Genomic DNA, 55,597 nt, shown 5'->3' on the forward strand with positions numbered 1-55,597 from the left:
CATCCCGAACAGGACCGTGAAACGACTCAGCGCCGATGATAGTGCGGATTCCCGTGTGAAAGTAGGTCATCGTCAGGCTAATACACCGCCAAACCCCTCGATCAGCAATGATCGAGGGGTTTTGTCTTTTCTGAATTGCTTGCGTTGCTATTCAAGTTTCGGGGACAGATACCGTCGTCGATTGCTGTCGCAGCGTACCGGCTCGCACAAGATCTTGTATCAGTTGCGTTGACCATTTTGAAAACGGTTCATTGGCGAAGAATTTTCGCCATGTGCTGACGAGAATAGGAACTCTCTGTAGCCACGTCATCAACTCCTCGATTGAGCACTGCCGGATCTCAAGCAAGTGAAATACGGTCAGGGCTTTGGCGGCATGCAAGGCATGCCGTCGAGGCTCGCGTCGGAAATACTGGAGCCGCTCACGTGCCGTGAGCAAGGCCGCCTCGACAGCGTGAAAAGGCGCACCGTGGCCTGGAATGACGAGTTTCGGCCGAAGGGCTTCGATGATGTCGAGCGTGGCCGCAACCTCGGCGAAGGCGTCGTCACCGTCCAACTCAGGGAAGATGATTCCAAACCCTCGTTCCCATAAGGCGTCGGCCGAGAGGAGCGTGCCGCTTTCGGGTTCGAAGAGAATCACTGAGTGGGGATCGTGGCCAGGTGCCGCATGGATCTGCCACTCGTGTCCAGCTTGTTGAAGCGCATGACCCGGCATCAGTTTGCCGCTTGGAGTGAAACGCTCGCACTGCTGTCCCGTAACCTGATAACTCAGGGCTGGTTCGTCCCAACGCTGTATGGCCGAGAAATCGCCCGGTGGTATCAGTATTGGACACTGATACAGCCGCGAGACGGCGAAATTGCCGCCGCAATGATCAGAGTGTAGGTGTGTATTGGCAATGAGACGAACCGTCTCTCCTGGCCGCAGCGCGGTGGCGACCAAGGCGAGTGTCTGCTCGGAATGAGATACATAGCCGGTATCGACCAGTACTGCTCCCTCCTCGGGAGTTGCGCCATGCAGCAGGATATTGTTGGATGACAGCCACCCTCGCTCCAGTACCGTGATATTTGCAGAAAGCGGAGGTGGCTGATTCATCTTCGCGGGAATACTGAGCTGGCGGGAGCGTTACTGGCGGAGCTCCCGCCGCAGGATCTTGCCGACGTTTGTCTTAGGCAATTCATCCCGGAATTCGATGTATTTGGGGCGTTTGTAGCCGGTCAACTGCTTGTGGCAGTAGGCGGACAGATCCTCTTCCGCGAGCGCCGAGTCCTTCTTGATGACGAAGAGTTTCACCGCCTCACCGGAATGCTGATCCGGCACGCCGACCGCGGCACATTCCAGCACTCCTGGATGCAGATTCACGACCTGCTCGATCTCGGTGGGATAGACGTTGAACCCGCTGACGAGGATCATGTCTTTCTTTCGATCGACGATGCGCGTAAAGCCTTCCGCGTCCATGACACCGATGTCGCCGGTCTTGAAGAATCCATCCGGGCCGATGGCCTGCGCGGTGTCTTCGGGCCGATTCCAATATCCGGCCATCACCTGAGGGCCTCGGATGCAGATCTCGCCGCGCTGGCCCAGAGGCACGTCATTTCCGTCATCGTCGCGGATGGCAATCTCTGTATTCGGAACCGGCAGCCCGATTGACCCGTTGAACTGGTCCAGATCCAGCCGGTTGACCGTCGCGACAGGCGACGTCTCCGACAGTCCGTAGCCTTCAACGACAGGACAGCCCGTAATGCGCGCCCATTTCTCGGCTGTCGCCTGTTGAACTGCCATGCCTCCGCCGTTGGAGATCACCAGTTCGCTGAAATCGAGCTTGGCGAAGGTGGGGTCGTTGGCCAATGCATTGAACAGCGTATTGACCGCGGGGAACATGTTCACGCGGTAGTTGCGCAGTGTGGCGATCAGGCCAGGAATGTCGCGCGGATTCGGGATCAGCAGGTTCATGATCCCCATTCGGGCACCCAGCATGTAGCAGGCCGTGAGCGCGAAGATGTGATACAGCGGTAGCGCACAGACGATGGTCAACGGCTTGTCGCCCAGCTTGCTGAGCATGGGCGCGAACCATGCTTCGCTCTGCAGGATGTTGGCCACGACGTTGCGATGCAGCAGCGTCGCTCCCTTGGACAGCCCTGTCGTCCCACCGGTGTATTGCAGGAAGGCTGGGTCCTCGGCACTGACTTGCACGGGCTTCAGTGACTGTCCCGCGCCCTCCTCGAGCGCCTTGTTGAAACGCGTGACGCTGCGCCCGTCCGTCAATGGCAGGCGGAACTCCGGCACCATCTTTTTGACATGGCGGACTGCGAAGTTGATCAGCGGCCCACGCCACCATCCGAGCATGTCACCCAGGCCGGTGAGGACCACGTGCTTCACCTGCGTCCGGTCGATGACCTCCGACAGGGTCTTGGCAAAGTTCTCCAGAACGATGATGGCTTCGGCGCCGGAGTCCTTCAGCTGATGCTCGAGTTCACGAGGCGTGTACAACGGATTGACGTTCACGACCACATAGCCTGCCCGCAGGATTGCGGCGATCGTCACCATGTATTGCAGGACGTTCGGCATCATGATGGCGACGCGGGCACCACGCGCCAGGCCTCGATGCTGCAGCCACGCGCCAAGCGCGGTCGAGAGTTCGTCGACCTGCGCGAAGGTCAGGCGCTGATCCATGCAGGCGGCCGCGTCGCGGCGCGCGTATTTGCGGAATGCCTCTTCAAGCAGGGCCACCAGCGAGGGATAGACATCGACGGGGATCTCAGCGGGGACGCCCGGCGGATAGTTCTTCAGCCAGGGCTTGTCGGTGTGCGTTGCGGTCATGTCTCCTCGTCGCGTTCTTGATATCGGGAAGGGGCGGGCCCCAGAGGAACTGCCGATGCTGGCGGCTGGCGCGGTCTCCTCGTAGCGGGGATGCCCTAGGCCGACCCGTCACGTGAGGGACAACGCCGGTGTTCCCACACGCGGCGCGCTCCGGCGCAGAATTTTCCGAAGTTCCGGTGCGTTCGAGCCCGCCTCTACACTCGACGCTTTGCCCGGGAGTCCGGATGAACGGCAGGCTGCAACGCCTCACCTCCTTGTTTCGCTGGGTCTTCGGACCGCTGCTGTCCCTGTGGGCGGGCGTCCACTGGACGCCATGGGTCGGCCTCGGCGTGCTGGCGTTGTTCGTGCTCGGTCCGCCGTTGACGATGCTGCCGCATTTCCTCGTCCTGCGCGTCGTGCCGCCGGCGCCGGGCATGCGGACCGCGCCGCTGGGCGATCTCCTGCAGGCCTGGTGGCGCGAAGTCGTCGTGGTGACCAAGGTGTTCAGTTGGCAGCAACCGTGGGCGGAACATCAGGAGCCCGATTTCATCCCCGAAGAGGCCCAGGCGCGCGGCCGGCGGGGCGTTGTGCTTCTGCATGGCTACAGCTGCAACCGCGGCCTGTGGAACGGATGGATGAAAGCGCTGCGCGAGCGGGGCATCCCCTTCATTGCGGTCACCCAAGAACCGGCATTCGGCTCGATTGACCGCTACGCGCCTCTGATCGACGCGGCCATGCGTACGCTGCAGGAGCGCACCGGTCAGGCGCCGCTGATCGTCGCCCATAGCATGGGGGGCCTGAGCGCCCGCGCCTGGTGGCGCAGCCAGGCACATGCCTTCGATCGCATCCATCGCATCCTGACGCTGGGTACCCCGCATCACGGCACGTTGCTGGCGAAGCTCGGCACGACCGAAAACGCCCGCCAGATGCGTGGCGATTCAGAATGGCTGAACCAGATGGCGCGTGAAGAGCCGGCGCAACTGGCCGGCCATTTCGATTGCCTCTACGGGCACTGCGATCAGATCGTGTTTCCGGCGGAGACGGCCATCCTGCCCGGCGCCCGCGTCCTGCACCTCCCGGCGCGGGGACATCTGCAGCTGGTGTTCGAGCCGCAAGCCTTCGAACGGGCGATGCAGTTGCTCGAAGAGCCCGCCGAGCCTGCGCTCGAGAGAGCGAGCCGGGCGGGCTGAGTCAGGCGAGGCTCAGGCGTCGGCCTTCAGCACACCGCGGCGGATCTGGTCGAGTTCGATGCTCTCGAACAGCGCCTTGAAGTTGCCTTCACCGAAGCCTTCATTGCCCTTGCGCTGGATGATCTCGAAGAAGATCGGACCGATCACTTCCTTGGTGAAGATCTGCAGCAGCAACTCGTGCGGCGCGCCCTGGTGCGCGGCGCCATCGATCAGGATCCGCAGGCGGCGCAGTTCGTCGAGGTTCTCGTTGTGCTCGGGCAGGCGCTTCGCGACGAGGTCGTAGTAGGTCTCGATCGTGTCCTGGAAGACGACGCCGGTTCCGCGCATGCCTTCGATGCTGGCGTAGATGTCATCGGTGCCCAGCGCCACGTGCTGGATGCCCTCGCCGTGGTACAGGTCCAGGTACTCCGCGATCTGGCTCTTGTCGTCGCTGCTCTCGTTGATCGGGATGCGGATCTTGCCGCAGGGGCTGGTCATCGCCTTGGACTTCAGGCCGGTCAGCTTGCCCTCGATGTCGAAGTAACGGACCTCGCGGAAGTTGAACAGGCGCTCGTAGAACTCGGCCCATTCCTTCATGCGGCCACGGAAGACGTTGTGGGTCAGGTGATCGATGTAGGTCAGGCCATGACCCTTCGGCGTCGACTGCACCGGCTTGCCTTCGGCGTCGAGCAGCGGGACGAAGTCGACGTCGTAGATGCTGATGTTGCCGATCTCGCCGGCGGCCGCGCCGTTCTTACCCTGCCAGCGGTCCACGAAGTAGATCAGCGAGTCGCCGATGCCCTTGATCGCCGGAATGTTCAGCTCCATCGGGCCGGCCTTGTTGTCGAAGCCCCAGGCGCCCAGTTCCAGCGCGCGGCGATAGGCGAAAGCGGCGTCCTTGACCCGGAACGCGATCGCGCAGATCGACGGGCCGTGCAGCCGCGCGAAGCGCTGCGCGAACGCGTCCTGCTCGGCGTTGATGATGAAGTTCACATCGCCCTGGCGATACAGCGTCACGTTCTTGTGACGGTGGCGGGCGACGGCGACGAAGCCCATCGAGGTGAACAGCGCACCGAGCGCGGCGGGATCGGGTGCCGCGAATTCGATGAACTCGAAGCCGTCGGTGCCCATCGGGTTGTCCCAGGGGGTGAATGCCATGTGTGTCTCCGAAGCCCGGTCAAGGGGATCTGGTCAGAAATGCGATGGCGTCACTGTAGAAGGTGGGGGGCGCAGGATTTCTGCGATCCGCATCGTCCTCATGGCGTGGGGCGCAGGAATCCTGCAAGAATCCCCGCATGGACAAGCAGATCGAGCTCGATGCGATCGACCGGCGCATCCTCCACGCCCTTCAGGCCGACGGGCGCATGACCTACGACGCGCTGGCGGCGCAGGTGAACCTGTCGTCGTCCGCAGTGCTGCGGCGGGTCCGGCGGCTGGAGGAAGGGGGCGTGATCACCGCCTACGTGGCACTGGTGAGCCCGGAACGTGTGGGATTGGGGCTCACGGCCTACATCAACGTCCGCCTCGAGAAGCACACCGAAAGCCACAAGCGCACGCCGATGGACCTGTTCCGCGCCGCGGTCCAGACCTGGCCCGAAGTGGTGGAGTGCGCCGCCCTGACGGGGGAGATGGACTACCTGCTGCGCGTCCTCGTCGAGGACATGAGCCATTACGCCCGCTTCATCAGCGACACCCTGCTGCGCCATCCCAGCGTGCAGGACTGCAAGACGAGCTTCGTCCTGGACCGCCTGAAAAACACGACGGCGCTGCCGGTCTGAACCGGTGCGTCAGCGGCGCTCCAGGACCACGGCCAGTTCGAACCATCCCCGTTCGTGGGGGCGTTGCACGTAGGGTGGTGCCGGCCACTTCCAAAGGGCGAGCGGGAACAGCGCGCGCACCGCGTTGATGTCGCAGTGATACGGCGGGCCGACGACCTGGCCGTGTTCGGACTCCTCACGCCGCGCCTGCATGAACAAAGCGAGCAGCCGCCCACCCGGCTTGAGCCAGCGCTGCAACTGCTCGGCGTAGGTCGTCCATTGATCGGGGTGCAGGGCGCAGAGACAGGTCTGCTCGTAGATGAGGTCGATTGGCTGGTCGGGACGCCAGGCCAGCACATCCGCCTGCTCGACCCGACCCGGCAGATGCTCGTCCTTGAGTCTGGTGCGGGCGATCTCGACAGCCGCCGGCGTGTAGTCGAGCCCGGTCACGTCGAGTCCCGCCTGGGCCAGGACGGCCAACTCGTGGCCTCGACCGCAGCCGGGCACCACGATGCGCTGGCCCTTGCCGAGCAGGCCTTCGCTCAACCAGGCCGCGAGTTGCGGATGCGGCCCGCCGCGGTCCCAGCCGGTCTGACCGGTTTCGAACCGTTCTTGCCAGAACGCTTGATCGGGGCCTGCCATGCTGTCTCCTCGCGGTGTTCGCGTCTTGTGAAGCGGACAGCGTAACGCCGCGCGAGGTCAGACGACGCCGTCGACCTCATGGACGAGTTTCAGCGTGTGGGCCGGAGACAGGCTCATCAGCTCACCGATCTCGATGAGGTCGTCCGGAACGGCTGGGTTCTCCCAGCTCTGCGCGGTATGCCGCGCCAGCCGTACCGCCAGCATCACGCTGCGGACCTGCGGGTCGTGGACCTTCTTGTCGTCGACGATGTGGGCAAGCAGCTCCGGCAGATGCCAGGTGCGCATCAACGCCTGTTCCAGGTCGCCGAGCTCGACGTTGAGCACCGCGCGCTGCGCCGCGACGCTGCGCAGCGCCGGATCGGCGTCCTGGCGGCGCTGGATCTCGAGCGCCAGATCGGGTGCCTCGCACCACAGCAGCATCTCGGAGAAATCGTGCAGCAATGCGGCGCTGTGGACGACGGCGGCGTCGGGATCAGCGCGGTGCGCGGCGAAGCCCAGCGCGAAGCGGGCCGCGCGTTCGGCGCGATGCAGCACACGCTGGATGCCGGCCAGCGCATCCGGCCGGTCCGCCAGCCGTTGCTCGACCGTCGGCTGTTCGCCGAAGGCCTTGAAGAAGGGGGTGATGCCCATCAGCACCAGCGCGGCTGTGACCGTCTCGGTGTCGGTCAGCAGCCGGCTGGAGCGCTGCGACGCGGCATGCGCCAGCAGCTTGAGCGTCATCAGCGGGTCCTTGCTCAGGAACTCGCCGAGGAGGTGCGCGTCGACCGCGTCCTCATTCGCGCGCCAGAGTTCCAGTTGCTCGGCCGTGCTGGCCAGCACCGGGATCTCCATGTCGCGAAAGCGGGCCGTCCACGCCGCCAGATCCGGCAAGGGCCGGGTCAGCGGCTGGAACGACGTCTGCGCCGCCGGAGCCGGGGTGGGAATCGGCGGATTCCCCGGCCCGTTCCCGGACGGGGCAGATGCATCGGGCGGAGCGCTCTGGGTCATGAAGCGGGGTCGACGCGTGGGCGGCGATGCACGGTGAATGTTGTTCATCGTATATCGGCTCGGCGCCCGCGAGCTTGATCCCCACCGCGGCCACGGCGACCGCGAGCCAGACCGGCATCACAGCCGTTGCACACCCGCGAGGGTGCCCTGCAGTTGGCCGTCGACGTAGATCCGGCCGGCGCCGTCGGCGTCGGCATGGAACTCCAGCCCTGCGGCCGGTGCTTCCCGACGCGCCGCCGGAGCGACGCGCCAGGCCCAGCTGATCAGGCGCCCGCCGGCGCTGAGCAGCAGGATCGCCAGCCAGCCCCGGAGGCTTTGCTGGCGGACCAGACCGTGCATGCGGCCTGGCATCAAGGTGATCTCTTGCATTTCTTGTCTCCCGGGGCGGCCTGCGCCGGACCGGGAAGACATCCCGTTCCGTCGGAGGCTACCCGTTCAAGGGCTGAAGTCGTCGTGCCGCTGAAGCGCGCGCTTCAGGGCCTGCTGTTCCTGCTGGCGGCGGCCGCCGGCGGTGGGGCCATGACGGCCTGCGGAACGGCCGTGGCTCAGGGCCACGAAGGGATTGCGCGGCTTGCGCGCGGTCATTGCGAGACGCGGACGGGGAGCGGTGAACTGGGCCATGGCAGCCTCCTGTGATGACAGACGAAAGGGGACGGAAAGGGGTCGGACAAACGTGAGCGCCTCGGTCCCGGGACGGCGCCTGACTGCGCGGCCGTTGCGGCGGGGGCTCAAAAGTTGCGCAGATGATAAACATCTGATTATCAAGCGCAAGTGCTTTTCATCAGACGTTGTCCCAGGGCGACGGGACGCGCGCAGGCTGACGCCCGCCGGAATGGCGAGCCGCGCGGGCAGGAGGTGGGGACGAGCGGGAGAAGCGCGTCAGCGCTTCTTGGACTTCAGCGGTGCGATGCTCCGCTGCAGCTTGTGCCAGTCGTCGATATCGGAGGGCGCGGGCGCGGCGGCCTTGGGGGCGGGCACCGGAGGCGCGTTCGGCGCGGGCGGGGTGAGCACCTCGCCCAGCAGGTCCAGCAGGCGCGTGCGAGCCCGCTGCGGGTGACGTCGGTAGTAGGTCAGCACCAGGCCGACGATGAAGCGCTCATCGTCGTCCTGCGGCAGGCTGGGGGAGGTCTCCGCCGCTGCGGGCCGGTGGGCACCTGATAAAGCCGTGTTGCCCTGCGAGGTACCGCCGACCGCGGGTGCGTCGGTGCCGAGCGGGCCGTGTTCCTGATCCATCCAGCCGTTGGGCTTGTGGGTCAGCTGTTCGAACTGGCGGGCCAGCCGTTCCCCGATCTGCCGCGACCGGCTCTTGATCTGGCTCCAGTAGCTGGGCTGGATCTGCAGGCGTTCGGCGAAACGGCGCTCCAGGCCGCGCAGGGCGGCGGCATCGGGGTGTTTGATCGTCGCGGAGACGAACTCGTCGAACAGGCGCATAGCGTTGTCCAGGCGGATCTGGGCGACGTCGCGGTGGGGGGAATACATCCCCCAATGATAAAGCTTCGTTCACAAACGCCCGGCCCCCACCCCGGGGCCCGCACCGTGCCCATCGGCGTGGTAGCGCTACGGCGAGGGATCCGGGGCCTACTCCTCCTCCTTCAGGTGGTAGCCGGCCGCCAGCTGGGCCTGCGTATTGGGGGGCACCGCCTCGTAGTGGGACAGCACCATCGTGTAGCGCCCCTGGCCGCTCGTCATGGCGTTGAGGCGGTTCTGGTAGGCGCTGAGCTCGGCCAACGGCGCCAGCCCGTCGACGCCGATCAGTCCCGGCACGCTGCTGCGCGTCCCGAGCACCTGGCCGCGTCGCGACGCCAGGTCCCCGGTGATGTCCCCGGTCGCGTTTTCCGGCGCGCTGATCTCGACCTGCACGATCGGCTCCAGCACCACGGGGCGCGCTTCGCGGACGGCCGCGATCAGCGCCCGCTTGCCCGCCGTGATGAAGGCGATCTCCTTGGAGTCCACCGAATGGTGCTTCCCGTCGAAGACGGTCACCCGCAGGTCGACGACCGGATACCCGGCCACGACGCCCTGCGCCAGCGCCTGCCGCACGCCCTTCTCGACCGCCGGCATGAACTGGCCGGGGATGGTGCCGCCCTTGACCTCGTCGCGGAACTCGAAGCCCGCGCCGCGCTCCAGCGGCTCGATGCGCAGCCAGACCTCGCCGAACTGCCCGGCGCCGCCGGTCTGTTTCTTGTGGCGGTAATGGCCCTCGGCCTTCGCCGAGATCGTCTCGCGGTACGCGATCCGCGGCGGCTGGGTCTGGACGTCGAACTTGTAGGTCTCCTTGAGCCGGTCGAGCAGCACCCGCAGGTGCAGCTCTCCCAGCCCGTAGACCAGCGTCTCCCCGCCCTGCGGGCCGAGGCCCTCCTCGTGGCCGCCACGCTCCAGGCGCAGGCACGGGTCTTCCTCGACCAGACGCGCGAGCACCTCCCACAGCCGCTGCTCGTCGCCGTGCCGGCTGGGCCGGATCGCCACGCCGTGCACGGGCGTCGGCAGCGCGATCGGCGCGAGGTGCAGATGCTCGTCCTCCTGCGCGTCGTGCAGCACCGCGTCGTAGTGCAGCTCCTCGATCTTGGCCAGCGCGCACAGGTCGCCGGGCAGCGCCTGCTCGATCTCGACGTGCTCCTTGCCCTGCAGCATGAACAGATGCGCGACCCGCACCGTCTTGCGCGCGTGGCCGACGAACAGCTGGGCGTTCTTCTTCAGCGTGCCCTGGTGGACGCGCAGCATCGCGAGCTTCCCGAGGTAGGGATCCGACTGGATCTTGAAGACATGCGCGACGACGTGCTGCGCCGGGTCCATCGCGACGATCAGCGGCTCCGCCTCGTCGCCCTCGCGCCGCATGAACTGCGGCGGGTTGGCTTCGTAGGGGTTGGGCAGCAGTTTCTCGATGACGTCGAGCAGCTCCGCGATGCCCGCGCCGGTGCGCGCGGACACGAAGCACACGGGGATCAGGTGCCCCTCGCGGAAGGCCTGTTCCAACGGGGCATGCAGCTCGGTGGCGGGCACGTCGCCGTCGTTGAGGTAGCGGTCGACGAAGTCGGGATCGACCTCGACGACCTGCTCGACGAGCGCGCGATGGGCCGCCTCGACCGAGCCGAAGTCGCTCTCGCCGCTGCAACCGAAGAAGCAGTCCTGCACCCGCGCGCCGCCTGCGGCGGGCAGGTTCAGCGGCAGGCATTCGCGGCCGAAGGCTTCCCGGAGTCGGCCGAGCAGCGCCTGCGCGTCGACGCCCGGCGCATCGATCTTGTTGACGATGATCAGCCGCGTGAGGTCGCGGCCGGCGGCCGCGTCCATCATCCGCTGGACCATCAGCTCGAGGCCGTTCTGCGCGTTGATGACGACGGCGACCGTTTCGACCGCCTCGAGCGCCGGCAGCGCCTGCCCGATGAAATCGGGCGCGCCGGGCGTGTCGAGCAGGTGGATGCGCAGGCCTTCATGCGTGATGTGCATCTGCGAGGCCTGCAGCGAGTGCAGCATCCGCTTCTCGAGCGGATCGTGGTCGCTGACGGTGCTGCCTTTCTCGATGCTGCCGGCGGTCTTGATGGCACCGGCTTTCAGCAGCAGGGCCTCGGCCAGCGTGGTCTTGCCGGCGCCGGCCGGCCCTGTCAGCGCGAGGGTGCGGATCGCCGCGATGCCGGGATGCTGCGGCACCGCGACGCCGCCTGGGCTGCCGGCGGGGGGGCCTTCCGTGTCGGGGGAGGGGGTGGGGGACATGGCTCGTTCCTCTCAGGCAAGAGTTGGACGTGGGTCTGGAGCCGGACTGCGGTCAGGGTAGAGGAAGCGCGGGGCCTGCACAAGCAGGGGCATGCGGCCGGCGCCGGGGCCCCGACCGGGGCGCGCATGGCGATTGCCCGTGCCGCGGGAGGGCACGGCGGGGCCGATTGCATCCGCTTGCAACTCCGTCGCAGGGCCGGCCTAGACTGGTCGACTTCACGGCGTCGTGACGCCGTCGCGGGCTGCCGGACTTCTGGCGGCCCCCTCGATCAGCACAAGGAGAACGGGCATGAGCGTGGCGGAATGGATGTCGACGTTGGCGGTCGCACTGGCGGCGACGGCGTGTGGCGGAGGTGGCGGCAGCGGCGACGACACGGCCACGCCGACCCAGCCCGGCGGCGGTGCCGCGGCGCCGTCCATGCAGACGCTGAACAGCACGCTCGATCGTCCCTGGGGCCTCGTGCAGCTGCCGGACGGCCGGCTGCTGGTGACGCAGAAGGGCGGCTCGATCGTGCGCCTGTCCGCGGCCGGCAAGACCGAGGCGACGATCACCGGCGTGCCCAAGGTGCTGGACAGCGGGCAGGGCGGATTGCTCGGCGTCGCGATCGACCCGGACTTCGCGACGGCCGGCAGCAACTGGGTCTACTTCTCCTACTCGGAGGCGGGTACCGGCGCCGAGTCCGGCAAGGCCGGCACCACGGTCGCGCGCGGCCGGCTCGAGGGCGACGCGCTGACCGGCGTGCAGGTGATCTTCCGCCAGTCACCGAAGGTCGACGGCTCGGGACACTTCGGCTCGCGGCTGGTCTTCGCGCGCGACAAGACGCTCTACATCACGACCGGCGAGCGCATGAAGGGCAGCCCGTCGCAGGACCTGCAGCAGACGCTGGGCAAGGTGATCCGCGTGAACCGCGACGGCAGCATCCCGACGGACAACCCGGCCTTCGCCGCAGGCGCGAAGCCGGGCATCTGGAGCTACGGCCACCGCAATATCCAGGGGGCCGCGCTGCATCCGCAGACCGGCGACCTGTGGATCACCGAGCACGGCCCCCAAGGTGGCGACGAAGTCAACATCGCGCGCGCCGGCCAGAACTACGGCTGGCCCATCAAGAGCTACGGCTGCGAATACGGCTCGCCGGTCGGCGACGCCTGCCGCATCGGCGGCGGCACCCATGCACCGACCTACGTCGAGCCGCTGACGACCTGGACGCCGATCTCGATCGCGCCGGCGGGGCTGGTCTTCTACACGGGCAGCATGTTCCCGGAGTGGCGCGGGCAACTGGTCTCGGGCTCGCTGGCCGGCACGGCGCTGTGGCGCCTCACGCTGAACGGCGACACGGTGACCGGCAAGGAGAAGATGTTCGGGGATCTCGGCGAACGCTTCCGCGACGTGATCCAGGCGCGCGACGGCGCGCTGCTGACGGTGACGGACGGCGGCAAGCTGATGCGCCTGTCGCGATGACGGGACGAGGGCCCGGACCCCGGACGCGTGGCGCTTCGGGATGCCGATGAGCGCTCAATCCAGCCGCTTCCAGTACAGCGCGGTCGCCTGAAGCTCGCCCTGCGGGTTGGCGGCGAAGAACGGGATCTCGCCGGTGCGCTGGAAGCCTTGCGACTGGTAGAAGCTTTCCGCGGCCGACTGCGCTTCGGTGTCGAGCGTGAGCAGCGTGAGCCCCGCGTCGCGCGCGGTCCGTTCCAGCACGGCCATCAACTGGACGGCAATGCCGCGCCGCCGCGCGTCGCGATGGACCATCAGCTTCATCACGTCCGCGCGATGGCGCTGGTTGGGCTTGCCGCAGATCGACAGCTGCACCGTGCCGAGCGCCCGGTCGCCCTCCCGCACGATCCACAGCCGATGGCGCGGACCGAGCTGCTCGAACACGCCGTCCCAGTACTCGCGCATCTGCGCCTCGTCGACATCCTCGAGAAATCCCAGCGAGCCGCCGCCGTCGACGACGTCGAAGAACAGCTCACCGAGCGCCGGCATCCAGTCGCGGTCGGTGCCGCGCAGTTCGATCAGGTCCATCACGAGATCGTATGGCCGTCAGACCAGATGCGGCAGACGCTTGTAGTAGAGCGCGGCCGCCTGCAGCTGGCCCTCGGCGCCATGGCAGTGATCCGGGATCTGGCCGGCGCGCTGCCAGCCCAAATGCGCGAACACCGCTTCCGCCTGCGAGTCCGCGCAGGTCTCGAGCTGCAGCAGGAAGCGCCCCTGCGTCGCCGCCGCGCACTCCAGGCGCGACATCAACTGTCCGGCCACGCCGCGGGTGCGCTCCTGGCTGTGCACCATCAGCCTTTGGACTTCCCCACGGTGGTGCGCATTGGCCAGCGGGCACAGCGACAGCTGGACCGCGCCCAGCAGACGGCCGGGACCTTCCGATTCGCAGGCGATCCACAGCATGTGGTGCTGGCCCAGCCGGGCGAAGACCCCGTGCCAGTAGTCCAGCGCCTGGTAACGCGACAGCGGGGCCAGGAAGCCCAGCGTCGCGCCAAGATGCACGTTGTCGATCAGCAGGGTCGTCAGCGCGGGGAGCCACTGCAGGTCGCGGGAGGTCAGCTTGACGATCTCCATCGGCGCGCGCTGCAGGTGCTGCGACGCGGCGGCATCGCTGGCCAGCGGGTTGAGGGCGCGAGGGGCTCGGGCGTGAACGGCCGTGGGGCTGAGGGCGACATGCATGGGCAGAACTCCAGGTCTCGATACAACGACGTCCCGGCCGATCTCGTGGATCGCGGAGGGACCTGGAAAACCCTGACGCAAACGTCATGCCAGTTGATCGACGGCACATGTCGACTGGGCGATTGCCGCGCGACGGTCACGCGGAGAGGGCGAGTGGCGTGAATCGCGTCACATCTCGACGCGTGCGAGGCGATGGCCGGTGGCCGGCAAGGCGGTGTCCGTGCCGAGGCCGCGGCTCTGCGGCCCCGCGGATGCGGGGGGCTCAAGCCGGAACGGCCACGCTGAGCTCGGCCTCGAGCCCCGGTTCGGCGCACAGACGCCCCTTTCCCTGGCGCTTGGCGGCATAGAGCGCCGCCTCGGCGCGGTGCAGCAGGTCCTCGATGTTGCGGTCGCCGTTGCGCAGCTTGGCCCAGCCGGCGGAGTAGCCCAGCGTGAAACCGAGCTCGCGCGGCGCGAGCTCCAGCAGCGCGTCGCGCTGCCGGCGGTCGAGCGCGGGCGGCCCGACCAGATCGGAGCGCGCCATCAGCACCGCGAAGCGCTGGCCGTCGATGCGCGCGACGACGTCGCCGAGGCGCTTCTGCTCGTCCAGGCAACGGCCGAACAGCGCGATGGCCTGGTCGCCCTTGGCCTCGCCGTGCGTGGTGTTGATCGCCTTGCAGCCGTCGACGTCCATGACGATCAGCATCAGCGGCTCGCTGTAGCGGCGGGCCATCGAGATCATGTCCACCGACCGCTGCTGGAAGGCGCGGCGGTTGGCCAGCCCGGTGGTCGCGTCGATCTGGGTGAGGCGGCGCAGTTCGGCCTCGCTCTCGCCGCGCCAGGCCACGAGGATCGCGATCGCGGCCGCCAGCACGCAGACGTTGGCGACGACGGCGAAGAGCATGTTGAGCGGATGCGGCGCGTCGAAGCTGGGCAGGTGGGCCGTGTCGAAGCCGGCCAGGTAGGCGCGCGCCAGGTTGAGCACGGCCAGCAGGCCGAGGCTGACGGTGAACAGCAGCCGCCAGCGCAGGTTGCCGACCGGGCCGCGCTTGATCGGCTGCATCAGGCTGGCGCCGAGCGCGAGCATCTGCAGCCCGATGCAGCCGTTGGACCACGCCAGGCGCAGCGCGTAGTTGTCCCAGCCGGCGCCATAACCGACCATGACCAGCACCGGCATGCCGTACTGGAAGAGGCGGCCGAGCCGGCCCGGCAACCACCGGTCGGCGGCCATCCACAGCAGCGTGACGCTGAGGCTCAGCAACCCGAGCGCGACGATCGCCGTCGGGCGCATGCCGTCGGGCGGCAGCAGCAGCAGCGCCCAGCCGGCGGCCTGCGCGGCTGCGCTGAGCTGGGCGCGACGGGCGGCGATGCTGTCGCACCAGCCGAGCAGCAGCGGCAGCAGCAGCGCCAGCGCCAGGGACTGGATCAGCATCAGGCTGAACAGCGTCGGGACGTCGAAACGCATACGCGCGGCGCCCGCCGGCGAGGCGGGCGTGAACTGGTCATGACGAGGCATTGTGGCCGTGTCGGCGCCCGTCCGGGTTGGGGCTTGCGCGGGAGGGGCGCCGGACGGTCTCCCGACACGTAAAGTCGCAGCCCGATGAGCCACCCGACGCCCCCGATCTCCTCCGGCCCGCCCGAAAGCCAGCCGTTCGCCTACGCGGGCGGCTATGCGCCGCAATGCGCCGGCATCCATGCGCTGGTGCGCGATGCCGACGGTCGCATCCATGCGCGCCTCGCGGCGGCGCTGCCGGGCAGCCCGACGTGGCTGCATCTCGCCGATGGCGGGCGACGCCTGCATGCCCTGCTGGAGGACGGTCACGAGTTGGCGACCTTCGACGTCGATGCGAGGGAGGGCGCGTTGACGCTGCTGGCTCGACAGGCGACTGGCGGCAAGCTGCCGGTGCATCTGGCTGTCGACGATTCGACGCGCCAGGCATGGATCGCGCATTACGGCGACGGCACGCTGCGTCGCGCGGCGATCGGCGCGGATGGCGCCCTCCAGGCGCCCGAGCGGATCCTCGAGCCGCGCCTCGGTGCAGACCCCGCGGCGGAGGCGCATGCGCACATGGTCCGACGACACCCGCGATGGCCATTGATGCTGGCCAGCGACCTCGGGCGCGATCTGCTGCGGGTGTGGCGACTCGACGGTGTCGCGGTGGACCCTGTCGAGATCGACGGCCTGATGCTGCCGACGGGCTCAGGCCCGCGACATTTCGTCTTTCATCCGAGGGACGACGGTCAGCTCTATCTGCTCAATGAGCAGGCGAACGCGCTCGACTGGCTGGGCCTGGACGAGGCGGGTCGCCTGACGCATCGGCTGCGGCTCAGCAGCTTGCCCGCAGGATTCGAAGGTTTGAGCTACGCCTCGGACCTGCTCGTCGCGCCGGACGGCCGTCGACTGTTCGCGCTCAACCGCTTGCACGACGCGATCGCCGTCTTCGACCTCGACGAGCAGGGTCGCCCGTCATGGCGGGGCGAAACCTGGGCGCAAGGGAGCTACCCGCGCAGCGCGACGTTCAGCCCGGACGGACGGGAACTGTGGGTCTGCCTGCAGCGCAGTCATCAGGTCTGCGTGTTCCGGATCGACGGCGAGGCGCTGCCGCGCTTCGACGGTCGCTTCATCGCGATGCCGGGCGCGGCGTGCATCGTGTTCCGTTGAACGTTCCGCCTTCGCCCGATGGCCCGACGGGCCGCTTGTTTGGCTGCTCGGCTGCTCGACCGTGCGATCGTCCAGTCGTTCAGCCGAACTGCCGCCGGTACCGTGACGGTGCCGGCAGCCCCATCAACCGGAAGTGCCGCCGCATCGACTCCGGCGACCCGAGACCGGCCAGGTCCGCCACCGCCTCGACATCGAGCGTCCCGCGGGTCTCGAGCAGCTCCTTCGCGATGGCGACGCGCTCGCGGGTCAGCCATTCGAGCGGCGCGAGGCCGGTGGTGTCCTTGAAGCGTCGCTGCAGCGTGCGTGCGCTCATCGCGGCGCGGCGAGCCATCGACGCGACGGTGTGCGCCTCGCGCGGATGCGCGCGCAGCCAGTCCTGCAGCACGGCGATGGGACTCGATTCGTCAGCGGGCATCGGCCTCGGCACGAACTGCGCCTGACCGCCCTCGCGGTGCGGCGACATCACCAGCCGCTGCGCCACCGCGTTGGCGACGCGCGGACCGTGATCGCGGCGGACGAGGTGCATCAGCATGTCGAGGCCCGCCGCCGATCCCGCCGAAGTGATCAGCTGCCCCTCGTCGACATAGAGCGCCGACGGATCGACGTCGATCAACGGGAACTCCTGCGCGAGCCGCTCGGCGTAGCGCCAGTGCGTGGTCGCGCGCTTCCCGTCGAGCAGTCCCGCATGCGCGAGCACGAAGACGCCGGAGCAGATCGTGCAGAGCCGCGCGCCGCGCGCGTGGGCGGCGCGTACGGCCTTGAGCAGCGCCTCGGGCGGACGTTCGGCGGCATCGCGCCATCCGGGGATGACGATGGTGTCGGCGCGTCGCAGCATCGCCAGCGTGTGCGGCGCCTCGACGCGCACGCCGCCGGTGCCGCGCAGCGGACCGGGCTCTGCGGCGCAGATCGCGTGCCGGTACCAGGCGACGCCGAGCTCCGGACGTTCGAGCGCGAAGAGCTCGACCGCGCAGCCGAACTCGAACATGCAGAGCCGGTCATAGGCCAGGATCGCGACAAGATGAGGCATGGCGCGATCTTACCGATCAACGGCATTCCGGCCACTCGTCTGAACGAGCGGGCTTCGCGACACTGACTGCCATCGACCCACTCCGCTGAAGGACTCTCCGATGAGCTCGAACATCTCCGCCATCCCCGCCGCTCCGAGCGCCCAGGCGCTCGCGCACTTCGAGCAGGCGTTCGCCTTCGAGACCGACTGCTGGGACGTGCACGACGCGTTCACGCGCGGCGTCGAGGATTTCGTGCTGCTCGACGTGCGCAGCCACGAGCTGTACGCCCGCGGTCACGTCCCCGGCGCCGTGAGCCTGCCGCACGGCAAGATCACCGAGGGCAAGATGGCCGCGTACCCGATGGACACGCTGTTCGTCGTCTACTGCGCCGGTCCGCATTGCAACGGCGCGCACCGCGGCGCGATCCGGCTCGCGAAGCTCGGACGGCCGGTGAAGCTGATGATCGGCGGCTTGACGGGCTGGATCGACGAGGGGTTCGAGGTCGCGCGTGCCGCGACGCCTGCGACGCCCTCCGCGTCCGCAGGAGCAGAACATTCCGCTCAATGAGACGACACGAACGTCTCGTCCTCCTGCTCCGGGATGGCGAACGAGGCCTTCAACCTTGCCACCTCGGCCTGGGGCGTCTGGCCGAAGAGCCGGCGGAACTCGCGACTGAACTGTGAGGCGCTCGCATAACCCACGCGGTCCGCGGCCGCGGCGGCCGTCATGCCCTTCTGCAGCATCAGCAGCCGCGCCCGGTGCAGGCGCGTCGACTTCAGGTACTGCATCGGCGTGGTCTGCGTGACCGCCTTGAAGTGCGCGTGGAAGGCGGCGGGCCCCAGGCCCGCCTCGCGCGCCAGCCGCGAGACGTCGAGGCGCTCCGCATAGTCCGCGTGGATGCGCTTGAGCGCCAACGCGATGCGCCCCAGGTGCCCACGCTCGCCGAGCACGCTCCGCAGCGTCGCGCCCTGCGCGCCGCTGAGGATGCGGAAGTACAACTCCCGCAGCAGCGCGGGACCGAGCACCGCCGTCTCGACGGGATCCGCCATCGCTTCCAGGAAGCGCAGCAAGGTCGCCTCGATCCGATCATCCATCGGAGAGGCCTCGAGTCCGAGCGGCTCGATCGCTTCAAGCGCCCCGTCGGGGCGGAGCGCCGTCTCGCTGTTCCGGCGCGCTTCCGTGCCGCCGTCGCGGGCGTCGGCGCTTTGGTCGATCGCCAGGGCGACCTCCGCGGCCAGCAGCGGGTCGAGTCGCAGGTAGGCGGCCAGCAGCGGCGCTTCCGCGCTCGCATCCGTCTCCATCGTGAACGGCACCGGCACGGCGACCACGAGGTAGTGGCTGGCGTCGTAGACGATCGTCCGGTTGCCGATGAAGCCGCGCTTGCGGCCCTGGCAGACGAAGACGATGCCCGGCTCGTAGAGCACGGGCGTGCGGGCCAGCGGACGGTCGCTGCGCAGCCATCGCACCGAGTCGATGGGGCTCACGGTGTAGCCCTCGGTCGGCGCGAGCTGGAGCAGCAGGTCGCGGATCTGGCGCTGGCGGGTGGCGTCGGGCATGGGAGGGGGATTCTCGTTCGCTCGCGGTCCGTCTCATGCTCCGGTGGAGGAATAGGCAAGACCGGTGGGCGCGCAGGTCTGCCCAGGCGGCCCGCCGATTCCTAGTATTCCCCACCATGAACACGACCCCTACACGTCCCTCGCAATCGTCGGAACGATCCGGCAAGACTTTCCTCATCACCGGTGTCAGCAGCGGTTTCGGGCGCGCGATCGCGCAACGCGCCCTGGCGGATGGCCACGTCGTCGTCGGCACGGTGCGCAACGCGGAAGCCGCGCATGACTTCGAGCAGCTCTGCCCGGGCCGGGCCCACGCGCGGCTGCACGACGTGACGGCGCTGGCGCTCGCGGAGTCACTGGTGGCGGCCATCGAGGCCGAACTGGGGCCGATCGACGTCCTCATCAACAACGCCGGCTACGGCCACGAGGGCATCCTGGAGGAGAGCCCGATCGAGGACCTGCTCCAGCAGTTCCAGGTCAACGTCTTCGGTGCGGTCGCGATGATGAAGGCGGTGCTGCCGTTCATGCGGAGCCGGCGCGCGGGTCGCATCTTCAACACGACCTCGATGGGTGGCTTCATCACGATGCCCGGCATCACTTACTACTGCGGCAGCAAGTTCGCGCTGGAGGGCATCTCGGAAGCGCTGGGCAAGGAGGTCGCCGCACTGGGCATCACCGTCACGGCGATTGCGCCAGGGTCCTTCAGGACCGATTGGGCGGGACGGTCGATGGTGCGCTCCGAGCGCAGCATCGCCGACTACGACGCGACCTTCGATCCGATCCGCGCGCGGCGGCAGGCCGTGAGCGGCCGGCAGCTGGGCGATCCGGCGCTGGCGGCGGGCGTGATCGTGGACCTCGCCGTCGGCGCGGCGCAGCCGCCCGCGCATCTGCTGTTGGGCAGCGATGCGCTCGGGCTGGTGCAACAGAAACTGGCGGCTATGAGTGAGTCGATCGAGGCTTGGCGGGCGGTCAGCGTCAGCACGGACGCGCCCTTGGACTGACGTCGATGGCGTGGATCACTTCAACGGAATCGCCGTCCCTCGATCCACCGGCACGGCCGTCACGCTGTTCTGCGGCGAACCCTCGATCACACGATCCGAGTAGGTCAGGTAGACCAGCGTGTTGCGTTTCGCGTCGACCATGCGGACCACGCGCAGGCGCTTGAACACCAGCGAGGAACGTTCCGAGAACACCTCCTCCTGCTTGGGCAGCGGCTTGGGGAAGCTGATCGGTCCGACCGCGCGGCAGGCGATCGATGCTTCCGACTTGTCCTCGGCCAGGCCGAGGCCGCCCTTGATGCCGCCGGTCCTCGCGCGTGAGACGTAGCAGGTCACGCCGTTCACGCCCGGGTCGTCGTACGCGTCGACGACGATCTTGTGGTTCGGGCCGATGAACTTGAACACCGTGCTCACGTCGCCGATCTCTTCGGCGTTGGCGGCCATGCAGGCCGACGTGATGAGCGCCAGCGCCGCAACGCCCGCGGACAGGATCGCCGTGCGGCGGTAAGGACGGGCAGTGCGGGAAGGACCGGAAGAAAGAGGGCTACGCATGCTGGGGGCTCCTTGTTTCCACCGTTGTAGCACGCGGGGTGTCGACGAATTGCGAAGGGATCCAACGGTCCCGCAGGCGCATGAAGGGCGACTCCACCAGCCGGTACAGCAGCCATCCGCCGAGCAGGCAGATTGCCGCGATCACCAGCACGGTCCAGCCCGACGCCCGCATCAGGCCGAGCGCCGCGAGCGGCTTCACGAGGGCAAAGGCGATCGGCTTGTGAGTCAGGTACAGCGCATACGACCAGCGCGCCAACGCATTCGCGCCAGGGACCCGGACATGCGCCATCGTCCCCTGCGGCGCGAGCACGGCCAGCACCATCAGCCCGAAGCTCCAGGCCAGCGCGCTGTAGCCCCAACTGCTCATCGCGTGGCCGTAACCGTAGTTGTCGATGTAATAGAAGTGCAGCATCAGCGTCAGCATGCCGAGGCTCGCCGCCGTGCCGATCGCGAGCAATGTTTTCGCGCGCCGCATCAACGCCGCCCAGAGGTCCGCGTGGCCGTGCTTCAGCAAGGCGATCGCGACGCCGGGCAGGAATTCATCGAGGCGTGCGAGGCTGCCGTAGTACAGGTGCGGGTAGTAGCCGAGCGACGGGTCCTGTGTCCCGTACAGACGCCACAGGTGATCGCGCCAGGCGATCGCCGCGAGCGTGAGGACACCGATCAGCGACCATGCCAGCGCGCGGCGGTGCCGCTTCAACGCGGCCCCCAGCATCAACGCCGCGGGCAGCATCAGGTAGAACTGCTCTTCGATGCACAGCGACCACGCATGCGAGAACGCCGTCCCCGGCGTCAGCTCGATGTTCTGCGTGAAGGTCAGGAAGCGCCACAGCGGCGGCGGCTCGCGGCCGCCCATCACCTGCGGTAACAGCCAGTAGAACGCCAGCACCACGTAGAAGTTGGGCAGCGTGCGCAGCAGGCGCCGTCCGTAGAAGCGCGGCAGCGAGAGCTGCCCGCCGCGCTTCATCCCGCCCATCAGCTGGTTGGCGATCAGGTAGCCGCTCAGCACGAAGAAGAGGTCGACGCCCGCCCAGCCGATGCGGCTCAGCCAGCCGAAGGTCGGTACGCCGCTGACGAAGACCTGATAGTGGTACGCGAAGACCAGCAGGATGGCCGCGGCGCGCAGCGTGTCCAGGCCGTGCTGGCGCGGCGAACCCGATGCGGGCAGGAGGGGGGATGACATGGGCGGGGTCCGGCCTCGAGGCCGTGTCGTGTGAGCGGCGGCGATTCTCGGCGCGCTGCCCGACGCCGGCCGCGATCGTGCGACGAAATCGTCCGGCCGGACGACGAGACCCCGGTGGAAGGCGCGTTACGCGCGTTACGCGCCTGACGCGGGTGAGGCGCGAGACCCGGCGCGAGACCTGGCGCGACGCGCACCTGCCTGAGCGTGCAGGGATTCAGCCTCGATGCCGCTCGCGGCTGTCCGCTGGCGCCTGCTCGCGCTCGGTCATGCCGTAGTCGCGCAGCACCGAAGCGACGCGCAGCCGATAGTCCGCGAAGACACCCGAGCGGCCCTCCGACTGCGCGCCGCGGTGCGCCTCGATGCGGCGCCACTCGCGCACCGCCTCCTCGTCGCGCCAGAAGGACAGCGACAGCAGCTTGCCCGGGTCGGTCAGGCTCTGGAAGCGTTCGATGCTGAGGAAGCCGTCGACCTCCTGCAGCAGCGGCTTGAGCTCCGCCGCCAGTTCCAGGTAACGGTCGCGCCCCTCAGCGCTGGGGATGACTTCAAAGATGACGGCGATCATGGGCGGGTCTCCTTGTCCAGGTTTTCCAGGTCGTCCAGGAATTGCGGGATGTCCATGTTGGGCAGCGACAGCGGCGCGGCGGCCTCCGGCAGTCGTGGACCGCTCTGCTCGGAGAGCCAGGTCAGCGCTCCGTGGAGGCTCGTCAGGGCCAGGCCTTGACCAGGGCAGCGATGCGCGCCGTCGCCGAACGGATGATCGGTGCCGGAAAGCGGAACGCTCACCGGCGCGGCGGGATCCTGCCGCACATCGAAGCGCCGGGTCACGCGGACCGCGCCGCCCTCGCGGGCGATGCGCAGCAGATCCTCGCGCGAAGGCACGTGTCCGGTCGAGCGCCACGCGAGCAGCGCATGCCCGAGCAGCGCGGCGCCTGCCTCGTGGCTCTGCCAGATCAGCGCCAGCCGGTTGGCGGTGAACGCCGCGCGGTCGGTCCAGCGGGCCGGCGGCGCATGGCGCAGCAAGGTCCATTGCAACGGGGCGTCCGGCGAACGACGCTCCGCGTCGTCGAGCGCCGCCAGCAACGAGGCCACCGCCTCGCCGCCAGCGCGTACCGCGTCGGCATCGGCATTCGCGCCGAGACCCGCCGCCATCGCGCGCAGGTCGGCATGCAACCGGCGTTGTGCGTCGACGTCGTGGATGTCGATGCCCAGCAGGCTCGCGACCGTCGAGGCCGGCACGGCCCAGGACCAGTGCGACCAGCCGCCTGGCAGCGCGATCGCGGCCTGCCGTCGCGCATGGGCGCGGACGTCGTCGTCCGAGAGTGCCATCAGTGCGCGCGTCAAGGCGGCCTTCTCGGGCGCATGCGCCGCATCGTCGCGTTGTCGCAACCAGCGGGCAAAGACTTCGGCCAGCGGCCCGCCGTGCATGCGCAGCGGCGGCGGGAGCGGCTCGCCGGGCGGGCGCATGCGCAGGTCCGGATCAAGCAGCGGCGAATGGAAGGGACAGGAGGCGGTCATGGGGGAATCTTCGCGATGGTTTGCCGGGAACGCTTCGCTTAGCATCGAAGCATGATTGACGCCCCCACCGCCGACGAGGCGCTGGCCCACATCGCCGCCAGCATGGCCGAGCCGGTCCGCGCCCGCATGCTGTGCTGCCTGATGGACGGCCACGCGCGCACGGCGACCGAGCTGGCCGCCGTCGGCGACGTGGCCGCCTCGACCGCCAGCGCGCACCTGGCCAAGCTGCTCGGACAGGGATTGGTCGGCTGCATGGCGCAGGGCAAGCACCGCTACTACCGGCTCGCCGGGCCCGAGGTCGGCCAGGCGCTGGAAGCGATGCTGGTGCTGGCCGGCCTGCCGCGACCGCGTTTCGAGCCCAGCACCCCGCCCGCGCTGCGTCAGGCCCGCCGCTGCTACGACCACCTCGCCGGCCATTGGGGCGTGCGGCTGCATGATCACGCGCTGCGCCTGCGTTGGATGACGCCAGACCCCGACGAGGTCCGCGGTTATCGTTTCACCGGCGAGGGCCTGGACGCGCTGCGCGCGCTCGGGGTCGACGTCGATGCCGCCACCGGCGCGCGCCGCCGCCGCTTGGCCTGTGCCTGCATGGACTGGAGCGAGCGCCGTCCGCACCTGGGCGGCGCGCTCGGCGCGGCGTGGCTGCAGGCGATGCTGGCGCAGGACTGGCTGGACCCCGATCCCGACAGCCGCGCTTTGCGCGTGACGCGCCGCGGACAGACCCGACTCGAACGACTTCTGGAGGACACGACGACATGAGCACCTCGATCCACGTGGGCATCGGCGGCTGGAACTTCGAGCCCTGGCGCGACACCTTCTATCCGAAGGACCTGCCCGCCTCGCGCGAACTCGAATACGCCAGCAGCAAGCTGAGCGCCATCGAGGTCAACGGCACCTACTACTCGACCTTCAAGCCGGCCACCTTCGCCAAGTGGCGCGACACCGCGCCCGAGGGCTTCGTGTTCTCGCTCAAGGCCAACCGTTTCGCGACCAACCGGCGCGTGCTGGCCGAGGCCGGCGAATCGGTGATGCGCTTCATCGACAGCGGCGTCGCGGAACTCGGCCCCAAGCTGGGGCCCATCGTCTGGCAGTTCGCGACCACCAAGCGCTTCGATCCGGCCGACTTCGGCGCTTTCCTCCAGTTGCTGCCGAAGGAATCTGCCGGCGTGACGCTGCGGCATGCGCTCGATGTCCGGCATGAGAGCTTCCGTTCGCCGGAGTTCCTGGCGATGGCGCGCGATCACGGCGCGGGTGTCGTGTTCACCGAGTCCGACGACTATCCGCCGATCCCCGACCTCACCGCCGACTTCGTCTACACGCGGGTGATGCGCACGCGGTCGGAGCTGGTCACCGGCGTCACGGACGAAGAGCTCGACGGACTCGCCGCCAGCGCCTCGCGCTGGGAGTCCGGCGGCCAGCCCGACGGGCTGCCGCTGGTCGAGGCCGACCGCGCGCCGCCCAAGCGAGCGCGCGACGTGTTCGTGTTCTTCATCAGCGGCGCGAAGGAGCGCGCGCCCGCCGCCGCGATGGCGCTGATCGATCGCCTGTCCTGAGCGGGCCCGCCGGAACCGCTGGAACCGCCGTGATGGACACCGGCTTGACGCGTCTGTAACGCGCGAGGCCCGCGATGTAGGGGGATAGCCGGCAGGCATCGATCACTACACTCTCGCGTCATGGCGTCCATCCACATCCCCACGCTGATGTTGGCGCTGCTGAGCGGGTTCGCGATGCTCGGCGTGCAGCTGTGGGCGGCGCAGCGCAGCCGGCTGCACTACCTGGACCTCGGCGTGTGGACCTGGGGCTCGTGGACGCTGCTGGCCGGTTTCGCGATGCTGACGGCCCGCGTCGTGCTGCCGGTCTGGATCTCGGCGCTGGTCGGCAACGGCCTGATCGCCCTGGGCATCGTGTTCTACAACGAGGCCATCCACCGGCACGTGCTGGGGCGTTCGCTGCCGCGCTGGATGTGGTGGGGCGGCCCGGCCGTGGCCTGGGGACTGACCGCCTGGATGCTGGCCTGGCCGCTGGCGCTGCGCACCAGCGCGATCTCGCTGGTCTTCGCGGTCCTGCTGCTGCCGGCGATCTTCGTGCTGCTGGGCCCGGGCTGGCGCGGCGAGTCCTCGCTGCGCGCCGTCGGCGTGACGCTGGTGGCCGCGGCCGCGAGCCTGCTGCTGCGCAGCCTGCATGCGCTGACGAATCCCGAGGAATACCTCGACCTCATGCAGGGCAGCCTCGGCCAGGGACTGACCTTTCTGTTCAGCTTCATCAGCCTGATCGGCGCGGGTTTCGGCTTCGTGCTCGCGAACTTCGAGCGCATCGCGCGGCGCATGGAGGAGGTCGCCTCGACGGACGGTCTCACCGGTTGCCTGAACCGGATGACCGCCGACGCGCTGCTGCGGCACGAGCTGGAACGCGGCCGGCGCGAGGGCACGCCGCTGGCCTTCGTGCTGCTGGACCTCGACCATTTCAAGGACGTCAACGACTGCCACGGCCATCACGCCGGCGACGACGCGCTGCGCGCGTTCGCGGCGGAGGTGCGGACGCGGCTGCGCGCGTCGGATGTCGTGGGGCGCTGGGGCGGCGAGGAATTCGGACTGGTGCTGCCGGCCACCGACGGCGCGGGCGCCAGGAGCCTGGTGGAGCAGATCCGGGAGGCGGTGGCGACGCTGCGCCTGTGCGACGGCGACGGACGCGATTTCACGCTGACGGTGTCGGCCGGCATCGCGGTCGCGGAGCCGGGCGACCAGGTGACCGCCGACCAGCTGTTCATGCGCGCCGACCGCGCGCTGTATCGCGCCAAGGATGGCGGTCGCAACAACGTGCAGGTGCATGACAGCGACCGGGAATTCGGCGCGGAGAGTTCCGCGGCTTGAACCCCGGCGGGGCCGCTGCGGGCCTCAGCAGTTCTCGTACTTCCAGTTCCGCCGCTTGCCCTCGGCGATCCACTCGACGGCCTGCGCCAGGCGCCGCTCGCGCGTCTCCGCCTTCTTGGCTTCGACGATCCAGTCGATGTAGTCGCGCCGCTGACCGGGCGGGAAGGCGTCGAAGGTCGATTGCGCCGCGGGATTCGCGCGGAGCGCGGCGGCCAGGTCGTCGGGCACTTCCGGCGGCGGCTTGGGCGCGGCGGCGCGCGCGGGACGCGCCTTGACGCCGTCCTCGATCAATTGCATCGCGCGCTTCAGGATGGCTTTCTGCTCGGCCTTGGGCGGCAGGTCCTTGAGCGACGTGAGCTTGCCGAAGTCGCCCATCGCGCCGCCCTTGGCGTGGTCGGCGCCGACGGCCTGCTCGCCGTGCCAGAAGCCGATCGAGCAGTGCGCCTTGAAGGCGGCCATGCCGGTCAGGATCTTGTCGCGGTAGGTGAAGTTGGGGAAGCCCCACTTGATCGTCTCGACCACGTCGGGGCAGTGCGCGTGCACGGTCGCGCGCCAGTGGCGCAGCAGATCCTGCGCGAACGGGGCGGCACGGTCGATGTAGTCGTCGACGCGGGGATCGAGGGTCGGCATGGTCTGCCGAGCGTATCGCTTTCGAGGTCGGCGAACCATCGTGGTCTATGCTCGGTCCATGCAAGCGAAGCGTTCCAACTCCCTCTTTGCCCGCCTGCCGGCGGCCCTGCCCATCTGGTCGCTGCTGGCGCCGCTGGCCGCGATCCTCGCCCTGCTGGGCCTGACGGCCGGTGCCAATTCGACATTGGTCCTGGGCGTGGTGAGCGTGCTGCTGATCGCCGCGGTGCTCGCGGCGGTGCATCACGCCGAGGTCGTCGCGCACCGCGTGGGCGAGCCCTATGGCTCGCTGGTGCTGGCGGTGGCGGTGACCATCATCGAGGTGGCGCTGATCGTGTCGCTGATGCTGGCCGGCGGCGAGTCGACCAATGCGCTGGCGCGGGACACGGTGTTCTCCGCGATCATGATCGTGTGCAACGGCGTGCTGGGGCTGTGCATCCTGGTCGGCGGCTGGAAGCATCAGGAGCTGGCCTTCCGCGTCGAGGGCACGAGCCCGACGCTCGCGGTGCTGGCCGCGCTGTCGGTGCTGACGCTGGTGCTGCCGGCGTTCACGACGAGCTCGGCGGGACCGACCTTCACGACCACGCAGCTGCTGTTCGCGGGCGGCGTGTCGCTGGTGCTCTACGGGGCCTTCGTGTTCGTGCAGGCCGTGCGGCATCGCGACTATTTCCTGCCGGTGGCCGGTGTCGACGATCAGGACACGCACGCCGCGCCGCCGAGCTGGCGCGTGGCCGGCACCAGCCTGGCGCTGCTGCTGGTGTGCCTGGTCGGCGTGGTCGGCCTGGCGAAGCTGCTGGCGCCGACGATCGAGCGGGGCGTGCAGGCGATCGGCGCGCCGCCGTCGCTGGTGGGCGTGATCGTGGCGATGCTGGTGCTGCTGCCGGAGACGGTCGCGGCGGTGCGCGCGGCGTTGCACAACCGGCTGCAGACCAGCCTGAACCTCGCGCTGGGCTCGGGCCTGGCGAGCATCGGTCTGACGATCCCGACGGTGGCGGTGCTGTCGCCGCTGTTCCCGCACTCGCTGGTGCTGGGGCTAACGCCGCTGAGCATGGTGCTGCTGTTCCTGACCTTCATCGTCGGCGGCCTGACGCTGGGCGGCGGCCGTGCGACGGTGCTGCAGGGGGCGGTGCACATGGTGGTGTTCGTGGTGTTCCTGTTCCTCGCGATCTTCCCGTGATCGCCCTCTGACGCGCGGCCGACGCGCTGTCGACGCGCGCGTCATCGCCGAATGACAGGAGCCGCCCGAGGGCGGCTCTGTCGTCTGCGGTGCGGAGAGGTCCCGGTTGCCGGGCCGTTCGCCGGGGCCGTCCAGGGTCAGTCGTTGACGCCGACGATCACGCTGGAGGCCTTGAAGATCGCGGTCGCCTCGGCGCCGGCCACGAGCGCCAGGCCGGTCGCGCTGTCGTTGGTGACGACGGCCACCAGCGCCTGACCGCCGGGGAGTTCCAGCACGACCTCGCTGTTGACGGCACCGGTCGCGACCGAGCGCACGCGGCCCTGGAACTGGTTGCGCGCCGAGAAGCGTGCGGTGCCGACGTCGGTGAGCAACACGACCGACGGCGCCTTCACCAGTGCGAAGGCCTTGCGACCGAGCTTCAACCCGAGTTCATTGCGGCTTTCGCGCGTGACGGTCGCGACGACGCGGAGGCCCGAGGCGGTCTCGATCTCGATCTCGTCGTTGATGCTGCCGTCGCGCACGGCGGCGACGGTGCCTTCGAAGAAGTTGCGGGCGCTGGCTTTCATGCGATCAGTCTCCCTGGGCGCTAAGCGGGTGGATGGTCATGACCGTCTGCGTCTGCGTCTGCGCAGGTGTGGGCGCCGATGCCGCATCGGCCCCCATGCAGACGGCGAAGTCGGCGCAATCATCGCACTTGGGCGGGCGCAGGCCGGGGCGGGCGAGCGCGTCGCCGAGGCTCAGGAACAGATGGCGTTTCCAGCGCAGGTTGCTGACGTTGCTGTCGTGCAGCGCGGGGAAGGCGAGTTGCATCAATCGCGAGACCTGCGGGCGTTCCTGGAGCCCAAGGTCTTGCCACAGGTGGTGGCTGCCCATGCAGGCGCTCGCGAGCCAGCCCGACAGCCGGGCATGCGGCGAGTCCTTCGCCGCGCGATGCTCGAGCAGGAAGCGGTACAGCGGCCCGGTGAGCGCGGTGGGATCGGGCGCATTCGGCGGGAAGTCGCCCGCGTCGGTGCGCGCCTGGACGTGACGGCCGACGGTCGCGAACAGCAGCCGGTCCGCCTCGTCCCACTGGCGGGGCGCGTCGGACAGCAGCCGCGTCAGAGCGGCTTGATCTCGATCTTGCTCAGCCATTTGACGTGACGCGGTCCGCTGCGCAGGTCGCGGCCGGAGACGAGGGCGATGCGGCCTTCGCCGTCATCGAGCGCCTGCCCGTCGCGTTCGAAGATCACCAGCACGCCGGCGCCGACGTCGGTGTTGGTCAGCTCCGGCCAGGAGAACACGACCTTGTAGCCGTCGCTCGCGGTGGCGAGCACGGCCATGTATTTCCACTCGTGGCGATCCTTGCTGACGACGCCGGCCCGTTCCAGCACGGCGGCGAGGCGCACGCCGCGCACGGTGGTGGATTGCTCGCGACCCTCGACCTCCTTCTTCAGCGTGAAGGTGCCGATCTGCTCGGCGGGGAAGGCGCGCAGGTCGTCGACGGTGAGCGTCAGCGGCGCGCGCACGGCACCGCCGATCTGGATCTTGTCCGTGACCGGACCGGCGGCCCACACCGCCGAGGCCATCGAGGACACCAGCGCCGCAGCCACCCACGCCGCCGTCGCGCCGCGACGTACGGAAAGACGAATCGACATCGAGGCTCCTTCATCCGGACGCGCGGGCCGCGCGTCGATGGCGAAATATATCGCTGGATACGACGTGGATTGTTGTCCTTCAGTTCAGCGCGCCCACCCCTCCGCCTTCGCCCCGTATTCCCACATGAACGGCACGCCGGTGTCGCCGAGCACGCGCCGGACGATCGCGGGGTAGAGCCGCTCGGCCATCACGTCGTTGGACAGCAGCACGACGCAGGCGCGGCGGCGTTCGAGGCACACCATCGTGTTGCCTGTCTGGTCGTCGTGACCGCCCTTGAAGTAGCCGTGTCCTTGCGGTCCGTCGAAGACGACGACGCCCAGTCCCGCCGCGAGGTCCGGCCTGCGTTGCGCCGCAGGCAGTTCGGATTGCAGCGTCGGGAACTGCGAGGCGGTCGTGATCGCCGCCTGCGGGCGCGTCATCTCCGCGCGGCTGCGCGGCGAGAGACCGTCGCCACTCGCGAGCCCCGCCGCGAAGCGCGCGAAGTCGTCGATCGACGTGTCCATCGAGCCCGCCGCGCGGACGCGGCTGCGAGGATCGTGCGGGACCCAGCGTCGCGCTTCCGTCACACCGTCCGCGAGGTTCGTCGCGAAGTCCGCGCGCCACTTCATCGCGGTCATCGTCATGCCGAAGCGGTCGAAGACGCGACGTTGCATCTCCTCGCCGAGGTCCAGCTTGAGCCGCCCCTGTTCGAGCACGAACTGCAGCAGGATCAATCCCTCGCCGGAATACGCATAGCGGCTGCCCGGATCGAAGTGGAAGCGCAGCCTGCCGTCCGGCTCCAGGAACGCGAAGTTGCCGAAGCCACCGCGGTGCGAGAGCAGCAGGCGCGGTGTCAGCGCGCGCCACCGATCGTCACCGCGCAGGTCCGACCACGGGCCGTAGCGGGCGTCCTTCGGATAGTCCGGCAGCGGACGGTCCAGCAAGGTCGCGATCGATGCGTCGAGGCCGACCTTGCCCTCGTCGACGAGCTGCAACACCGTGTAGGCGAAGACCGCCTTGGTCAGCGACGCGCCGTACATCACCGTGCCGGTCTGCAACGCCTGCCCGTCTGCGTTGCGATGGCCATAGGTGCGCACCGCGCGGACCTGGCCGTCCTCGATCACGGCGAGCGCCAGTCCCTTCACCTCGCCGGAAGTGATCGAGGCTCTGATCAGCGCCTCCGCCTCATCGAGGCCGGCCGCTGCGGTCACAGCGGTTGGGCTCGCTGTCGTGGTCGCTGTCGTGGTCGCGGAGGCCCGAGGCTGTGCGCATCCGCTCAGCGAGGCGGTGAACGCGCCCAGAGCCGAACTGGCGATGAGCGCGGCAATGGCCGTCGCGAACGGGCGTCCTTGCCGACGACTCATGCCGCCAGCCGGAAGGTGCTCACCAGCGCCGTGAGCTGCTCCGCCTGCGAGCGCAGGCTGCCCGCCGCCGCGGCTGATTCCTCGACCAGCGCCGCGTTCTGCTGCGTCATCTCGTCGAGCCGCTGCACGGCGACGTTGACCTGTCCGATGCCGTCCTTCTGCTCGGCGGCCGCCGTCGCGATCTCGCCGACGATGTCGGCCACGCGCCGCACGCCCTGGACGATCTCGCCCATGGCCAGGCCCGCGTTCTGCGCCAGCCGCGTGCCGGCGTCCACGCGCAGCACGCTCTCGCCGATCAGCGCCTTGATCTCCTTGGCCGCGCCCGCCGAACGCTGCGCCAGCGCCCGCACCTCGCCGGCCACGACCGCGAAGCCCCGGCCCTGCTCGCCGGCGCGCGCCGCCTCGACTGCGGCGTTCAAGGCCAGGATGTTGGTCTGGAACGCAATGCCGTCGATGGTGCCGATGATGTCGTTGATGCGGCGCGAGCTCGACTCGATCTGCTGCATCACGGCGACCACCTCGCCGACGACGTCGCCGCCCTTGGAGGCCGAGACCCGCGTCGCGCTCACCAGGTCGTTGGCCTGTTGCGCCGAACTTGCCGTGCTGGCGACCGTGCCGGTCAGTTCCTCCATCGAGGACGCCGTCTCCTGCAGGTTGGAGGCCGTGGCTTCGGTGCGCGCGGACAGGTCCTCGTTGCCGGTCGCGATCTCGCGCGTCGCGACGTTGATCGTCTCCGTGCCGTCCCGCACCTGGCGCACCATGCGCCGCAGGGAGTCCTGCATCGCGCTCAGCTCGCGCAACAGCACGCCGATCTCGTCGCTGCGGTCGACGACGATGTCCTGGCTCAGGTCGCCGCTGGCGATCGTCTGTGCCACCGCGCCGGCCCGCACCATCGGCGCCCGCACCGAGTGCGTGATCCGCCACGCGATGAAGATTCCCAGCAGGACGGCGACGCCGGTGAGCGTCAGCATCAGCGTCGCCGCCTGCGCGGCCTGCTCACGCTGCTGCGCGGCGAAGCGGTCGGTGTCTTCGGAGATCAGCGCCACGAGCTTCTCGACCGAGGCCAGATAACTCGCCGCCGCTGGGATCAGCGTCTGGTCGACCTGTCGCGCGCCGGCTTCCGGATCGGCCTTGATCGCAGCCATCACGCCCTTGCGGATGTCGACGTAGCGTTGCCGCTCCGCGGCGATCACCGGCAGCTGCGCCTTCTGCTCGGAATCGTCGATGACCTTGTCGAGCTCGGCCTGCAACTGGTTGATGCGATCGGTGGTCTTGGTCATCTCGCCCGACAGGAAGCCGCTGAGTCCCTCATGCCCGCCGGACTTGGCCATCGCCATCACGCGGTTGAGGTTGAGCTCGGTTGCGGCGCGCCAGTTCGTGGCCATCAGCCGCCGCTGCTCGAGCGTGTGCAGCTGGTCGCTGAGGCGCACCATCTCGCGCAGCTTCATCACCCCGACCCCGGTCATCAAGGCCGCCATCGCCAGTACCGCCGCGAAACCGACCTGCAGCAAGGTCGTGATCTTCATCCGGCTCAGGGCCTGCAGCATGTCGTACTCCAACATCGATGGTGCAATCGATTATGGGAGTGCCCCTGCGGGGCGGCAACACGCGGGAGAACCCGGTCCCACGCATGAAGGGTTGCCGGGGCCGGGTCGTGCCGAACTGCCGTCTCAGCCGAAGTAGATGAAGGTCACCGTGCAACCCGCATTCCGGCCATAGATCCGGATCGGTGTGTTGCTGGCCTTCGCGGTCATCAAGGCGGCGAGCACCGCCTTCATGTTGGCCGCACGCCCTGCGGCATCGCCGCTGGCGCTCGCGTAGTTCAGCCAGGCGCCGGTGGCGCAGCTTCCCGCGTTGGCATCGACGACGAAGGGCAAGGTGGTCGGGAAATACGTGAGCTCCACGGAGACCACATGCGTGCCAACGACGGCCCAGTCATACCCCGGGTCGCTCTGTGCCTGCCCGGCCGGCGCGAAACCCAGCATCAGCGCCGCGGCTGCACCTGCCGCACACAGGGCGAGCGGCCTGGATGCCGCACGAATGAAATGGAACATGAATGTCCTCCCTCGTCAGAACGCCGGTCGGCGCGCCAAGGCTTTGGCGCCGTCCCGCCGGCAGTGCGGGAGGATATCCAATGCGGCATGGCAGGTGCGTGACGCGCATCGCTGCGCGCGTCGTCGCGCGTGCCATCACGCGAGCCGGAACACCCGCACCAGCTCCGCGAGTTCCTTGGCCTGCTGCTGCAGGCTGTCGGCGGCCGCGCTGCTTTCCTCGACCAGCGCGGCGTTCTGCTGCGTCACCTGGTCGAGCTGCGTGACCGCGTCGCCGATCTGCTGGATGCCGCGCGACTGCTCGCCGCTCGCGGCGGCGATCTCGCCGATGAGCACGCTGACCTGACGCACCTGCTCGACGATGCCCTGCATCGCCGCCCCGGCGTCGTCGGCAAGGCCGGAGCCGGACTGCACCTGCTCGACGCTGCGCCCGATCAGCGCCTTGATCTCGCGCGCCGCTTGCGCCGAGCGCTGCGCCAGCGCGCGCACCTCCGACGCGACCACCGCGAAGCCCTTGCCCTGCTCGCCCGCGCGCGCCGCTTCGACCGCGGCGTTCAAGGCCAGGATGTTGGTCTGGAACGCGATGCTGTCGATCACGCCGATGATGTCGGCGATCTGCTTGGACGAGGTGCTGATGTCCTGCATCGTCCGCACGACCTGCTGCACCACGCCGCCGCCCTGGCCGGCGGCCTCGGCGGCACGCGTGGCAAGCGCATCGGCCTGGCCTGCGGTCGACGCGTTGTTCTGCACCGTGCTCGACAGCTCCTCCATCGACGCCGCCGTCTGCTGCAGATTGCTCGCCTGCTCTTCGGTGCGCTGGCTCAGGTCGAGGCTGCCGGTGGCGATCTCGCTGGAGCCGGTGGCGATGCTCTCGCTGCTGTTGCGCACGCGGCTGACGATGTCGCGCAGCGAGCCGGCCATGGCGCCGAGCGCCGCGATCAGCCGCGCCGCCTCATCCTGCCCTGGCGTCGTGTCGCGGTTGCGCAGGTCGCCCTGCGCGACGGCTTCCGCGAAGTGGACCGCTTCCTGCATCGGCGCGGTGATCGAGCGCGTCGTGAAGACGCCGGCGCCCAGCGCGATCAGCACGGCCGCCAGCGCGGCCGCCAGGCTCCAGCCGCGCACCGAGGCGGCGGTGGCTTCCGCTTCGTGGAAGGACTCGGCGCCGACGCGCACCTGCAGCGCCAGCAGGGCGTCGATCGCGACCTTCGCCTGCGCGCCCTGCGTCACGATGCGGTCGCCGTAGATCGCCTGCGCCTTGGCCACGTCGCCGGCCTTCACCGCGTCGCGCGCGGCCAGCAGCCCCTGCCGAACGTAGTTGCCGCGGATGTCGGCGAAGGTCGCGGCCAGCTGCTTCTCCTCGTCGGTGAGGTAGGTGGCCATGTAGTCCTTCCACAGCCCGGTGATCGTCGCGATGTTGGCCTGCAGCTGCGTGTCGAGCGTGGACAGCTGGGCCGGGTCGCGGATCATCTCCGTGACCAGGATGCGGTTGCGCAGCATCAGGCTGTCGATGTCGCCGATCTGCTTCAGCGGGAGGGTCCGGTCCTCGTAGATCGACTTGAGGTGGGTGAAGACGAGACCGCTGCCGCGGATGCCGAGCGCCGAGACGGCGAGGATCAGCAGCAGCATCAACCCGAAGGCCAGCGACAGTCGCTTGCCGGTGGTGAAACGACGCAGGAAGGTCATGGCGGTCTCCAACGGATCTTGTGAACGACGATGCCGGTGTCGATTGCACGATATGTGCCAGCGGAAGGGAAGCCCCTCTCTCCGCCGCACGCCGATCGTCGTTGCCGTGACCGGCGTCACGACGGATCGTCGGCCTGCGAGAGCGGGTCCGCGAAGGCAACCCGCCGGGACCGCGCGCGCGATTGCGCCGCCAAGGCCTCCGCCTGCAGGACGCCCATCCGGCGCAGCAGGTCGGCGTCCGGCAGGGACACCTCCAGGTCGGCGATCCGTGTCAGCGCGGCATTGAAGCCCTGGCGCGCCTCCCAGTCCCGGCGCAGGCAGTTCGCGGCGATGTGTCGCTTCTCGCGCTGGGCGTCGATGGGTTCCGGTTTCGCATAGGCGGAATCGGGCCAGGCCCAGCGCTGGAGCCGGGCCAGCGTGACGAGGTCGCGCGGCGGCCGTGTCGGCCGGAACTCGCCGTGGGCGGGACAGGCGATGTGCCACTGGGCATCGAGCGCCCTCGCGATCCGCGACAGGTCGCCCTCGTCCAGCCCCGGCCGGTGGACCGGGGACGGCGTCGTGCCCGGTGGGCGCGTCCGCAGCAACAGCTGCTCGATGGTGACCGAGGACGGCGCCGGCAGCAGTTCGCGCGGCACCATGCGCAGCGCCCGGTCGATCATGAGCTGCTCGTCCGGGGTCGGGACGATCCCGGGCGTCGAGGCGCGCAGGCGGGGGCCGGCGGCGGTGCAGCGGTTCCAGCCCTCGATCATCGCGGCGAGCCGCAGCGCCAGCTCTCCGAAGGCCGCCGTCGGCGGCAGGTCCAGCCGGCAGTCGTCACTGCACAGGGCGTCGCGCAGCGCGGAGACCGTCATCGGACGCGTCATGAGCGCGTCGCCGTTCTGGGGCGCGGGCGGCACGCAACTGGGCGCTCCGTCGGTCAGACGGACCAGCACCGGCACGTCGATCCCGTTGTGCAGGAAGGGCGGTGGCAACGTCGTCTCGAACAGCCGCAGGGCCGTGCCGACGGGAAAGTCGACGAGCTCGCGTTTCGCGTCGACATGGGGGGCGCTGAGGCACTCGGTGCCGGACATCTCCCGCAGAAACCGGTTCACCGTCGCGGCGGCGCAACCTTCAGGCAGGGCGATCAGCGGGGGATGGCCGATGGCACGGCCGATGGGATGAGCAAGGGAACGCGGTACCGGCAGAAGGCCCAGCGCGCGGAGGTAGCCGTCGGGCAGTTCGTCGAGGACCGAGGGACGCAGGTCGCGCAGGTCCGCGACCGCCGTGTCGGTCCGGGTCAGGCGGTGGACCAGCCGATCGAGGATCGCGCGGTCGCCGCGCCGCGAGAACGTCGAGAAGGCCTGCGCAAGCGCGGAAGAGAGGGAGGAGGGGGGCAACATGGAGGAGACCTCGCAGAAGGTCTCCCCTAGTGGCGGGCCGTCGGCCCCACGGCGCGCCGCCGCGCGGCTATCACATGCTGCGCCGGTACTGCCCACCCACTTCAAACAGCGCCGCGGTGATCTGTCCGAGCGAGCACACCCGCACCGCGTCCATCAGCACGTCGAAGACGTTGCCGTTGTCGATCACGGCCTGCTGCAGCCGCTTGAGCATCGCCGGCGCCTCGCCGGCATGGCGCGCGTGGAAATCGCCCAGGCGCGACAACTGACCCTGCTTCTCTTCCTCGGTCGAGCGCGCCAGCTCGATGTGGTCCGGCACCGGATCGCCGTGCGGGTTGCGGAAGGTGTTCACGCCGATGATGGGGTACTCGCCGGTGTGCTTCAGCATCTCGTAGTGCATCGACTCTTCCTGGATCTTTCCGCGCTGGTAACCCGTCTCCATCGCGCCCAGCACGCCGCCGCGCTCGGCGATGCGCTCGAACTCGGTCAGCACCGCTTCCTCGACCAGCTCGGTGAGCTCGTCGATGATGAACGCGCCCTGGCTGGGGTTCTCGTTCTTGGCCAGGCCCCACTCGCGGTTGATGACCAGCTGGATCGCCATCGCGCGGCGCACCGATTCCTCGGTCGGCGTGGTGATCGCCTCGTCGTAGGCGTTGGTGTGCAGCGAGTTGCAGTTGTCGTAGATCGCGATCAGCGCCTGCAGCGTGGTGCGGATGTCGTTGAACGCGATCTCCTGCGCATGCAGCGAGCGGCCCGAGGTCTGGATGTGGTACTTCAGCTTCTGGCTGCGCTCGTTGGCGCCGTACTTGTCGCGCATCGCCACGGCCCAGATGCGGCGCGCGACGCGGCCCAGCACGGTGTACTCCGGGTCCATGCCGTTGCTGAAGAAGAAGCTCAGGTTGGGCGCGAAGTCGTCGATGTGCATCCCGCGCGCCAGATACGCCTCCACGAAGGTGAAGCCGTTGGACAGCGTGAACGCCAGCTGCGAGATCGGGTTCGCGCCCGCCTCGGCGATGTGATAACCGCTGATCGACACCGAGTAGAAGTTGCGCACGTCGTGGTTGACGAAGTACTGCGCGATGTCGCCCATCACCTTGAGCGAGAACTCGGTCGAGAAGATGCAGGTGTTCTGGCCCTGGTCCTCCTTGAGGATGTCGGCCTGCACGGTGCCGCGCACGTTGGCCAGCACCCAGGCGCGGATCTTGGCGGCCTCGTCGGCGGTCGGGTCGCGGCCGTTGTCGGCCTTGAACTTCGCCAGCTGCTGGTCGATCGCGGTGTTCATGAACATCGCCAGGATCGACGGCGCCGGGCCGTTGATCGTCATCGACACCGAGGTCGTCGGGTTGCAGAGGTCGAAGCCGTCGTACAGGACCTTCATGTCGTCCAGCGTCGCGATGCTGACGCCGGAGTTGCCGACCTTGCCGTAGATGTCGGGCCGTGGTGCGGGATCGGCACCGTAGAGCGTGACCGAGTCGAAGGCCGTCGACAGCCGCTTGGCGGGCAGTCCTTCGGACACCAGCTTGAAGCGCCGGTTGGTGCGGAAGGCGTCGCCCTCGCCGGCGAACATGCGGGTCGGGTCCTCGCCCTCGCGCTTGAACGCGAACACGCCCGCCGTGTACGGGAAGCTGCCCGGCACGTTCTCCAGCATCAGCCACTTCAGCAGCTCGCCCTGGTCCTCGTACGGCGGCAGCACGACCTTGCGGATCTTGGTGCCCGACAGCGACGTGGACACCAGCGCCGTGCGGATCTCCTTGTCGCGGATCTTCACGACGTACTCGTCGCCGGCGTAGGCCTGCTGCATGTCGGGCCACTGGGCGAGGAGGTGGCGCGCGTCGGCGTCGAGCTTCGCCTGGCGGGCCGTGGCGAGCGCTTCGAGCGAAGACAGCGATGCGGCGTGGGCCGTCGCGTCGGACTGCCCGAGCATCGCGGCGCTGGCCGTCAGTTGCTGGATCTCGCGGGCCAGGCGCGCTTGCGCGCGGGCCCGCTTCTTGTAGGCGCGGACGGTGTCGCCGATCTCGGCGAGGTAGCGCGAGCGCGCCGGCGGCACGATGGGTGTCTGGTGCGTGCTGAAGCGCGTGGCGGCGACCGGCAGGCGGCCCTCGCGCAGCGGCAGGCCGAGCTCGGCCAAGCGCGGCTTCAGCGCCTGGTAGAGCGCGGTGACGCCGTCGTCGTTGAAGCGGCTGGCCATGGTGCCGAAGACCGGCAGCTCCTCGGCTTTCTTGCCCCAGGCTTCCTTGTTGCGCTGCACCTGCTTGGCGACGTCGCGCCACGCGTCGGCCGCGCCCTTGCGGTCGAACTTGTTGATCGCGACGAACTCGGCGAAGTCCAGCATGTCGATCTTCTCAAGCTGGCTGGCGGCGCCGAACTCCGGCGTCATCACGTACATCGGCACGTCGACGTGCGGCACGATGGCCGCGTCGCCCTGGCCGATGCCGGAGGTCTCGACGATGACGAGGTCGAAGCCCGCGACCTTGGCCGCGGCGATCACGTCGGGCAGCGCCTGCGAGATCTCGGAGCCGAAGTCGCGCGTTGCCAGCGAGCGCATGTACACGCGTTGTCCCGCGGCCCACGGCGCGATCGCGTTCATGCGGATGCGGTCGCCCAGCAGTGCGCCGCCGCTCTTGCGGCGCGACGGGTCGATGGAGATCACGGCGATGCGCAGCGCATCGTCCTGGTCCAGGCGCAGGCGGCGGATCAGCTCGTCGGTCAGCGAGGACTTGCCCGCGCCGCCGGTGCCGGTGATGCCCAGCACGGGCGTGCGCAGGCCCGTGGCGGCGTCGCGCAGCGCCTGCGTGAAGGCCGCGTCGGCGCGGCCGTTCTCCAGCGCCGTGATGGCCTGCGCGAGCGCGCGCCAGGCGCCTTCCGAATGGCCCTGCAGTGCCGCGACGGCCGTCGGCGCCGCGGCGCTGAGGTCGTGGTCGCAGCGCATGACCATCTCGCCGATCATGCCCATCAGGCCCATGCGCTGGCCGTCCTCGGGGCTGAAGATGCGCACGCCCTGGTCGGCCAGGTCGCGGATCTCGGCCGGCACGATCACGCCGCCGCCGCCGCCGAAGACCTGGATCTTCTCGCCGCCGCGCTGGCGCAGCAGCTCGACCATGTACTTGAAGTATTCGACGTGGCCGCCCTGGTAGGAGCTGACCGCGATGCCTTGCGCGTCTTCCTGCAACGCGGCGGTGACCACCTCGTCCACCGAGCGGTTGTGGCCCAGGTGGATGACCTCCGCGCCCATGCTCTGCAGGATGCGCCGCATGATGTTGATCGCCGCGTCGTGCCCGTCGAACAGGCTGGCGGCGGTCACGAAGCGGACCTTCTGGGTGGGGCGGTACTCGGCCAGGGCCTTGTACTCGGCGGACATCTCGGTCATGACGTGTGTCTCCGGCTTGGGGGCGCGGTCGCCTGCGGGGGATGAGGATGGTCCCGCCGCGGCGCCTGTCGTGGGTCGACCCCTTCTGAGGGTCGATCTTGCCCGCCGATTCTAGATTCCGGTTGACGTTTACGTAAACGTGAGATGCCCGGGCTTGTTCGGCTGCGTGGGGCGGGGAATCCCTAGGACGCCGGCGCGCTCAGTCGCCGCGACGGCGGACGGCCGCGCCCAGCAGGCCCAGTCCGCCCAGCATCAGGGCCCAGGTGCCAGGCTCCGGGACGGCCTCGATCGCCGCGAGCGAGCGCGCGTAGTCGATGCCTGCCGAGTTCAGCGCGGTGAAGCCGGTGATCGCCTGACCGTCGGCGCCGGTGAGCGTCGAGATGCCTTCCCAGGTCAGTGAATGGGAGAAGTCCACCCGCACGTCGGCCGCGCCGGTGGCGCCCGAGTTGTCCCAGGAACTCAGGAAGTGGTACGCGTCGACGCCGAGTCCGAGGTCGAGCGCGATCGGCTCGCCGAAGACGAAGGACACGCGCAGCGTCTGCCAGCCCAGGCCGCTGCCGGTGATCTGGTCCGTCGGCGCCTCGCCGGACGGCTGCCAGAGCGTGCGTTGACCCGCGACGCGGCTCATGGCGTCGGGGGTGTCGAGGCCCTGCGCGCTCAGTTGGGCCGAGTAGAGCCAGCCCGCGCCGGTGGTGAGTGTGGCGGTGGGACTCGGGCCGGTCAGCTCGCCGGCCGCCGACAGATCCCCGTCGACGCGCACGCGGGCCGTGAAGCTGCCGACCGTGCCGTCCTTGCAGCTCGGGCAGGTCACGACGAACTCGTCATGGACGGAGCCGCCGGCGAACATGTGGGCGCTGGTCTGGCGGATGTCGTTGTTCAGGGTGTCCAGCGACCCCGAGACCGTCGCCCAGGTGCGCAGCCGCCCGTAGTCCACGCCGGTGAAGCCTTCGGCGTCGAGCCGGGTGCGCGTGAGCGCGGTGGTGGAGCCGATGTGCATGCCGAGCGTCGACGTCCCGCCGATGCGGGTGTCGCTGGCGAAGTGGTCGCGCTCGTTCGACGACGGGTCGTAGACGGCGAGCGTCTCGCCGTAGAAGGCGTTGCCGAGCGCTGGCGCGGTGGCGGCGATGCCCTCCGCGGCCGCGCCGGCGAGTGCGACGGCAAGCGCCGCGACCAGCGGCACGGAACGTCGGATGAGGAGGGCGTGCATCATCGAAGTCTCCTAGGAGGGGTCAGGCTTGAACCGCGCCTCGCCGGCGCCTGGCGAGCGCGGCCAGCACGACGAGTCCGCCCGCCATCGACACCCAGGTGCCGGGCTCCGGCACGGCGCTGGCGAACGACCGCGCGTAGTCGATGCCGTTGTCGTTGAGGGCCGTGATGCCGCTCATCTGCCGGCCCTGCGCGTCGAGGACCGAGGTGATGCCCGCCCAGGCGATGCCGCGGCTCAGGTCCGTGGTGGCGCCGGCGTGGCCGCGGAAAGGCGGAGCGCCCTTGCCGCCGTACGTCTCCGTGAAGACCGACGCGGACATCGAGAGCCCGACCGAGATCGGCGTCCCGAAAGTGAAGGGGATGCTCAGGTCCTGGTAGCCCGGCGAGACGTCCTCGGATTGCTCGATGAAACTGCGGTTGTCCGAACGCAGGGTCTCGTTGCGGAAGAACTCGACGTCCGCACGACCGTTGCTGCCGACGGGCAGACCGGCGTCGACGTAGGCGCTCGTCCGCCAGGTCGTCGCGCTGCTCGCGTAGCCGCCGAACTCGACCGGCGGAACGCTCGCGTCCCGCTGGCGGTTGGTGTAGCCGTCCAGCAGGATGCGGAAGTGGAGGGTGCCCCGGGTGCCGGCCTCGCAGCGGTCGCACGCGATCACGAAGCGGTCGGTGGACGAGGCTTCCAGGCCGCCGGCGGACGAGGCGCGTGTCTCGCCGCGGGTGGGCACGTCCGTGGCGGTCCAGGCGCTGAGCGAGCCGCTCAGGCGGCCGGCGTCGGCCCGGACCCAGCCGTCCAGCAGGACCTTCGCGCTCGCGTCCGCGTGGGTGGCCGCGTTGGCCCGATGCAATTCGAGGACCTCGCCGGCGACGGCGCCTTTCGAGAACTCGCCGCGGTCCTCGAAGCGGCCCATCGCGTTGTCGAGGCTGTGGCGCGTGCCGAGCTGGAACTCCGCCGCGTCGGCAGCCGCCGGCGACAGCGCCGACAGGACGGCGACCACTGAGCTTGCAGCGATCGCGGCGATCGAGGCGGACCGGCCTTGGCCGGCGCTCATGCGCGCTTCCCGCCCCGGCGGCCGAACGCGGCCAGCACCGCGAGGCCGCCCAGCATCAGCGCCCAGGTGCCCGGCTCGGGCACGACGACGGCGAACGACCGCGCGAAGTCGATGCCGCCCGGATTGAGCGCGGTATAGCCGGCGACGCTCAGCCCGCTGCTGTCCAGCACCGAGGTGATGCCGTTCCAGTACGCATCGTTGGGCGCGACCTGCATCGCGAGCGAGGCCCAGGTGGTGGCGTCGTGCGGCACGGGTTGACCGGTGCCGCCGGAGAAACCCAGCGACATGTTCCAGACGAAGTGGACGGGCTCCCCGAACAGGAAGTCGAAGGTCATCGACTGCAGGCCGGCCGCCGCGCCGGTGACGGTGGTCGTGAGCGCGCCTCGGTCGAACCACTGCTCGGTGCGGGTGAACAGTTGCGTGTAGACGTCCTGGCCCTGGCTGTCCTGGATGCCGTCCGCATGGACGGCCAACGCGCTGCTCCAGAGCGAGTAGCCGCCGTAGTTGCCCGGCGAACTGCCCGCGATCTGTCCGCCGGTCCAGTTCACGCGTGCGTCCGCCTGCAGTTCCAGGGTCAGCGATCCGCGTGTGCCGGCCACGCAGGTGGGACAGGTGACGACGAAGCTGTCGATCGTGTAGCCGGTCACCTGGCTGTCGGTGAACATGAGGGCCGAGGCGCCGCTGCTTGCCGTGACCATGCCGGCGGAGACCGCGAATTCCATGGCACCCGGCCGCATGAAGCCCCGGGTCCGGGAGAAGCCGCTGGTGACGAAACCGGCGCCCGATTCCAGGGTCGCGCTCGAGGTCGACACCAGGCCAGGATTCATCGACGACGCATCGGCGTTGGATACGTTCGTCGTCAGGCCGATCGACCGGCTCTCCGCGGTGAGCGAGTTCTCCGCGGCGACGGCCAAGGCCGGCGGACCGAGCAGTCCGGCGATCAACGCCGCGATCAACGCGGCGGCCGCACCAGGCTTCATGCCAGTGTGATGACGGGTCATGGCGACTCCCTGAACCACGCCTCCGGACGCGGCTGGAGCGACGGTAGTCCGACACGACCGCCGGCGGAGCCCCCGGAAAGAACGACTGCGGGCACGCAGCCTGCATCGCCCTGGGCGCGCCGATTGCTCGCGGTCCGTCGCATCGCATGGCACCCCGGGCCGCGGCACGGAACTTGCGCCGCTGCCGGCGTGAAGCCGCCGCCCGCCCCCGTCGCCAGCCCGCCGCCCGCGCATGCCGGTCATGCGGGCTTGCGCGTGCTGCTCATCGACGACGGCGCCCATCGCGTCGACCTGCTGCGCGACGAACTGGTGCGCCAGGGTTGCGAGGTCGTCGGCGTCATCGAGCAGGCCACGCTGATCCACGACTGCGTGCTGCGCCTGCAGCCGGATGTCGTCATCGTCGATGCGGAATCGCCCACGCGCGACACGCTGGAGAACCTCGCCACGCTGTCGGCGAAGATGCCCCGCCCCGTGGTCATCTTCGCGGAGGACGAGGACCGCGCCCCGATGCGCCGCGCGATCCAGGCCGGCGTCAGCGCGTATGTGGTCGCGGGACTGCAGACGCAACGCCTGGCGCCGGTGCTGCACGTGGCGATCGCGCGCTTCGAGCAGGACCTCGCGCTGCGCGAGGAGCTCAGCAAGACCCAGGCGCAGCTGGCGTCGCGCAAGCTCGTCGACAAGGCCAAGGGCATCCTGATGCGCGAGCAGGGCCTGGACGAGGACCAGGCCTACCAGCGCCTGCGCAAGCTCGCGATGGACCGCGGCGAGGCGCTCGCGCAAGTCGCGCGGCGCGTGATCGACGCGCACGATCTGCTGCGCGGCTGAGCGTCCCTGCCCGCCACCTCGCGCACCGCGGCATGCACCGCGACGGCGCATGGATGCCGCGAGACAGTGCATCGACAGCGGCCTCGGGGACGTGGCCGCTCGCGCCTTCCCTGGGGAAACGTGGCGGGGACCTCGTGGCACGCATCCTGCAATGTCCTGTTCAAGCCCCCGCAACGGCGTGGGGGCCATCTGGAAGATTTGGGCAAAGGCGTCCGATCGGTTCCGCTTCGACGAAGCGGGACGGTCGCGACGCCTTTTTGTTTTTCCGCTGGAGTTCTTCGTTGGAGATCGGGATGCAACACGGTTCGAAGGAGGGTCTGATGAGCGCTGAGCGTCGCAAGCTGCTGGCCGCCGGCGCGGCGCTGGGCGGTCTGTCCGCGCTGCCGGGCGGCGGCGCCTATGCCGCCGGCTCCGACAAGCCGGAGAAGGAGGAGGTCCGCATCGGCTTCATCCCGCTGACCGACTGCGCATCGGTGGTGATGGCCGCCGCCTTGGGCTTCGACAAGAAGTACGGCATCAAGATCGTCCCGACCAAGGAAGCCTCCTGGGCCGGCGTGCGCGACAAGCTCGTCAACGGCGAGCTCGACATGGCGCACGTGCTCTACGGCCTGATCTACGGCGTGCACCTCGGCGTGGCCGGTCCGAAGAAGGACATGGCCGTGCTGATGACCCTCAACAACAACGGCCAGGCGATCACGCTGTCGAAGAAGCTGGCCGAGGCCGGCGCGGTGGATGCGGCCTCGCTCGCGAAGGTCATGGGCAAGGACAAGCGCGACTACACCTTCGCGCAGACCTTCCCGACCGGCACGCATGCGATGTGGCTCTACTACTGGCTGGCCGCCGCGGGCGTGAACCCGATGAAGGACGCCAAGGTGATCACCGTGCCGCCGCCGCAGATGGTGGCCAACATGCGCGTGGGCAACATGGACGGCTTCTGCGTCGGCGAGCCCTGGAACCACCGCGCCATCATCGACGGCATCGGCATCACCGCCGTCACCACGCAGGACATCTGGAAGGACCATCCGGAGAAGGTGCTGGGCACGACCGGCGAGTTCGTCAGGAAGTACCCCAACACCGCGCGCGCCGTGATCATGGCGGTGCTGGAGGCCGGCCGGTGGATCGACGCGAGCCTGTCCAACAAGCAGAAGATGGCCGAGACGATCGCCGACAAGGCCTACGTCAACACCAGCGTCGACGCGATCAACCAGCGCATCCTGGGCCGCTACCAGAACGGCCTGGGCAAGACCTGGGACGACCCCAACTACATGAAGTTCTTCAACGACGGCCAGGTCAACTTCCCCTGGCTGTCCGACGGCATGTGGTTCCTGACGCAGCACAAGCGCTGGGGGCTGCTCAAGGAGCACCCGGACTACCTCGGCGTCGCGCGCCAGGTCAACCAGATCGAGCTCTACAAGCAGGCGGCGTCCGCGGTCGGCGTGCCGGTGCCGAAGGAGACGATGCGTTCGACGAAGCTGTTCGACGGCGTCGTCTGGGATGCCAAGGATCCCGCGAAGTACGCGGACGCCTTCAAGGTCCGCGCTTGACGAGGTCCTCCCCCATTCCCTTCTGATCGATGCAGGAGTCCGCCATGGTCAGTGCCGTCTTTCATTCCCCTGGCGACGTGAACGGTGAGCCCGTCACCGTCTCCGTCGCGACGCCCGTGCCGCTCGCCCGAGACGCGGCCAACGAGCCGGTCGCCAAGCCGGCACCCGCCGCGCGGCCGCCGCGTGCCGGCATCGACTGGCGTGCCGTCTGGATGCGCGTGCTGCCGCCGGTGTGCGGGCTCGGGCTGCTGTGGCTGGTCTGGTACGTCGCCACGCTCAAGGGCGGTCCCTTCCCGACGCCCGGCGCGACCTGGGACGCCGCGGTCAAGCTGTTCGCCGATCCGTTCTATCGCAACGGGCCCAACGACCAGGGCATCGGCTGGAACATCCTCAACTCGCTGCAGCGTGTGGCGCTGGGCTTCGGCCTCGCGGCGGCGGTCGGCATCCCGCTGGGCTTCATCATCGGCCGTTTCGAATTCGCGAGCCGCATGCTGTCGCCGCTGATCAGCCTGCTCAAGCCGGTGTCGCCGTTGGCGTGGCTGCCCATCGGGCTGCTGGTGTTCAAGAGCGCCAACCCGGCGGCGATCTGGACCATCTTCATCTGCTCGATCTGGCCGATGGTCGTCAACACCGCGGTCGGCGTGCAGCGCGTGCCGCAGGACTACCTGAACGTCGCCCGCGTGCTGCGCCTGTCCGAGTGGAAGCTCGTGACGCGCATCCTGTTCCCCGCCGTGCTGCCCTACATGCTGACCGGCGTGCGGCTGTCCGTCGGCACCGCGTGGCTGGTGATCGTCGCGGCGGAGATGCTGACCGGCGGCGTCGGCATCGGCTTCTGGGTCTGGGACGAGTGGAACAACCTCAACGTGCAGCACATCATCATCGCGATCTTCGTGATCGGGATCGTGGGGCTGTTGCTGGAGTGGTTCCTCATGACGCTGGCCAAACGCTTCTCTTTTGATGACTGACGGGCGACCGTCTGCCACCCGCATCACCAGGAGACTTCGATGAGCACTCCCTTCATCCGCGTGCAGCAGGCCGAGATGGTCTTCGCCAGCCGAAAGGGTCGCTTCCATGCGCTGCGCGAGATCGACCTCGACATCGCCAAGGGCGAGTTCGTGACGCTGATCGGCCACTCGGGCTGCGGCAAGTCGACGCTGCTGAACCTGATCGCCGGCCTGCTGCGGCCCACCGGCGGCGGGCTGCTGTGCGACGGCCGCGAGATCGCCGGGCCAGGCCCCGAGCGCGCGGTGGTGTTCCAGAACCACTCGCTGCTGCCGTGGCTGACCTGTTTCGACAACGTGCTGCTGGCGGTGGAGTCCGTCTTCGGCGGCCGGGAATTGCGTCCTCGTCTGATGGCGCGCACGGAGGAGGCGCTGCACCTCGTCGGCATGAGCCATGCGATGTTCAAGCGGCCGCACGAGATCTCGGGCGGCATGAAGCAGCGCGTCGGCATCGCGCGGGCGCTGGCGATGGAGCCCAAGGTGCTGCTGATGGATGAACCCTTCGGCGCGCTGGATGCGCTGACGCGGGCGCACCTGCAGGACGAGCTGCTGAAGATCGTCGCCGCGACGCACAGCACGGTGGTGATGGTCACGCACGATGTGGACGAGGCGGTGCTGCTGTCCGACCGCATCGTGATGATGACCAACGGCCCTGCTGCGACGATCGGCGAGATTCTTCCCGTCACGCTGCCGCGTCCGCGCGATCGCGTGGCGCTGGCCGAGGATCCGGCCTACGTGCATGCGCGCAAGGCGGTGATCGACTTCCTCTACACGCGGCATCGGCACGTGGAGTCGCGCGCCGCCTGACCCATCAGCCCAGGATGATCTGCAGGCTCTGCTGGTAGTGACCCGTGAGCAGTTCCAGCCGATCGAGCATCACCTCGCTGCTCCGCGCCAGCCCTTCGGCCGCTTCGCGGCCGTGGGCGTCGCGCACGCTGCGCATCAGTCGAAGCCACTCGGCACCGACTTCGGCGAGCAGCGCGCGGATCGCGTCGCTCGACAGCGGCGAGGACTCCAGCTCCGCCAATCCCGCGGCGAAGCGGTCGAGACTGTCGAGCAGTTCAGCCGGGGTTCGTCCCGGCAGCAGGTCGACGAGCAGCGCCTCCTTGGCCAGCAACTGGCTCAGCATGCGCTGCCGTCCGCAGACGTTGACGACGTGCAGCGGCTTGCCTCCGCCCGAGGCCGCGAGCGCCGTCGCCAGTGCGTCCGAATGGGTCAGCAGATCCTGCGCGGCTGCATCAGCGGCGCTCAGCGCGTCGACGCTGGGCTTGCCGGCGAGCAGCGGTTCCAGCCGGCGCCAGGCGTTGATCACGGGATCGACGAGTCGGACAGGTGTTCCCGTCGACAGACCTTCCACGAACGCCGCCGGCGATGACGATGTCGTCGGCGTCAGACCCGCCACCAGCGACGGCAGTCGCGCCAGGTTCGCCGCGACGCGCGCGCAGGACTCGTCCTGCAGCGCCTTCGCGCGTTTGACCTCGATGCCGGCGGCGCGCTGCGCCATCAGCTTCACCAGCCGCTGGCTGAGCATGCGTTGCTGGCCGGCGAGGTTCACCGCTTCAGCCAACTGCGCCGACTGCACGACCGAGCGCGCCACCTCGCCCAATCGCAGGTGCGCGTGCATCGCCGCATCGCGCAGCAGGCGGAATGCGCCGTCTTCATCGAGATCGCGCGCCGACATCAACAGTCCCTTCGCGCGATCCGTCCACTTGCGATCTTCCAACTGTGCCCGCAGCGCCGAGAAGCGGGTGAATGACCCGACGGCCCAGCGCAACTGGCGACGCAGCGCCGCAGGCTCGGGCATCGACTCGAGCAGGACCTGCACGCCGAGGGCCATCGCGCGCTGTTGGAAGTCGTCGGGCAATCGATCCGCGCCCAGGAAGATGCACACGCCCGGCAGCATCAGCCCGGCGGCTTCCAGTGCGGCCAGCCAGTCCGGCCCGTTGGACGCGTCGCCGCCAAGGTCGAGCACGAACGCGTCCATGTCCCGTTCCTGTGCGGCGCGCACCAAGCTGTCGCGCTCCGGCTGGTGCACGGCTGCCGCAATCCAGTGCGCGGCGGGGTCGGCGGCCAGCTCGGCGGCGCCCAGCAGCAGCACGCGGCGCGGCAAGGTCGGGTCGTCATGGGGATCGGAACCGGGCGGTGCGGGAGAGTCGGACATGGCCTCGGGCAGGGGCTGGAACCAGGGCGTGACAGAGGAGGGCGGCCGCGGGCGACGGATGCGCGACGCAACGCCGGCGAAGCGCCGCAGCATAAGCCTGCACAGGCTCCGCGTTGAAGAAATCCCGACCGCCGCGCTCGCTGGCATGCGACTTGCGAAGTCCCCGGCGTGGCGCAACGACGCGCCGCACCCTCGCGGGGCTTCGGCCCCGCGGTCTTCGCGCCGGATCGTCCGCGATCCGATGCTTCATCCGTCAGAAGGCCTCGCCGAGCCCCGTGCTCGACGCGGCCTTTTTTCGTTTCCAGCCACCCAGAGCAATTCCGCCATGGCAGCGTTCCGCACTTTCCTGCGCTCCGGCCACGCCCCGACCCTGGGCGCGGCGTTCCTGTACTTCGCCTGTTCCTGCTGCATCTGGGTGCTGAACGGCGCGCTCGCGCCCTTCATCAGCGAGGCCTACCAGCTCACCGCCGCGCAGAAGGGCCTGATGCTGTCCATCCCCATCATGGCCGGCGCGCTGATGCGTTTCCCGCTGGGGGTGCTGTCGCAGTACATCGGCCGCAAGAACGCGACGCTGGTGGAGATGGCGCTGATCGCCGTCGCGATGAGCTACGGCTACTTCATGGTCGACGGCTACGGCGACCTGCTCGCGATGGGCGTGCTGCTGGGCATCGCCGGCGCGAGCTTCGGCGTGGCGATGTCGCTGGGCTCGGGCTGGTATCCGCCGAAGTACAAGGGCCTGGCGATGGGCCTCGTCGGCGCGGGCAACGTGGGCACGGCGGTGTCGGTGCTGGTCGCGCCGCCGCTGGCGCAGTGGCTGGGTTGGCAGAGCGTCTACGCGATCGCCGCCGCCGCGATCGCGGTGCCCATGGTCGTGATGGTGGTCTTCGCGAAGGAACCGCCCGACGTCGACACCCACGCCGGCCTGCGCGATCACGTCGCCTGCCTGTTCGAGAAGGACGGCTGGGCCTTCAGCCTGCTCTACGCCGTGACCTTCGGCGGCTTCATCGGGCTCACGACTTTCCTGCCGACCTACTACCACGACCAGTTCGGCGTTTCCAAGATCGCGGCCGGTCAGCTGACGATGCTGGCGGCGTTCATGGGGGCGGCCGTGCGCGTCTTCGGCGGCGCGCTGTCGGACCGCTGGGGCGGCGTCAATGCCCTGACGGTGGTGCTGGTGGTGGTGACGGTCTCGCTGCTGCTCATCGGACCCGCCAACGGCTCGCTGGTGCTGACGACGGCACTGTTGATCGTCTGCTTCGGCGCACTGGGCGCGGGCAATGGCGCGCTGTTCCAGCTGGTGCCGCTGCGCTGGCCCGCGGCCACGGCGGTGGCCGGCTCGATGATCGGCGAGATCGGCGCCCTCGGCGGCGGCGCGGTCCCCAACCTGATGGGCCTGTCCAAGCAATGGGCCGGCACCTACGCGTGGGGTTTCGCGGCCTTCGCCGTCTTCGCGCTCGCGATGCTCGGCCTGCTGCGCGTGATGCAGGCCCGCTGGACCCGCAGCTGGGTCGGCGCCGGCGGCCGCGCGCATCCCGCCACGCCACCCCCAATCCCCGCGACTGCAGCAGCTGCTGCTACCGCTGCTGCCACTGCACGGGCGCCTCTCTCACTCCCTCTCCCGCTTGCGGGAGAGGGCAGGGGTGAGGGCCGGGGTCTCCCGACCGCCACCTTCCGCATGGAGCGCTCCGCATGAACGCCACCACCGAACTCGCGCATCTGAACACCCCAGCCGGAACCCCCGCCATGAAGAAGATGAAGCTCGTGATGATCGGCAACGGCATGGCCGGCGTGCGCACGCTGGAGGAGCTGCTGAAGATCTCCCCCGACCTCTACGACATCACCGTCTTCGGCGCCGAGTCGCATCCCAACTACAACCGCATCCTGCTCAGCCCGGTGCTGGCCGGCGAGCAGACGCTGGACGAGATCATCCTGAATCCCTTGTCCTGGTACGAGGACAACGGCATCACGCTGCACCTGGGCAAGACGGTGAAGACCATCGACCGCATCAAGCGCAAGGTGATCGCCGACGACGGCACCGAGGCCGAGTACGACCGGCTGCTGATCGCCACTGGCTCCAATCCCTTCATCCTGCCCGTGCCCGGCAAGGAGCTGGAGGGCGTGATCGGCTACCGCGACATCACCGACACCAACACGATGATCGAGGCGGCGACCAAGTACCGCCACGCCGTCGTCATCGGCGGCGGCCTGCTCGGTCTGGAAGCCGCGAACGGCCTGATGCTGCGCGGCATGCAGGTCACGGTGATCCACATCGCCGGTTGGCTGATGGAACGCCAGCTTGACGACCAGGCCGGCGATCTGCTGCGCAAGTCGCTGCAGGAACGGGGTCTGCGCTTCCGCATGGGCGCGCAGACCGAGGCGCTGATCGGCGACAAGGATGGCCGCGTGATGGCGGTCCGCTTCAAGGACGGCGAAGAGATCCCCTCCGACCTCGTCGTGATGGCCGCGGGCATCCGCCCCAACACCGCGCTGGCCGAGAGCGCCGGCATCCACTGCCACCGCGGCATCGTCGTCACCGACACGCTGCAGACGGTCACCGATCCCCGCGTCTACGCCGTCGGCGAATGCGCCGCGCACCGCGGCATCGCCTACGGCCTGGTCGCGCCGCTGTTCGAGCAGGGCAAGGTCTGCGCGAACCACCTGGCGCAGTTCGGCATCGGCCGCTACCTCGGCAGCCAGACCAGCACCAAACTGAAGGTCACCGGCATCGACCTGTTCTCGGCCGGCGACTTCATGGGCGGCGAGGGCGCCGAAGAGATCGTGATGAGCGATCCCTTCGCCGGCGTCTACAAGAAGCTGGTCATCAAGGAGGACCAGTTGGTCGGCGCCTGCCTGTACGGCGACACCGTCGACGGCAGCTGGTACTTCAAGCTGCTGCGCGAGGGGCGCAAGATCGGTGACATCCGCGACAAGCTGATGTTCGGCGAGAGCAACATCGGCGACGTCGGCCACCAGGGCCACAACAAGGCCGCGGCGATGGCCGACAGCGACGAGGTCTGCGGCTGCAACGGCGTCACCAAGGGCGCCGTCTGCAAGGCGATCAAGGAGAAGGGCCTGTTCACGCTGGAGGAGGTGCGCAAGCACACCAAGGCGAGCGCGAGCTGCGGCTCCTGCACTGGCCTGGTCGAGCAGCTGCTGATGTTCACCGCCGGCGGCGACTACTCGTCGGCGCCGAAGAAGAAGGCGATCTGCGGCTGCACGGACCTGAGCCACCAGGAAGTGCGCGACGCCATCTTCAAGGACCACCTGGTCAAGCTGGGCGACGTCTACGCGCGCCTGAACTGGAAGACGCCCAACGGCTGCGCGACCTGCCGGCCGGCGCTCAACTACTACCTGCTCTCGTCGTGGCCCAAGGAGGCCGTCGACGATCCGCAGTCGCGCTACATCAACGAGCGCAGTCACGCGAATATCCAGAAGGACGGGACCTACTCGGTGATCCCGCGGATGTGGGGCGGGGAGACAACCGCCGATGAGCTGCGTCGGATCGCCGACGCCGTCGACAAGTACAAGATCCCGACCGTCAAGGTGACCGGCGGCCAGCGCATCGACCTGCTGGGCGTCCGCAAAGAGGATCTGGTCGACGTCTGGCGCGACATCGGGATGCCCAGCGGCCACGCGTATGCGAAGGCGCTGCGCACGGTGAAGACCTGCGTCGGCTCCGAGTGGTGCCGCATGGGCACGCAGGACAGCACGCAGATGGGCAAGGACCTGGAGCGTGCGATGTGGCGGATGTATGCGCCGCACAAGGTGAAGTTCGCCGTCAGCGGCTGCCCGCGCAACTGCGCCGAGGCCGGCATCAAGGACGTCGGCATCATCGGCGTGGACTCGGGCTGGGAGATGTACGTCGCGGGCAACGGCGGCATCAAGACGGAGGTGGCGCACTTCCTCGTCAAGCTCAAGACCTCCGAGGAGGTCATGGAATACACCGGCGCGTTCATGCAGCTCTATCGCAAGGAGGGCTGGTACCTGGAGCGCACCGTGCACTACGTGAGCCGCGTGGGCCTGGACCACGTGAAGCGCCGCATCCTCGATGACCACGAGGGACGCAAGGCGCTGTGGGCCGAGCTGCAGTTCGCGCTCGACGGCGAGCCGGACCCGTGGTTCGAGTTCGCGAAGGCGCAGGTCGACGTGCGGCAGTTCGAGCCGGTCGCCACCGTTCAAGCCGCTGCCGGCGCCACGGCTGGCGCCAGCAGCCAAGCCGCCGTTCAAGCGTGAGGAGCACCCGATGACCAACTGGATCTCCGTCTGCACCGTGGCCGACATCCCCGTGCTGGGCTCGCGACGCGTCGCTCGCGAGAAGGGGCCGCAGGTCGCGCTCTTCCGCACCGCCGACGACCGCGTGCATGCGCTGCTCGATCGCTGTCCCCACAAGGCCGGGCCGCTCAGCCAGGGCATCGTGTTCGGCAACGCGGTGGCGTGCCCGCTGCACAACTGGACCATCGCGCTGGAGAACGGCTGCGCCCGCGAGCCCGATGAAGGCCGCACGCCGGTGTTCCAGGTGAAGGTCGAGGACGGCGTCGTGCTGCTGGACCGCGACGAGCTTGACACGGTCGGCATCGACCTGCCGCCGGTGAAGGCCGGGCCCTGCACGCGTGTCGCCTGCTGAGCGGTGATGACGTGGTCGCTGAGCCGCTGTCCTCGATGAATCCGGACATCCGCACCACGCGCTCGACCTGCCCGTACTGCGGCGTGGGCTGCGGCGTGCTGATCGACGCGGCGGGCGAGGGCGCGGACGCGCGGATCGTCGGCGTGCGTGGGGATCCGGACCATCCGGCCAACTTCGGACGACTGTGCACCAAGGGGTCGACGCTGCACTTGACCGCGACGCCGCTGGTGCGCGCGCAGCAACGCCTGCTGCAGCCCGCGTGGCGACCGGCGCGCGAGGAGCCGCTTCAGACGCAGGACTGGGGCACGACGACGCAGCGCCTCGCGGATCAGTTGCTGGCGATTCGCGCCGAGCACGGTCCCGATGCAATCGGTTTCTACATCTCGGGGCAGTTGCTGACCGAGGACTACCACGCATTCAACAAGCTGGCGCGCGGGCTGATCGGCACCAACAACATCGACAGCAACTCGCGGCTGTGCATGAGCTCGGCCGTCGTGGGCTACAAGCAGTCGCTGGGCGCGGATGCGCCGCCCACCTGCTACGAGGACCTGGAGCAGACGGACTGTCTGTTCATCGCCGGCGCCAACACGGCGTGGGCGCATCCGATCCTCTTCCGTCGCATCGAGGCGGCACGCGCCGCCCGGCCGGGGATGAAGATCATCGTTGTCGATCCACGCCGCACCGAGACGGCCGAGTTCGCCGATCTGCATCTGGCGTTGAAGCCGGGCAGCGATGTCGCGCTCTTCCACGGGATGCTGCATGCGGCGATCTGGGAGGGCTGGATCGATGCCGCTTTCATCGCGCAGCACACGAGCGGATTCGACGCGCTGAAGGCGCTGGTGCGCACGATGACGCCGGCAGAATCGGCGCGGCTGACCGGACTCAAGGAAGCGGACATCCTCCAGACGGCGCAGTGGTTCGCGCAGTCGCCGTCGACGCTGTCGCTGTACTGCATGGGTCTCAACCAGAGCACCAGCGGCGCGGCGAAGAACACGGCGCTGATCAACCTGCATCTCGCGACGGGACAGATCGGCCGCGCGGGCGCGGGACCGTTTTCGCTGACGGGCCAGCCCAATGCGATGGGTGGCCGCGAGAGCGGCGGCATGGCGACGCTGCTGCCCGGGCACCGCGATCCGGGCAACGCCGCGCATCGCGCGGAGATCGCGGCGATGTGGGGCGTGGACACGCTGCCGGAGCGGCCCGGCAAGACGGCGGTGGAACTGTTCCAGGCGGCGGCGCGCGGCGAACTCAAGGCGCTGTGGATCGCGTGCACGAACCCGGCGCAGTCGATGCCCGACCAGGCGCTGGTGCGAGCGGCGCTGGAGCGCTGCGAGCTGGTGATCCTCCAGGAGGCGTTCGCCGGCACGGCGACGGCGGCCTTCGCCGACGTGGTGCTGCCGGCGACGACCTGGGCGGAGAAGGAAGGCACCGTCACCAACAGCGAGCGTCGCATCAGCCGTGTGCGCGCGGCGCTGCCGCCGGCCGGCGAATCGCGCGCCGACTGGCGCATCGTGCGCGACGTGGCGCACCGTGTCGAAGCGGCGCTGCGGCCGGGAGTGCCGTCGCTCTTCGCCTGGGATCGCGAAGAGCAGCTCTGGCTGGAGCATCGCGCGGCGACGCTCGGAAGGGACCTCGACATCGGCGGGCTCAGCTATCCGATGCTGGAAGAGGCGCCGCGGCAGTGGCCATGGCCTGCGGGTGCAAGCGCCGCGAAGATGCGGCTCTACGAGGACGGCGAGTTCGCGCATGCGGATGGTCGGGCCCGCTTCGTCACGAAGCCTTTCGCGTCGACCGCGGAGGTGCAGGACGCGAAGTTCCCCTTGGCGCTGAGCACCGGCCGCTTGCGCGACCAGTGGCACGGCATGAGCCGCAGCGGCACCGTGGCGAAGCTCTTCGCCGGGGAGCCCGGTCCGGCGCTGACGATGCCCCCGCAGGACATCGACCGTCGCGGCCTGAAGGCGGGCGCGCTGGTCCGCGTGCGATCGCGCCGCGGCGAATTGATCGTGCCCTTGCGCGCGGACGAGGGTGTCGGCGCACAGCAGGCCTGGATGCCGATGCATTGGGGCAGCGAGTTCCTCGGCGGGCGCGGCCTGTCGGGCATCAACGCGCTGACGCAGCCCGTCTACTGCCCAGACTCCCGGCAGCCGGAACTGAAGTTCACCGCTGTGGCCGTCGAAGCCGTCGATCTGCCGTGGCGGGTCTTCGGCGCGGCATGGGTTCGTCCTGGCGAGGGCGCCGCGCTGCGCGGCCAGCTGCGCGGCCTGATGGCGGAGGCCGACTACGCCTGCTGCCTGCCCGGCCCGGCGCAGGACGGGCCAGAAGGACAGGAAGGGCAAGAAGGTCCGGGAGGTCGGCGCGCGTTGGAGGGCTGGAGTCTCGAACTCGCCTTCTCGGAGCCGCCGCCCGCAGCGGTCGTTCAGGCGTTGGCTGCCGTGCTGCAACTCAACGGTGTTGGCGTGCTGCGTTATGCCGATGGACGTCGTGGACGCAGCCGCTCATTGCGACTCGACGGCGAAGGCGCGGAGGCGAAGTTGCAAGCGCTGATGCGCGTCGGCGAGGGCAGCGAGGCCGCGTGGCTCGACGCCCTCTGGCGAGAACGCGCGCCGGTCGCGCCGTTCGGACGGCGCCTGCTGGCACCCGATGCGGAGCAGCCCCCGGTCGCGGTCAGTCCGCAGATCTGCAATTGCTTCAACCTGCGTGAGGACGCGATCTCCGCGTGCCTCCGCCGCCAGCCGGACGGGACGCCCGAGGCTCGCCTCGCCGCACTGCAGGGCGAGTTGCGCTGCGGCACGCAGTGCGGCTCCTGCCTGCCGGCGCTGCGGCGCCTCGTGCAGACCGTGGGGCCTAAGACCGCGGCCGCATCGTCGTCGTTGCTGT

Annotated in this window: 50 protein-coding genes (1 of these 50 cut by a window edge); 18 read left to right on the top strand and 32 right to left on the bottom strand. The window is 69.1% G+C overall.

Annotated features, from left to right (window positions below; genetic code table 11):
- Positions 1 to 151: 151 nt before the first annotated feature.
- Together AC07OZ_RS20845 and AC07OZ_RS20850 are read right to left on the bottom strand one after the other, a co-directional pair.
- Entirely contained in the window at positions 152 to 1,090 is a 939-nt protein-coding gene (locus tag AC07OZ_RS20845; protein WP_495468992.1) for an MBL fold metallo-hydrolase, read from the bottom strand.
- Between the two features lie 30 nt (positions 1,091 to 1,120).
- A complete protein-coding gene (locus AC07OZ_RS20850; protein WP_495468993.1) occupies positions 1,121 to 2,815 on the bottom strand; it encodes a long-chain-fatty-acid--CoA ligase in 1,695 nt (564 codons plus the stop codon).
- A 224-nt stretch (positions 2,816 to 3,039) separates the two neighbouring features.
- On the opposite strand from AC07OZ_RS20850, the gene AC07OZ_RS20855 reads away from it, so the two are divergent.
- Positions 3,040 to 3,984 carry an esterase/lipase family protein gene (locus tag AC07OZ_RS20855; protein WP_495468994.1) on the top strand — a complete coding sequence of 315 codons (945 nt, stop codon included), beginning with the start codon at positions 3,040 to 3,042 and terminating at the stop codon, positions 3,982 to 3,984.
- Positions 3,985 to 3,996: 12 nt separating this feature from the next.
- Here AC07OZ_RS20855 and hppD read toward each other — a convergent pair whose 3' ends face one another.
- Positions 3,997 to 5,121 carry a 4-hydroxyphenylpyruvate dioxygenase gene (gene hppD, locus AC07OZ_RS20860; protein WP_495468995.1) on the bottom strand — a complete coding sequence of 375 codons (1,125 nt, stop codon included), beginning with the start codon at positions 5,119 to 5,121 and terminating at the stop codon, positions 3,997 to 3,999.
- A gap of 137 nt (positions 5,122 to 5,258) precedes the next feature.
- Here hppD and AC07OZ_RS20865 point away from each other — a divergent pair, with 137 nt between their 5' ends.
- Positions 5,259 to 5,741: an Lrp/AsnC family transcriptional regulator gene (locus AC07OZ_RS20865; protein ID WP_495468996.1), complete on the top strand. Its 483-nt coding sequence runs from the start codon at positions 5,259 to 5,261 to the stop codon at positions 5,739 to 5,741.
- Between the two features lie 9 nt (positions 5,742 to 5,750).
- Here AC07OZ_RS20865 and AC07OZ_RS20870 read toward each other — a convergent pair whose 3' ends face one another.
- From AC07OZ_RS20870 to fusA, 6 genes are all read right to left on the bottom strand, one after another.
- On the bottom strand, positions 5,751 to 6,362 hold the full coding sequence (locus tag AC07OZ_RS20870) for a methyltransferase domain-containing protein (protein ID WP_495468997.1): 612 nt from the start codon (positions 6,360 to 6,362) through the stop codon (positions 5,751 to 5,753).
- 57 nt (positions 6,363 to 6,419) lie between these two features.
- A complete protein-coding gene (locus tag AC07OZ_RS20875) occupies positions 6,420 to 7,349 on the bottom strand; it encodes an HDOD domain-containing protein (protein WP_495468998.1) in 930 nt (309 codons plus the stop codon).
- A gap of 117 nt (positions 7,350 to 7,466) precedes the next feature.
- Entirely contained in the window at positions 7,467 to 7,718 is a 252-nt protein-coding gene (locus tag AC07OZ_RS20880) for a hypothetical protein (protein ID WP_495468999.1), read from the bottom strand.
- Positions 7,719 to 7,784: 66 nt separating this feature from the next.
- The gene (locus AC07OZ_RS20885; protein ID WP_495469000.1) at positions 7,785 to 7,970 is read right to left on the bottom strand and encodes a hypothetical protein; all 186 of its coding nucleotides are present in this window, start codon (positions 7,968 to 7,970) and stop codon (positions 7,785 to 7,787) included.
- A 258-nt stretch (positions 7,971 to 8,228) separates the two neighbouring features.
- Positions 8,229 to 8,828, bottom strand: a complete 600-nt coding sequence (locus AC07OZ_RS20890; protein WP_495469001.1) for a hypothetical protein — start codon at positions 8,826 to 8,828, stop codon at positions 8,229 to 8,231.
- Between the two features lie 99 nt (positions 8,829 to 8,927).
- Positions 8,928 to 11,057, bottom strand: a complete 2,130-nt coding sequence (fusA, locus tag AC07OZ_RS20895) for an elongation factor G (protein ID WP_495469002.1) — start codon at positions 11,055 to 11,057, stop codon at positions 8,928 to 8,930.
- Positions 11,058 to 11,346: 289 nt separating this feature from the next.
- Here fusA and AC07OZ_RS20900 point away from each other — a divergent pair, with 289 nt between their 5' ends.
- Positions 11,347 to 12,516: a PQQ-dependent sugar dehydrogenase gene (locus tag AC07OZ_RS20900; RefSeq protein WP_495469003.1), complete on the top strand. Its 1,170-nt coding sequence runs from the start codon at positions 11,347 to 11,349 to the stop codon at positions 12,514 to 12,516.
- Between the two features lie 54 nt (positions 12,517 to 12,570).
- On the opposite strand, the gene AC07OZ_RS20905 is transcribed toward AC07OZ_RS20900, so the two are convergent.
- The 3 genes from AC07OZ_RS20905 to AC07OZ_RS20915 form a co-directional block, all read right to left on the bottom strand.
- Complete coding sequence (locus tag AC07OZ_RS20905) at positions 12,571 to 13,080, bottom strand: GNAT family N-acetyltransferase (RefSeq protein WP_495469004.1); 510 nt, start codon at positions 13,078 to 13,080, stop codon at positions 12,571 to 12,573.
- An 18-nt stretch (positions 13,081 to 13,098) separates the two neighbouring features.
- Complete coding sequence (locus AC07OZ_RS20910; protein ID WP_495469005.1) at positions 13,099 to 13,731, bottom strand: GNAT family N-acetyltransferase; 633 nt, start codon at positions 13,729 to 13,731, stop codon at positions 13,099 to 13,101.
- 262 nt (positions 13,732 to 13,993) lie between these two features.
- Positions 13,994 to 15,226: a GGDEF domain-containing protein gene (locus tag AC07OZ_RS20915; RefSeq protein WP_495469006.1), complete on the bottom strand. Its 1,233-nt coding sequence runs from the start codon at positions 15,224 to 15,226 to the stop codon at positions 13,994 to 13,996.
- A gap of 84 nt (positions 15,227 to 15,310) precedes the next feature.
- Here AC07OZ_RS20915 and AC07OZ_RS20920 point away from each other — a divergent pair, with 84 nt between their 5' ends.
- Positions 15,311 to 16,372: a lactonase family protein gene (locus AC07OZ_RS20920; protein WP_495469007.1), complete on the top strand. Its 1,062-nt coding sequence runs from the start codon at positions 15,311 to 15,313 to the stop codon at positions 16,370 to 16,372.
- A 79-nt stretch (positions 16,373 to 16,451) separates the two neighbouring features.
- Here the strand turns inward: AC07OZ_RS20920 and ftrA are convergent, their stop codons facing one another.
- Complete coding sequence (gene ftrA, locus AC07OZ_RS20925) at positions 16,452 to 17,399, bottom strand: transcriptional regulator FtrA (RefSeq protein WP_495469008.1); 948 nt, start codon at positions 17,397 to 17,399, stop codon at positions 16,452 to 16,454.
- A 100-nt stretch (positions 17,400 to 17,499) separates the two neighbouring features.
- Between ftrA and AC07OZ_RS20930 the strand changes: the two genes are divergently transcribed.
- On the top strand, positions 17,500 to 17,946 hold the full coding sequence (locus AC07OZ_RS20930; protein WP_495469009.1) for a rhodanese-like domain-containing protein: 447 nt from the start codon (positions 17,500 to 17,502) through the stop codon (positions 17,944 to 17,946).
- Here AC07OZ_RS20930 and AC07OZ_RS20935 read toward each other — a convergent pair.
- On the bottom strand, positions 17,940 to 18,935 hold the full coding sequence (locus AC07OZ_RS20935; RefSeq protein WP_495469010.1) for an AraC family transcriptional regulator: 996 nt from the start codon (positions 18,933 to 18,935) through the stop codon (positions 17,940 to 17,942). The genes AC07OZ_RS20930 and AC07OZ_RS20935 overlap by 7 nt on opposite strands.
- Positions 18,936 to 19,051: 116 nt before the next feature.
- Between AC07OZ_RS20935 and AC07OZ_RS20940 the strand changes: the two genes are divergently transcribed.
- A complete protein-coding gene (locus AC07OZ_RS20940; RefSeq protein WP_495469011.1) occupies positions 19,052 to 19,933 on the top strand; it encodes an oxidoreductase in 882 nt (293 codons plus the stop codon).
- Positions 19,934 to 19,948: 15 nt separating this feature from the next.
- Here AC07OZ_RS20940 and AC07OZ_RS20945 read toward each other — a convergent pair whose 3' ends face one another.
- From AC07OZ_RS20945 to AC07OZ_RS20960, 4 genes are all read right to left on the bottom strand, one after another.
- Complete coding sequence (locus tag AC07OZ_RS20945; protein WP_495469391.1) at positions 19,949 to 20,374, bottom strand: CreA family protein; 426 nt, start codon at positions 20,372 to 20,374, stop codon at positions 19,949 to 19,951.
- A gap of 100 nt (positions 20,375 to 20,474) precedes the next feature.
- A complete protein-coding gene (locus AC07OZ_RS20950; RefSeq protein ID WP_495469012.1) occupies positions 20,475 to 21,665 on the bottom strand; it encodes an acyltransferase family protein in 1,191 nt (396 codons plus the stop codon).
- A 214-nt stretch (positions 21,666 to 21,879) separates the two neighbouring features.
- Positions 21,880 to 22,227 carry an antibiotic biosynthesis monooxygenase family protein gene (locus tag AC07OZ_RS20955; protein ID WP_495469013.1) on the bottom strand — a complete coding sequence of 116 codons (348 nt, stop codon included), beginning with the start codon at positions 22,225 to 22,227 and terminating at the stop codon, positions 21,880 to 21,882.
- The gene (locus AC07OZ_RS20960) at positions 22,224 to 23,180 is read right to left on the bottom strand and encodes a hypothetical protein (RefSeq protein ID WP_495469014.1); all 957 of its coding nucleotides are present in this window, start codon (positions 23,178 to 23,180) and stop codon (positions 22,224 to 22,226) included. Before AC07OZ_RS20960 ends, AC07OZ_RS20955 begins: the two co-directional genes overlap by 4 nt.
- 51 nt (positions 23,181 to 23,231) lie before the next feature.
- On the opposite strand from AC07OZ_RS20960, the gene AC07OZ_RS20965 reads away from it, so the two are divergent.
- The 3 genes from AC07OZ_RS20965 to AC07OZ_RS20975 all read left to right on the top strand — a co-directional run bounded on the left by AC07OZ_RS20965 (position 23,232) and on the right by AC07OZ_RS20975 (position 26,050).
- Positions 23,232 to 23,939: an ArsR/SmtB family transcription factor gene (locus AC07OZ_RS20965; protein ID WP_495469015.1), complete on the top strand. Its 708-nt coding sequence runs from the start codon at positions 23,232 to 23,234 to the stop codon at positions 23,937 to 23,939.
- The gene (locus AC07OZ_RS20970; protein ID WP_495469016.1) at positions 23,936 to 24,733 is read left to right on the top strand and encodes a DUF72 domain-containing protein; all 798 of its coding nucleotides are present in this window, start codon (positions 23,936 to 23,938) and stop codon (positions 24,731 to 24,733) included. The genes AC07OZ_RS20965 and AC07OZ_RS20970 overlap by 4 nt, the downstream gene beginning before the upstream one ends.
- 120 nt (positions 24,734 to 24,853) lie before the next feature.
- Positions 24,854 to 26,050, top strand: coding sequence for a GGDEF domain-containing protein (locus tag AC07OZ_RS20975; protein ID WP_495469017.1), 1,197 nt, complete (start codon positions 24,854 to 24,856; stop codon positions 26,048 to 26,050).
- A gap of 24 nt (positions 26,051 to 26,074) precedes the next feature.
- On the opposite strand, the gene AC07OZ_RS20980 is transcribed toward AC07OZ_RS20975, so the two are convergent.
- Complete coding sequence (locus tag AC07OZ_RS20980) at positions 26,075 to 26,680, bottom strand: YdeI/OmpD-associated family protein (RefSeq protein ID WP_495469018.1); 606 nt, start codon at positions 26,678 to 26,680, stop codon at positions 26,075 to 26,077.
- 58 nt (positions 26,681 to 26,738) lie between these two features.
- On the opposite strand from AC07OZ_RS20980, the gene AC07OZ_RS20985 reads away from it, so the two are divergent.
- Entirely contained in the window at positions 26,739 to 27,854 is a 1,116-nt protein-coding gene (locus AC07OZ_RS20985) for a calcium:cation antiporter (RefSeq protein ID WP_495469019.1), read from the top strand.
- Between the two features lie 137 nt (positions 27,855 to 27,991).
- Here AC07OZ_RS20985 and AC07OZ_RS20990 read toward each other — a convergent pair whose 3' ends face one another.
- From AC07OZ_RS20990 to AC07OZ_RS21045, 12 genes are all read right to left on the bottom strand, one after another.
- The gene (locus AC07OZ_RS20990; protein ID WP_495469020.1) at positions 27,992 to 28,420 is read right to left on the bottom strand and encodes a TOBE domain-containing protein; all 429 of its coding nucleotides are present in this window, start codon (positions 28,418 to 28,420) and stop codon (positions 27,992 to 27,994) included.
- 4 nt (positions 28,421 to 28,424) lie between these two features.
- Positions 28,425 to 28,985: a nitrogen fixation protein NifQ gene (locus tag AC07OZ_RS20995; RefSeq protein WP_495469021.1), complete on the bottom strand. Its 561-nt coding sequence runs from the start codon at positions 28,983 to 28,985 to the stop codon at positions 28,425 to 28,427.
- Positions 28,952 to 29,488 carry a molybdopterin-dependent oxidoreductase gene (locus AC07OZ_RS21000; protein ID WP_495469022.1) on the bottom strand — a complete coding sequence of 179 codons (537 nt, stop codon included), beginning with the start codon at positions 29,486 to 29,488 and terminating at the stop codon, positions 28,952 to 28,954. The genes AC07OZ_RS20995 and AC07OZ_RS21000 overlap by 34 nt, the downstream gene beginning before the upstream one ends.
- Before the next feature lie 84 nt (positions 29,489 to 29,572).
- Positions 29,573 to 30,679 (bottom strand): serine hydrolase domain-containing protein, encoded by a 1,107-nt coding sequence (locus AC07OZ_RS21005; RefSeq protein WP_495469023.1) that lies wholly within the window; start codon positions 30,677 to 30,679, stop codon positions 29,573 to 29,575.
- A 149-nt stretch (positions 30,680 to 30,828) separates the two neighbouring features.
- On the bottom strand, positions 30,829 to 32,379 hold the full coding sequence (locus tag AC07OZ_RS21010) for a methyl-accepting chemotaxis protein (protein ID WP_495469024.1): 1,551 nt from the start codon (positions 32,377 to 32,379) through the stop codon (positions 30,829 to 30,831).
- 123 nt (positions 32,380 to 32,502) lie between these two features.
- Entirely contained in the window at positions 32,503 to 32,886 is a 384-nt protein-coding gene (locus tag AC07OZ_RS21015; protein WP_495469025.1) for a hypothetical protein, read from the bottom strand.
- A gap of 135 nt (positions 32,887 to 33,021) precedes the next feature.
- Complete coding sequence (locus AC07OZ_RS21020) at positions 33,022 to 34,566, bottom strand: methyl-accepting chemotaxis protein (protein WP_495469026.1); 1,545 nt, start codon at positions 34,564 to 34,566, stop codon at positions 33,022 to 33,024.
- 116 nt (positions 34,567 to 34,682) lie between these two features.
- Positions 34,683 to 35,945, bottom strand: a complete 1,263-nt coding sequence (locus AC07OZ_RS21025; RefSeq protein WP_495469027.1) for a hypothetical protein — start codon at positions 35,943 to 35,945, stop codon at positions 34,683 to 34,685.
- Between the two features lie 70 nt (positions 35,946 to 36,015).
- Positions 36,016 to 39,309, bottom strand: a complete 3,294-nt coding sequence (icmF, locus tag AC07OZ_RS21030; RefSeq protein WP_495469028.1) for a fused isobutyryl-CoA mutase/GTPase IcmF — start codon at positions 39,307 to 39,309, stop codon at positions 36,016 to 36,018.
- A gap of 199 nt (positions 39,310 to 39,508) precedes the next feature.
- Positions 39,509 to 40,519, bottom strand: a complete 1,011-nt coding sequence (locus AC07OZ_RS21035) for a PEPxxWA-CTERM sorting domain-containing protein (protein ID WP_495469029.1) — start codon at positions 40,517 to 40,519, stop codon at positions 39,509 to 39,511.
- Positions 40,520 to 40,538: 19 nt separating this feature from the next.
- Positions 40,539 to 41,564, bottom strand: a complete 1,026-nt coding sequence (locus AC07OZ_RS21040) for a PEP-CTERM sorting domain-containing protein (protein ID WP_495469030.1) — start codon at positions 41,562 to 41,564, stop codon at positions 40,539 to 40,541.
- Positions 41,561 to 42,565 carry a PEP-CTERM sorting domain-containing protein gene (locus AC07OZ_RS21045; RefSeq protein WP_495469031.1) on the bottom strand — a complete coding sequence of 335 codons (1,005 nt, stop codon included), beginning with the start codon at positions 42,563 to 42,565 and terminating at the stop codon, positions 41,561 to 41,563. The genes AC07OZ_RS21040 and AC07OZ_RS21045 overlap by 4 nt, the downstream gene beginning before the upstream one ends.
- 189 nt (positions 42,566 to 42,754) lie before the next feature.
- Between AC07OZ_RS21045 and AC07OZ_RS21050 the strand changes: the two genes are divergently transcribed.
- The 4 genes from AC07OZ_RS21050 to AC07OZ_RS21065 all read left to right on the top strand — a co-directional run bounded on the left by AC07OZ_RS21050 (position 42,755) and on the right by AC07OZ_RS21065 (position 46,742).
- Complete coding sequence (locus tag AC07OZ_RS21050; RefSeq protein ID WP_495469032.1) at positions 42,755 to 43,390, top strand: ANTAR domain-containing response regulator; 636 nt, start codon at positions 42,755 to 42,757, stop codon at positions 43,388 to 43,390.
- A gap of 320 nt (positions 43,391 to 43,710) precedes the next feature.
- Positions 43,711 to 44,934 carry a CmpA/NrtA family ABC transporter substrate-binding protein gene (locus tag AC07OZ_RS21055; protein WP_495469033.1) on the top strand — a complete coding sequence of 408 codons (1,224 nt, stop codon included), beginning with the start codon at positions 43,711 to 43,713 and terminating at the stop codon, positions 44,932 to 44,934.
- Between the two features lie 44 nt (positions 44,935 to 44,978).
- Positions 44,979 to 45,899 carry a nitrate ABC transporter permease gene (gene ntrB / locus AC07OZ_RS21060; RefSeq protein WP_495469034.1) on the top strand — a complete coding sequence of 307 codons (921 nt, stop codon included), beginning with the start codon at positions 44,979 to 44,981 and terminating at the stop codon, positions 45,897 to 45,899.
- A gap of 39 nt (positions 45,900 to 45,938) precedes the next feature.
- Positions 45,939 to 46,742: an ABC transporter ATP-binding protein gene (locus AC07OZ_RS21065; RefSeq protein ID WP_495469035.1), complete on the top strand. Its 804-nt coding sequence runs from the start codon at positions 45,939 to 45,941 to the stop codon at positions 46,740 to 46,742.
- Between the two features lie 4 nt (positions 46,743 to 46,746).
- Here the strand turns inward: AC07OZ_RS21065 and AC07OZ_RS21070 are convergent, their stop codons facing one another.
- Positions 46,747 to 48,096 carry a type IV pili methyl-accepting chemotaxis transducer N-terminal domain-containing protein gene (locus AC07OZ_RS21070; protein WP_495469036.1) on the bottom strand — a complete coding sequence of 450 codons (1,350 nt, stop codon included), beginning with the start codon at positions 48,094 to 48,096 and terminating at the stop codon, positions 46,747 to 46,749.
- A 325-nt stretch (positions 48,097 to 48,421) separates the two neighbouring features.
- Between AC07OZ_RS21070 and AC07OZ_RS21075 the strand changes: the two genes are divergently transcribed.
- The 4 genes in view from AC07OZ_RS21075 to AC07OZ_RS21090 are tightly spaced (at most 50 nt apart) and all read left to right on the top strand, a layout consistent with a single transcriptional unit that may run on beyond the window.
- Positions 48,422 to 49,789 (top strand): MFS transporter, encoded by a 1,368-nt coding sequence (locus tag AC07OZ_RS21075; RefSeq protein WP_495469037.1) that lies wholly within the window; start codon positions 48,422 to 48,424, stop codon positions 49,787 to 49,789.
- Between the two features lie 50 nt (positions 49,790 to 49,839).
- Positions 49,840 to 52,329 carry a nitrite reductase large subunit NirB gene (gene nirB, locus AC07OZ_RS21080; protein ID WP_495469392.1) on the top strand — a complete coding sequence of 830 codons (2,490 nt, stop codon included), beginning with the start codon at positions 49,840 to 49,842 and terminating at the stop codon, positions 52,327 to 52,329.
- A 10-nt stretch (positions 52,330 to 52,339) separates the two neighbouring features.
- Positions 52,340 to 52,720 carry a nitrite reductase small subunit NirD gene (nirD, locus tag AC07OZ_RS21085; RefSeq protein ID WP_377159815.1) on the top strand — a complete coding sequence of 127 codons (381 nt, stop codon included), beginning with the start codon at positions 52,340 to 52,342 and terminating at the stop codon, positions 52,718 to 52,720.
- A 47-nt stretch (positions 52,721 to 52,767) separates the two neighbouring features.
- On the top strand, positions 52,768 to 55,597 hold the 5' portion of the coding sequence (locus AC07OZ_RS21090; RefSeq protein ID WP_495469393.1) for a nitrate reductase. It continues 47 nt past the right edge of the window; the window shows 2,830 of its 2,877 coding nt (coding positions 1-2,830); the start codon lies at positions 52,768 to 52,770; its stop codon lies beyond the right edge, outside the window.

The sequence above is a fragment of the Roseateles sp. GW821-FHT09G03 genome (assembly GCF_059416045.1).

Bases quoted from the DNA above. Each gene is read 5' to 3' on its own strand.
- AC07OZ_RS20845 (WP_495468992.1), bottom strand. From the start codon at position 1,090: ATGAATCAGCCACCTCCGCTTTCTGCAAATATCACGGTACTGGAGCGA.
- AC07OZ_RS20850 (WP_495468993.1), bottom strand. From the start codon at position 2,815: ATGACCGCAACGCACACCGACAAGCCCTGGCTGAAGAACTATCCGCCG.
- AC07OZ_RS20855 (WP_495468994.1), top strand. From the start codon at position 3,040: ATGAACGGCAGGCTGCAACGCCTCACCTCCTTGTTTCGCTGGGTCTTC.
- hppD (WP_495468995.1), bottom strand. From the start codon at position 5,121: ATGGCATTCACCCCCTGGGACAACCCGATGGGCACCGACGGCTTCGAG.
- AC07OZ_RS20865 (WP_495468996.1), top strand. From the start codon at position 5,259: ATGGACAAGCAGATCGAGCTCGATGCGATCGACCGGCGCATCCTCCAC.
- AC07OZ_RS20870 (WP_495468997.1), bottom strand. From the start codon at position 6,362: ATGGCAGGCCCCGATCAAGCGTTCTGGCAAGAACGGTTCGAAACCGGT.
- AC07OZ_RS20875 (WP_495468998.1), bottom strand. From the start codon at position 7,349: ATGACCCAGAGCGCTCCGCCCGATGCATCTGCCCCGTCCGGGAACGGG.
- AC07OZ_RS20880 (WP_495468999.1), bottom strand. From the start codon at position 7,718: ATGCAAGAGATCACCTTGATGCCAGGCCGCATGCACGGTCTGGTCCGC.
- AC07OZ_RS20885 (WP_495469000.1), bottom strand. From the start codon at position 7,970: ATGGCCCAGTTCACCGCTCCCCGTCCGCGTCTCGCAATGACCGCGCGC.
- AC07OZ_RS20890 (WP_495469001.1), bottom strand. From the start codon at position 8,828: ATGTATTCCCCCCACCGCGACGTCGCCCAGATCCGCCTGGACAACGCT.
- fusA (WP_495469002.1), bottom strand. From the start codon at position 11,057: ATGTCCCCCACCCCCTCCCCCGACACGGAAGGCCCCCCCGCCGGCAGC.
- AC07OZ_RS20900 (WP_495469003.1), top strand. From the start codon at position 11,347: ATGAGCGTGGCGGAATGGATGTCGACGTTGGCGGTCGCACTGGCGGCG.
- AC07OZ_RS20905 (WP_495469004.1), bottom strand. From the start codon at position 13,080: ATGGACCTGATCGAACTGCGCGGCACCGACCGCGACTGGATGCCGGCG.
- AC07OZ_RS20910 (WP_495469005.1), bottom strand. From the start codon at position 13,731: ATGCATGTCGCCCTCAGCCCCACGGCCGTTCACGCCCGAGCCCCTCGC.
- AC07OZ_RS20915 (WP_495469006.1), bottom strand. From the start codon at position 15,226: ATGCCTCGTCATGACCAGTTCACGCCCGCCTCGCCGGCGGGCGCCGCG.
- AC07OZ_RS20920 (WP_495469007.1), top strand. From the start codon at position 15,311: ATGAGCCACCCGACGCCCCCGATCTCCTCCGGCCCGCCCGAAAGCCAG.
- ftrA (WP_495469008.1), bottom strand. From the start codon at position 17,399: ATGCCTCATCTTGTCGCGATCCTGGCCTATGACCGGCTCTGCATGTTC.
- AC07OZ_RS20930 (WP_495469009.1), top strand. From the start codon at position 17,500: ATGAGCTCGAACATCTCCGCCATCCCCGCCGCTCCGAGCGCCCAGGCG.
- AC07OZ_RS20935 (WP_495469010.1), bottom strand. From the start codon at position 18,935: ATGCCCGACGCCACCCGCCAGCGCCAGATCCGCGACCTGCTGCTCCAG.
- AC07OZ_RS20940 (WP_495469011.1), top strand. From the start codon at position 19,052: ATGAACACGACCCCTACACGTCCCTCGCAATCGTCGGAACGATCCGGC.
- AC07OZ_RS20945 (WP_495469391.1), bottom strand. From the start codon at position 20,374: ATGGCCGCCAACGCCGAAGAGATCGGCGACGTGAGCACGGTGTTCAAG.
- AC07OZ_RS20950 (WP_495469012.1), bottom strand. From the start codon at position 21,665: ATGTCATCCCCCCTCCTGCCCGCATCGGGTTCGCCGCGCCAGCACGGC.
- AC07OZ_RS20955 (WP_495469013.1), bottom strand. From the start codon at position 22,227: ATGATCGCCGTCATCTTTGAAGTCATCCCCAGCGCTGAGGGGCGCGAC.
- AC07OZ_RS20960 (WP_495469014.1), bottom strand. From the start codon at position 23,180: ATGACCGCCTCCTGTCCCTTCCATTCGCCGCTGCTTGATCCGGACCTG.
- AC07OZ_RS20965 (WP_495469015.1), top strand. From the start codon at position 23,232: ATGATTGACGCCCCCACCGCCGACGAGGCGCTGGCCCACATCGCCGCC.
- AC07OZ_RS20970 (WP_495469016.1), top strand. From the start codon at position 23,936: ATGAGCACCTCGATCCACGTGGGCATCGGCGGCTGGAACTTCGAGCCC.
- AC07OZ_RS20975 (WP_495469017.1), top strand. From the start codon at position 24,854: ATGGCGTCCATCCACATCCCCACGCTGATGTTGGCGCTGCTGAGCGGG.
- AC07OZ_RS20980 (WP_495469018.1), bottom strand. From the start codon at position 26,680: ATGCCGACCCTCGATCCCCGCGTCGACGACTACATCGACCGTGCCGCC.
- AC07OZ_RS20985 (WP_495469019.1), top strand. From the start codon at position 26,739: ATGCAAGCGAAGCGTTCCAACTCCCTCTTTGCCCGCCTGCCGGCGGCC.
- AC07OZ_RS20990 (WP_495469020.1), bottom strand. From the start codon at position 28,420: ATGAAAGCCAGCGCCCGCAACTTCTTCGAAGGCACCGTCGCCGCCGTG.
- AC07OZ_RS20995 (WP_495469021.1), bottom strand. From the start codon at position 28,985: ATGGCTGAGCAAGATCGAGATCAAGCCGCTCTGACGCGGCTGCTGTCC.
- AC07OZ_RS21000 (WP_495469022.1), bottom strand. From the start codon at position 29,488: ATGTCGATTCGTCTTTCCGTACGTCGCGGCGCGACGGCGGCGTGGGTG.
- AC07OZ_RS21010 (WP_495469024.1), bottom strand. From the start codon at position 32,379: ATGCTGCAGGCCCTGAGCCGGATGAAGATCACGACCTTGCTGCAGGTC.
- AC07OZ_RS21015 (WP_495469025.1), bottom strand. From the start codon at position 32,886: ATGTTCCATTTCATTCGTGCGGCATCCAGGCCGCTCGCCCTGTGTGCG.
- AC07OZ_RS21020 (WP_495469026.1), bottom strand. From the start codon at position 34,566: ATGACCTTCCTGCGTCGTTTCACCACCGGCAAGCGACTGTCGCTGGCC.
- AC07OZ_RS21025 (WP_495469027.1), bottom strand. From the start codon at position 35,945: ATGTTGCCCCCCTCCTCCCTCTCTTCCGCGCTTGCGCAGGCCTTCTCG.
- icmF (WP_495469028.1), bottom strand. From the start codon at position 39,309: ATGACCGAGATGTCCGCCGAGTACAAGGCCCTGGCCGAGTACCGCCCC.
- AC07OZ_RS21035 (WP_495469029.1), bottom strand. From the start codon at position 40,519: ATGATGCACGCCCTCCTCATCCGACGTTCCGTGCCGCTGGTCGCGGCG.
- AC07OZ_RS21040 (WP_495469030.1), bottom strand. From the start codon at position 41,564: ATGAGCGCCGGCCAAGGCCGGTCCGCCTCGATCGCCGCGATCGCTGCA.
- AC07OZ_RS21045 (WP_495469031.1), bottom strand. From the start codon at position 42,565: ATGACCCGTCATCACACTGGCATGAAGCCTGGTGCGGCCGCCGCGTTG.
- AC07OZ_RS21055 (WP_495469033.1), top strand. From the start codon at position 43,711: ATGAGCGCTGAGCGTCGCAAGCTGCTGGCCGCCGGCGCGGCGCTGGGC.
- ntrB (WP_495469034.1), top strand. From the start codon at position 44,979: ATGGTCAGTGCCGTCTTTCATTCCCCTGGCGACGTGAACGGTGAGCCC.
- AC07OZ_RS21065 (WP_495469035.1), top strand. From the start codon at position 45,939: ATGAGCACTCCCTTCATCCGCGTGCAGCAGGCCGAGATGGTCTTCGCC.
- AC07OZ_RS21070 (WP_495469036.1), bottom strand. From the start codon at position 48,096: ATGTCCGACTCTCCCGCACCGCCCGGTTCCGATCCCCATGACGACCCG.
- AC07OZ_RS21075 (WP_495469037.1), top strand. From the start codon at position 48,422: ATGGCAGCGTTCCGCACTTTCCTGCGCTCCGGCCACGCCCCGACCCTG.
- nirB (WP_495469392.1), top strand. From the start codon at position 49,840: ATGAAGAAGATGAAGCTCGTGATGATCGGCAACGGCATGGCCGGCGTG.
- nirD (WP_377159815.1), top strand. From the start codon at position 52,340: ATGACCAACTGGATCTCCGTCTGCACCGTGGCCGACATCCCCGTGCTG.